This window comes from Paenibacillus sp. YAF4_2, assembly GCF_052113225.1.
GTDB lineage: Bacteria > Bacillota > Bacilli > Paenibacillales > Paenibacillaceae > Pristimantibacillus.
On sequence record NZ_JBFRCT010000009.1, the window covers coordinates 173,015 to 229,710 of the forward strand.

The 56,696-nt window shown below is 46.6% G+C and carries 57 protein-coding genes and 4 tRNA genes (2 of these 61 running past the window's edge); 33 read left to right on the top strand and 28 right to left on the bottom strand.

Annotation, left to right across the window (positions count from 1 at the left end):
* The 6 genes from AB4Y93_RS21010 to AB4Y93_RS21035 form a co-directional block, all read left to right on the top strand.
* Window positions 1-435: the final stretch of a methyl-accepting chemotaxis protein gene (locus AB4Y93_RS21010; protein ID WP_441894798.1), read on the top strand. 1,290 nt of this gene lie to the left of the window's left edge; the window shows 435 of its 1,725 coding nt (coding positions 1,291-1,725); its start codon lies off the left edge, out of view; its stop codon occupies window positions 433-435.
* 179 nt (window positions 436-614) lie between these two features.
* Window positions 615-1,346 carry an ABC transporter ATP-binding protein gene (locus AB4Y93_RS21015; protein WP_441894799.1) on the top strand — a complete coding sequence of 244 codons (732 nt, stop codon included), beginning with the start codon at window positions 615-617 and terminating at the stop codon, window positions 1,344-1,346.
* Complete coding sequence (locus AB4Y93_RS21020; protein ID WP_441894800.1) at window positions 1,312-2,379, top strand: efflux RND transporter periplasmic adaptor subunit; 1,068 nt, start codon at window positions 1,312-1,314, stop codon at window positions 2,377-2,379. The genes AB4Y93_RS21015 and AB4Y93_RS21020 overlap by 35 nt, the downstream gene beginning before the upstream one ends.
* 3 nt (window positions 2,380-2,382) lie before the next feature.
* Window positions 2,383-5,274, top strand: a complete 2,892-nt coding sequence (locus AB4Y93_RS21025; RefSeq protein ID WP_441894801.1) for an FtsX-like permease family protein — start codon at window positions 2,383-2,385, stop codon at window positions 5,272-5,274.
* 6 nt (window positions 5,275-5,280) lie between these two features.
* On the top strand, window positions 5,281-6,162 hold the full coding sequence (locus AB4Y93_RS21030; protein ID WP_441894802.1) for an ABC transporter ATP-binding protein: 882 nt from the start codon (window positions 5,281-5,283) through the stop codon (window positions 6,160-6,162).
* A 6-nt stretch (window positions 6,163-6,168) separates the two neighbouring features.
* Window positions 6,169-7,698, top strand: coding sequence for an ABC transporter substrate-binding protein (locus AB4Y93_RS21035; protein WP_441894803.1), 1,530 nt, complete (start codon window positions 6,169-6,171; stop codon window positions 7,696-7,698).
* 78 nt (window positions 7,699-7,776) lie between these two features.
* Here AB4Y93_RS21035 and AB4Y93_RS21040 read toward each other — a convergent pair whose 3' ends face one another.
* Window positions 7,777-8,289 (bottom strand): 2'-5' RNA ligase family protein, encoded by a 513-nt coding sequence (locus AB4Y93_RS21040; protein ID WP_441894804.1) that lies wholly within the window; start codon window positions 8,287-8,289, stop codon window positions 7,777-7,779.
* Between the two features lie 110 nt (window positions 8,290-8,399).
* On the opposite strand from AB4Y93_RS21040, the gene AB4Y93_RS21045 reads away from it, so the two are divergent.
* The 6 genes from AB4Y93_RS21045 to AB4Y93_RS21070 all read left to right on the top strand — a co-directional run bounded on the left by AB4Y93_RS21045 (window position 8,400) and on the right by AB4Y93_RS21070 (window position 10,563).
* The gene (locus tag AB4Y93_RS21045) at window positions 8,400-8,564 is read left to right on the top strand and encodes a hypothetical protein (RefSeq protein ID WP_167277812.1); all 165 of its coding nucleotides are present in this window, start codon (window positions 8,400-8,402) and stop codon (window positions 8,562-8,564) included.
* Window positions 8,565-8,716: 152 nt separating this feature from the next.
* Window positions 8,717-8,793 (top strand) — tRNA-Met (locus AB4Y93_RS21050).
* A gap of 36 nt (window positions 8,794-8,829) precedes the next feature.
* Window positions 8,830-8,906 (top strand) — tRNA-Ile (locus AB4Y93_RS21055).
* A gap of 21 nt (window positions 8,907-8,927) precedes the next feature.
* Window positions 8,928-9,016: transfer RNA gene (locus tag AB4Y93_RS21060), tRNA-Leu, on the top strand.
* Between the two features lie 166 nt (window positions 9,017-9,182).
* Complete coding sequence (rnhA, locus tag AB4Y93_RS21065; protein WP_441894805.1) at window positions 9,183-9,863, top strand: ribonuclease H; 681 nt, start codon at window positions 9,183-9,185, stop codon at window positions 9,861-9,863.
* A 13-nt stretch (window positions 9,864-9,876) separates the two neighbouring features.
* Window positions 9,877-10,563 (top strand): uracil-DNA glycosylase, encoded by a 687-nt coding sequence (locus tag AB4Y93_RS21070; protein ID WP_441894806.1) that lies wholly within the window; start codon window positions 9,877-9,879, stop codon window positions 10,561-10,563.
* A gap of 59 nt (window positions 10,564-10,622) precedes the next feature.
* Here AB4Y93_RS21070 and AB4Y93_RS21075 read toward each other — a convergent pair whose 3' ends face one another.
* From AB4Y93_RS21075 to AB4Y93_RS21130, 12 genes are all read right to left on the bottom strand, one after another.
* Window positions 10,623-11,579: a protease complex subunit PrcB family protein gene (locus AB4Y93_RS21075; RefSeq protein ID WP_441894807.1), complete on the bottom strand. Its 957-nt coding sequence runs from the start codon at window positions 11,577-11,579 to the stop codon at window positions 10,623-10,625.
* A gap of 121 nt (window positions 11,580-11,700) precedes the next feature.
* Window positions 11,701-12,513, bottom strand: a complete 813-nt coding sequence (locus AB4Y93_RS21080) for an NAD-dependent epimerase/dehydratase family protein (protein WP_441894808.1) — start codon at window positions 12,511-12,513, stop codon at window positions 11,701-11,703.
* The gene (locus AB4Y93_RS21085; RefSeq protein WP_441894809.1) at window positions 12,510-12,998 is read right to left on the bottom strand and encodes an acyltransferase; all 489 of its coding nucleotides are present in this window, start codon (window positions 12,996-12,998) and stop codon (window positions 12,510-12,512) included. The genes AB4Y93_RS21080 and AB4Y93_RS21085 overlap by 4 nt, the downstream gene beginning before the upstream one ends.
* Window positions 12,982-13,530, bottom strand: coding sequence for a dTDP-4-dehydrorhamnose 3,5-epimerase (rfbC, locus tag AB4Y93_RS21090; RefSeq protein WP_441894810.1), 549 nt, complete (start codon window positions 13,528-13,530; stop codon window positions 12,982-12,984). Before rfbC ends, AB4Y93_RS21085 begins: the two co-directional genes overlap by 17 nt.
* A gap of 16 nt (window positions 13,531-13,546) precedes the next feature.
* Complete coding sequence (locus AB4Y93_RS21095; protein ID WP_441894811.1) at window positions 13,547-14,779, bottom strand: methyltransferase domain-containing protein; 1,233 nt, start codon at window positions 14,777-14,779, stop codon at window positions 13,547-13,549.
* Window positions 14,772-15,833, bottom strand: coding sequence for a CDP-glucose 4,6-dehydratase (gene rfbG / locus AB4Y93_RS21100; protein ID WP_441894812.1), 1,062 nt, complete (start codon window positions 15,831-15,833; stop codon window positions 14,772-14,774). The genes AB4Y93_RS21095 and rfbG overlap by 8 nt, the downstream gene beginning before the upstream one ends.
* On the bottom strand, window positions 15,830-16,600 hold the full coding sequence (rfbF, locus tag AB4Y93_RS21105) for a glucose-1-phosphate cytidylyltransferase (protein ID WP_441894813.1): 771 nt from the start codon (window positions 16,598-16,600) through the stop codon (window positions 15,830-15,832). The genes rfbG and rfbF overlap by 4 nt, the downstream gene beginning before the upstream one ends.
* A 38-nt stretch (window positions 16,601-16,638) precedes the next feature.
* Window positions 16,639-17,760 carry a glycosyltransferase family 2 protein gene (locus AB4Y93_RS21110; RefSeq protein ID WP_441894815.1) on the bottom strand — a complete coding sequence of 374 codons (1,122 nt, stop codon included), beginning with the start codon at window positions 17,758-17,760 and terminating at the stop codon, window positions 16,639-16,641.
* An 80-nt stretch (window positions 17,761-17,840) separates the two neighbouring features.
* Window positions 17,841-18,758, bottom strand: a complete 918-nt coding sequence (locus AB4Y93_RS21115) for a cation diffusion facilitator family transporter (protein WP_441894816.1) — start codon at window positions 18,756-18,758, stop codon at window positions 17,841-17,843.
* A 349-nt stretch (window positions 18,759-19,107) separates the two neighbouring features.
* Window positions 19,108-19,938 (bottom strand): carbohydrate ABC transporter permease, encoded by an 831-nt coding sequence (locus tag AB4Y93_RS21120; protein ID WP_441894817.1) that lies wholly within the window; start codon window positions 19,936-19,938, stop codon window positions 19,108-19,110.
* A complete protein-coding gene (locus AB4Y93_RS21125) occupies window positions 19,938-20,813 on the bottom strand; it encodes a carbohydrate ABC transporter permease (RefSeq protein ID WP_441894819.1) in 876 nt (291 codons plus the stop codon). Before AB4Y93_RS21125 ends, AB4Y93_RS21120 begins: the two co-directional genes overlap by 1 nt.
* 132 nt (window positions 20,814-20,945) lie before the next feature.
* Complete coding sequence (locus AB4Y93_RS21130) at window positions 20,946-22,268, bottom strand: ABC transporter substrate-binding protein (RefSeq protein WP_441894820.1); 1,323 nt, start codon at window positions 22,266-22,268, stop codon at window positions 20,946-20,948.
* Window positions 22,269-22,419: 151 nt separating this feature from the next.
* Here AB4Y93_RS21130 and AB4Y93_RS21135 point away from each other — a divergent pair, with 151 nt between their 5' ends.
* Complete coding sequence (locus AB4Y93_RS21135; RefSeq protein WP_441894822.1) at window positions 22,420-24,189, top strand: sensor histidine kinase; 1,770 nt, start codon at window positions 22,420-22,422, stop codon at window positions 24,187-24,189.
* 85 nt (window positions 24,190-24,274) lie between these two features.
* Complete coding sequence (locus AB4Y93_RS21140; RefSeq protein ID WP_441894824.1) at window positions 24,275-25,786, top strand: response regulator transcription factor; 1,512 nt, start codon at window positions 24,275-24,277, stop codon at window positions 25,784-25,786.
* A gap of 99 nt (window positions 25,787-25,885) precedes the next feature.
* Here AB4Y93_RS21140 and AB4Y93_RS21145 read toward each other — a convergent pair.
* Window positions 25,886-25,958 (bottom strand) — tRNA-Val (locus AB4Y93_RS21145).
* Window positions 25,959-26,126: 168 nt separating this feature from the next.
* On the opposite strand from AB4Y93_RS21145, the gene AB4Y93_RS21150 reads away from it, so the two are divergent.
* On the top strand, window positions 26,127-27,305 hold the full coding sequence (locus AB4Y93_RS21150) for an acyltransferase family protein (protein ID WP_441894826.1): 1,179 nt from the start codon (window positions 26,127-26,129) through the stop codon (window positions 27,303-27,305).
* Window positions 27,253-27,591 (top strand): cupin domain-containing protein, encoded by a 339-nt coding sequence (locus AB4Y93_RS21155; RefSeq protein ID WP_441894828.1) that lies wholly within the window; start codon window positions 27,253-27,255, stop codon window positions 27,589-27,591. Before AB4Y93_RS21150 ends, AB4Y93_RS21155 begins: the two co-directional genes overlap by 53 nt.
* Window positions 27,592-27,639: 48 nt before the next feature.
* On the opposite strand, the gene AB4Y93_RS21160 is transcribed toward AB4Y93_RS21155, so the two are convergent.
* From AB4Y93_RS21160 to AB4Y93_RS21175, 4 genes are all read right to left on the bottom strand, one after another.
* Window positions 27,640-28,380 (bottom strand): anti-sigma factor, encoded by a 741-nt coding sequence (locus AB4Y93_RS21160; RefSeq protein ID WP_441894830.1) that lies wholly within the window; start codon window positions 28,378-28,380, stop codon window positions 27,640-27,642.
* Window positions 28,377-28,949 (bottom strand): RNA polymerase sigma factor, encoded by a 573-nt coding sequence (locus AB4Y93_RS21165; RefSeq protein WP_167277848.1) that lies wholly within the window; start codon window positions 28,947-28,949, stop codon window positions 28,377-28,379. The genes AB4Y93_RS21160 and AB4Y93_RS21165 overlap by 4 nt, the downstream gene beginning before the upstream one ends.
* Before the next feature lie 87 nt (window positions 28,950-29,036).
* Window positions 29,037-29,729, bottom strand: a complete 693-nt coding sequence (locus AB4Y93_RS21170; RefSeq protein WP_441894832.1) for a cupredoxin domain-containing protein — start codon at window positions 29,727-29,729, stop codon at window positions 29,037-29,039.
* 10 nt (window positions 29,730-29,739) lie between these two features.
* Entirely contained in the window at window positions 29,740-31,002 is a 1,263-nt protein-coding gene (locus AB4Y93_RS21175) for a plastocyanin/azurin family copper-binding protein (RefSeq protein WP_441894833.1), read from the bottom strand.
* Window positions 31,003-31,248: 246 nt separating this feature from the next.
* On the opposite strand from AB4Y93_RS21175, the gene AB4Y93_RS21180 reads away from it, so the two are divergent.
* The gene (locus AB4Y93_RS21180) at window positions 31,249-31,413 is read left to right on the top strand and encodes a hypothetical protein (protein WP_441894834.1); all 165 of its coding nucleotides are present in this window, start codon (window positions 31,249-31,251) and stop codon (window positions 31,411-31,413) included.
* A 50-nt stretch (window positions 31,414-31,463) separates the two neighbouring features.
* Here the strand turns inward: AB4Y93_RS21180 and AB4Y93_RS21185 are convergent, their stop codons facing one another.
* Both AB4Y93_RS21185 and AB4Y93_RS21190 read right to left on the bottom strand, forming a co-directional pair.
* Window positions 31,464-31,694, bottom strand: coding sequence for a DUF3892 domain-containing protein (locus AB4Y93_RS21185; RefSeq protein WP_441894836.1), 231 nt, complete (start codon window positions 31,692-31,694; stop codon window positions 31,464-31,466).
* Between the two features lie 171 nt (window positions 31,695-31,865).
* Window positions 31,866-32,591: an MBL fold metallo-hydrolase gene (locus AB4Y93_RS21190; RefSeq protein ID WP_441894838.1), complete on the bottom strand. Its 726-nt coding sequence runs from the start codon at window positions 32,589-32,591 to the stop codon at window positions 31,866-31,868.
* A gap of 130 nt (window positions 32,592-32,721) precedes the next feature.
* Between AB4Y93_RS21190 and AB4Y93_RS21195 the strand changes: the two genes are divergently transcribed.
* From AB4Y93_RS21195 to AB4Y93_RS21205, 3 genes are all read left to right on the top strand, one after another.
* Window positions 32,722-32,937 carry a hypothetical protein gene (locus AB4Y93_RS21195; protein ID WP_441894840.1) on the top strand — a complete coding sequence of 72 codons (216 nt, stop codon included), beginning with the start codon at window positions 32,722-32,724 and terminating at the stop codon, window positions 32,935-32,937.
* A gap of 159 nt (window positions 32,938-33,096) precedes the next feature.
* The gene (locus AB4Y93_RS21200; RefSeq protein WP_441894841.1) at window positions 33,097-33,666 is read left to right on the top strand and encodes a stalk domain-containing protein; all 570 of its coding nucleotides are present in this window, start codon (window positions 33,097-33,099) and stop codon (window positions 33,664-33,666) included.
* Between the two features lie 120 nt (window positions 33,667-33,786).
* A complete protein-coding gene (locus AB4Y93_RS21205; protein ID WP_167277864.1) occupies window positions 33,787-34,107 on the top strand; it encodes a DUF1292 domain-containing protein in 321 nt (106 codons plus the stop codon).
* Window positions 34,108-34,198: 91 nt separating this feature from the next.
* Here the strand turns inward: AB4Y93_RS21205 and AB4Y93_RS21210 are convergent, their stop codons facing one another.
* Together AB4Y93_RS21210 and AB4Y93_RS21215 are read right to left on the bottom strand one after the other, a co-directional pair.
* Window positions 34,199-34,597, bottom strand: coding sequence for a DUF1885 family protein (locus AB4Y93_RS21210; RefSeq protein WP_167277866.1), 399 nt, complete (start codon window positions 34,595-34,597; stop codon window positions 34,199-34,201).
* A 121-nt stretch (window positions 34,598-34,718) separates the two neighbouring features.
* Complete coding sequence (locus tag AB4Y93_RS21215) at window positions 34,719-36,188, bottom strand: aminotransferase class I/II-fold pyridoxal phosphate-dependent enzyme (protein ID WP_441894844.1); 1,470 nt, start codon at window positions 36,186-36,188, stop codon at window positions 34,719-34,721.
* Between the two features lie 199 nt (window positions 36,189-36,387).
* Between AB4Y93_RS21215 and AB4Y93_RS21220 the strand changes: the two genes are divergently transcribed.
* Together AB4Y93_RS21220 and AB4Y93_RS21225 are read left to right on the top strand one after the other, a co-directional pair.
* Entirely contained in the window at window positions 36,388-37,572 is a 1,185-nt protein-coding gene (locus tag AB4Y93_RS21220) for an MFS transporter (RefSeq protein ID WP_441894845.1), read from the top strand.
* Between the two features lie 126 nt (window positions 37,573-37,698).
* Window positions 37,699-38,313 carry a YitT family protein gene (locus AB4Y93_RS21225; protein ID WP_441894846.1) on the top strand — a complete coding sequence of 205 codons (615 nt, stop codon included), beginning with the start codon at window positions 37,699-37,701 and terminating at the stop codon, window positions 38,311-38,313.
* A gap of 52 nt (window positions 38,314-38,365) precedes the next feature.
* Here AB4Y93_RS21225 and AB4Y93_RS21230 read toward each other — a convergent pair whose 3' ends face one another.
* The 3 genes from AB4Y93_RS21230 to AB4Y93_RS21240 all read right to left on the bottom strand — a co-directional run bounded on the left by AB4Y93_RS21230 (window position 38,366) and on the right by AB4Y93_RS21240 (window position 40,859).
* The gene (locus tag AB4Y93_RS21230) at window positions 38,366-39,025 is read right to left on the bottom strand and encodes a TetR/AcrR family transcriptional regulator (protein WP_441894847.1); all 660 of its coding nucleotides are present in this window, start codon (window positions 39,023-39,025) and stop codon (window positions 38,366-38,368) included.
* A gap of 62 nt (window positions 39,026-39,087) precedes the next feature.
* Entirely contained in the window at window positions 39,088-40,107 is a 1,020-nt protein-coding gene (locus AB4Y93_RS21235; protein ID WP_441894848.1) for an ABC transporter permease, read from the bottom strand.
* On the bottom strand, window positions 40,104-40,859 hold the full coding sequence (locus AB4Y93_RS21240; RefSeq protein ID WP_441894849.1) for an ABC transporter ATP-binding protein: 756 nt from the start codon (window positions 40,857-40,859) through the stop codon (window positions 40,104-40,106). The genes AB4Y93_RS21235 and AB4Y93_RS21240 overlap by 4 nt, the downstream gene beginning before the upstream one ends.
* A gap of 245 nt (window positions 40,860-41,104) precedes the next feature.
* On the opposite strand from AB4Y93_RS21240, the gene AB4Y93_RS21245 reads away from it, so the two are divergent.
* Entirely contained in the window at window positions 41,105-44,131 is a 3,027-nt protein-coding gene (locus tag AB4Y93_RS21245) for an efflux RND transporter permease subunit (protein ID WP_441894850.1), read from the top strand.
* A gap of 39 nt (window positions 44,132-44,170) precedes the next feature.
* Here the strand turns inward: AB4Y93_RS21245 and AB4Y93_RS21250 are convergent, their stop codons facing one another.
* A complete protein-coding gene (locus AB4Y93_RS21250; protein ID WP_441894851.1) occupies window positions 44,171-44,818 on the bottom strand; it encodes a DUF1054 domain-containing protein in 648 nt (215 codons plus the stop codon).
* Window positions 44,819-45,071: 253 nt separating this feature from the next.
* On the opposite strand from AB4Y93_RS21250, the gene AB4Y93_RS21255 reads away from it, so the two are divergent.
* Both AB4Y93_RS21255 and gndA read left to right on the top strand, forming a co-directional pair.
* Window positions 45,072-45,668 carry a hypothetical protein gene (locus tag AB4Y93_RS21255; RefSeq protein ID WP_127493532.1) on the top strand — a complete coding sequence of 199 codons (597 nt, stop codon included), beginning with the start codon at window positions 45,072-45,074 and terminating at the stop codon, window positions 45,666-45,668.
* 242 nt (window positions 45,669-45,910) lie between these two features.
* Window positions 45,911-47,323: an NADP-dependent phosphogluconate dehydrogenase gene (gene gndA / locus AB4Y93_RS21260; RefSeq protein WP_167277883.1), complete on the top strand. Its 1,413-nt coding sequence runs from the start codon at window positions 45,911-45,913 to the stop codon at window positions 47,321-47,323.
* Window positions 47,324-47,333: 10 nt separating this feature from the next.
* On the opposite strand, the gene AB4Y93_RS21265 is transcribed toward gndA, so the two are convergent.
* Window positions 47,334-47,630: a hypothetical protein gene (locus AB4Y93_RS21265; protein ID WP_441894853.1), complete on the bottom strand. Its 297-nt coding sequence runs from the start codon at window positions 47,628-47,630 to the stop codon at window positions 47,334-47,336.
* A gap of 142 nt (window positions 47,631-47,772) precedes the next feature.
* On the opposite strand from AB4Y93_RS21265, the gene AB4Y93_RS21270 reads away from it, so the two are divergent.
* The 5 genes from AB4Y93_RS21270 (at window position 47,773) to ptsP (ending at window position 54,080) form a co-directional block, all read left to right on the top strand.
* On the top strand, window positions 47,773-48,288 hold the full coding sequence (locus AB4Y93_RS21270; RefSeq protein WP_441894854.1) for a shikimate kinase: 516 nt from the start codon (window positions 47,773-47,775) through the stop codon (window positions 48,286-48,288).
* 51 nt (window positions 48,289-48,339) lie between these two features.
* Window positions 48,340-49,632 carry a 3-phosphoshikimate 1-carboxyvinyltransferase gene (gene aroA, locus AB4Y93_RS21275; protein WP_441894856.1) on the top strand — a complete coding sequence of 431 codons (1,293 nt, stop codon included), beginning with the start codon at window positions 48,340-48,342 and terminating at the stop codon, window positions 49,630-49,632.
* Between the two features lie 30 nt (window positions 49,633-49,662).
* Window positions 49,663-50,097 carry a CoA-binding protein gene (locus AB4Y93_RS21280; RefSeq protein ID WP_441894858.1) on the top strand — a complete coding sequence of 145 codons (435 nt, stop codon included), beginning with the start codon at window positions 49,663-49,665 and terminating at the stop codon, window positions 50,095-50,097.
* Window positions 50,098-50,448: 351 nt separating this feature from the next.
* On the top strand, window positions 50,449-52,335 hold the full coding sequence (locus tag AB4Y93_RS21285) for a glucose PTS transporter subunit IIA (RefSeq protein WP_441894859.1): 1,887 nt from the start codon (window positions 50,449-50,451) through the stop codon (window positions 52,333-52,335).
* Window positions 52,332-54,080, top strand: a complete 1,749-nt coding sequence (gene ptsP / locus AB4Y93_RS21290) for a phosphoenolpyruvate--protein phosphotransferase (protein ID WP_441894861.1) — start codon at window positions 52,332-52,334, stop codon at window positions 54,078-54,080. The genes AB4Y93_RS21285 and ptsP overlap by 4 nt, the downstream gene beginning before the upstream one ends.
* 28 nt (window positions 54,081-54,108) lie before the next feature.
* On the opposite strand, the gene AB4Y93_RS21295 is transcribed toward ptsP, so the two are convergent.
* On the bottom strand, window positions 54,109-54,636 hold the full coding sequence (locus AB4Y93_RS21295; RefSeq protein WP_441894863.1) for a type 1 glutamine amidotransferase domain-containing protein: 528 nt from the start codon (window positions 54,634-54,636) through the stop codon (window positions 54,109-54,111).
* A gap of 55 nt (window positions 54,637-54,691) precedes the next feature.
* Between AB4Y93_RS21295 and AB4Y93_RS21300 the strand changes: the two genes are divergently transcribed.
* From AB4Y93_RS21300 to ccpA, 3 genes are all read left to right on the top strand, one after another.
* Window positions 54,692-55,108, top strand: a complete 417-nt coding sequence (locus AB4Y93_RS21300) for a VanZ family protein (RefSeq protein ID WP_441894865.1) — start codon at window positions 54,692-54,694, stop codon at window positions 55,106-55,108.
* A gap of 114 nt (window positions 55,109-55,222) precedes the next feature.
* On the top strand, window positions 55,223-55,636 hold the full coding sequence (locus tag AB4Y93_RS21305) for a hypothetical protein (RefSeq protein ID WP_441894866.1): 414 nt from the start codon (window positions 55,223-55,225) through the stop codon (window positions 55,634-55,636).
* 155 nt (window positions 55,637-55,791) lie between these two features.
* On the top strand, window positions 55,792-56,696 hold the 5' portion of the coding sequence (ccpA, locus tag AB4Y93_RS21310) for a catabolite control protein A (protein ID WP_441894867.1). It continues 106 nt past the right edge of the window; 905 of the gene's 1,011 nt are visible here — the first part of the coding sequence; the start codon lies at window positions 55,792-55,794; the stop codon falls past the right edge of the window.

The window sequence follows — 56,696 nt, forward strand, 5'->3', positions numbered from 1 at the left end:
ATCCGCAAGCTTGCTGCCAGTTCCCTGGAATCGGCGGATGGCATTCATCAGCTGGTGGCTGAGACAAGAGGCGAAATATCTGGTGCTTCAAGCTACATGGTGAGGACGCTGGATGAAGTGCAGCGCAGCAATAACCAGATTGAGGAGCTTCAACAGAGCTTAGCAGTTATAGTGGCTGCAATTGATGATATGACCGAGCAGCTGCAGGAAAATTCGGCCATTACAGAGCAAATGTCGGCCAGCTCCGAGCAGGTTAACGCCTCTATGGAGCAGTCGGCTTCTTCAGCCGCTGCTAACTTGGAGCGTACCGAGAGTGTTGCTGCGGCAACGGAAGAGCAGCTTGCACTAATGGAGAGCATTGCTTCCGCTGCAAGTCAGTTGGATGGAGTCACCCGTGAGTTAAATCAGGCAGTAAACTATTTTAAAGTGATTTAAAAAGGATAAAGTGCAAGAGGCTTAGTTCTATTTTCCGGAATTGATTAATGGGAAAAGAACTAAGCTTTATTTATTTTAGAATAAATTACAAATGTATTGGAACTTTTTTTGATCGTGCTGCGTCTATCCTGTTAGATGAGAATTATGAAAGAGAGACAGGGGAGGTATCACATCCGTACATGGCGGCAACAGACAAGGAAGAACAAGTAGATGGAGGGCAGCACGACGAACAATTACATAGTACCAAGTTGCTGTCGGTAATTGACGTAGAGAGGACTTTCCAAGCCGGAGGAGCACCGCTGCGTGTCCTGAAGGGACTTCATATGGAGCTTAAGCATAACCAGCTTGTTATGCTTCGGGGCAGGTCCGGTTCAGGGAAAACAACCCTGCTTAACTGCCTAGGTGGCCTTGATACACCAAGCAAGGGTGAAATCTGGTTTAATGGCAGGGCATTTCATAAGATGAGTGATAGCGAGCGTACGCTTATTCGACGTAAGGAAATGGGGTTTATCTTCCAAGCGTTTGCACTAATGCCGCTTCTGTCAGCTTGGGAGAACGTGGAGCTGTCGCTTCGGATGGCAGGAACGCCACGTTCCGAATGGAAGGAACGAGTTGCGTATTGTCTTGAATTAGTAGGCCTGGAGAAGCGGATGCATCACCGGCCATTTGAGTTGTCTGGCGGTGAGCAGCAGCGTGTTGCGATTGCAAAGGCGATTGCCCATAAACCGATTCTGCTTCTGGCGGATGAGCCAACAGCCGAGCTGGATTCGAATATGTCCGCACAAATCATGGCGGTCTTTCAAAATATTATTCGCACCGAACAAGTGACTATCTGTATGACTACACACGATCCTACAATTTTGGAGGTTGCCGATCATGTCTATGAAATGGTGGACGGGAAATTTGTATAAGCGTTCTGCAATTGTAATAATTGCAGCTTCGGTACTGCTTACAAGCGGGTGCTCGCTGCTGCCTGCAGAACCGGAAGAGGAGGTGCTGCCGTCTATCGCACCACCGCAAATTTCGAAGAAACCGGAATATGAGGTGACGACGGCAACACTTGAGACTAAGGTGCAGGTTATCGGTAAGATGATCTCGCAGCAGGAAGAAACCTTGTATTTCACTCTCGATGGCATGCGTCTGAAGGAGCTCAATATTAAAGCTGGTGATCAAGTAGAAGCGGGTCAAACGATTGGCGTTCTTGATGTTGAGCTGATGCAGAAAGATCTACGTAATCAGAAGCTTGCTTTCCGCAGAGAAGAGACAGCCATGAAGGAAGCGCTGCAGATGAAAGATGAGATGGATCCAATAGAATTCGAGGAGAAATCGATTGCCTTCGAGGAGAAAAAGCAGGCCCTTAGCGACTTGGAGGAGCAGATCAGCCGATCCGTCTTAACTTCACCGTTCAGCGGTACGGTTGTTACCCTGAATGTTCAGAAGGGTGATCTAATCAAGGCTTATGATCCAATTGCTGTTATTGCGGATACCAGTGCCCTTGTTCCTGCAGCAAAGCTGACAAAGGACGAACAAGCGAAGATAGCCGTTGGTATGCCGGTGGTCGTCGATATTAACAATGCAGGGCAGTTCAAGGGTACCGTGAAGGCGCTGCCGATCACCAATTCTGATCCAAATGGCGGCGGCGGTGGTGGCGGGGAGCAGCCTGCTAAAGAACGTCCGGAAGATTTTATGATTGTTGACTTGAAGGAGCTGCCTAAAAAGATTAGCCGTGGAACGCCATTATCCATAAATATCATTACGAAAAGGAAGGAAAACGTCGTCGTTATTCCGCCATCCACGCTTCGTACGATCGGCTCAAGAACATATGTGCAGGTCGCTGACGCAGACGGGAAGCGGGAGGTGGACGTCGAAGTTGGCCAGCAGACAGCAACACAGGTGGAAATTATTAGCGGGCTGACGCCGGGCCAGAAAGTTGTAGGTAGATAGCGTATGGGGATTCCGTTATTCCGATTTCTGTTCCGAAAAATGTGGAATACCCGCTGGCTTACTTTAAGCACACTTGCCGGACTTATTCTTGCAGTCGCATTTGCTACAAGTATCCCGATGTACGCGGACGGTGCCTTAAAGCGTGTTGTGGCACAATCGCTGCAGGAGAAAAGTGATGGACTTCCTGCTGGTTCCCTGCTGATGCGTTATCAGGCGCCTGGCGGAGAGAAGACCGATCCGGCTTCACTGAAAGAACTGGAACGGTTCATTAAGGAAGACGTGCCTGGCAAGATTGGCTTCCCTTTCCAGACGAATATTACAAGCTATTCGATCCGAGGGACCGAAGTAGTCCCGGAAGATACGAGCAAGGTGGATGCCAGCCGTATTCGTCAAATGACGATTATGACGATGGCAGACCTGGAAGGGAAAACCGAGCTCACGCAAGGCCGCTGGTTCAAAAACACGGAAGGTGTAGATGACGTTCTGGAGGCGGTGATGCTTGAGGAAGGGATGTACCGCAACGATCTCCATATTGGTGATGTGCTGGAATATCCGATCTACGGCGGACTTGATCTCACTCTTCGCGTCAAGATTGTTGGTGTTGTAAAACCGATCAATCAAACGGATCCTTACTGGTACCAAGGTCTAGAAGGCCTGATGAATACGTTCCAGATCAGCGAAACGGAGTTTATGGGATCACTGATTCAAAAGGCAGGTATCCCGGTCAACAATGCAAGCTGGTATTACGCGTTTGATTTGTCGCAGGTGAAGACCAGCCAGCTGTCTCCATTAAGCCGGACGCTGGAGCGGCTTAATATTGATTTGTATCAGAGACTTAAAGGCGCAAAAGTCGAGATTTCCTTCGCGTCTACCTTAACGGAATTCAAGAAGCAAAGCTTACAGCTGCAAACCCTGCTCTTCACGCTTGCAGCTCCAATGCTCGCTATGGTGTTCTATTTTATAGCCATGAATGCGAGACAGTCTCTGGATAAGCAGCGCAGCGATATTGCTGTTCTGCGAAGCAGAGGAGCTGGAACAAGGCAGATCATATGGATCTACTTGCTCGAAGGCTTGCTGCTCGGAAGTGTGGCGATTGTGGCAGGGCCGTTAATTGGCTGGTTTATGGCCAAGAGCATAGGCTCAGCGGATGGTTTCCTATCCTTCGTAAACCGAAAGTCAATTCCTGTCGGCTTCTCGACAGAAGCTATTATTGCTGGAGCGGCTGCTGTATTGCTTGCCGTGCTCTCGACCGTTATTCCAGCTGTTATTTATGCACGTTCATCCATCGTCAGCTACAAGCGAGACCTAGCACGTTCTGACCGTGGTCCGATCTGGCAGCGCTGGTTCCTGGACATCGTCTTGCTCGCGATTGCCGGCTATGGCTGGTATATGTTTAACGAGCGGCAGATGCTGAGTTTCCAGACAGGGATGACGACAGATCAATTAAATGTACAGCCGTTTCTGTTCTTTGTACCGGCGCTGTCCATATTCGCTCTTGGTCTCTTCTGTCTGCGCTTGTTCCCATGGCTGCTGAAGCTGTTTAACTGGCTTGGACGAAAGTTTTTGCCGGTACCCTTATATTTGACGTTGACTCAATTATCACGTTCCTCCAATGGTTATTATCCGCTTATGATTCTGCTGATTCTAACGCTTGGCCTAGGCGTATATAATGCGTCAGCTGCACGGACGATTGACCTTAACTCAACTGAACGGACGTTATACAAATACGGTTCGGACGTTACAGTTCAGACGGTATGGGAAGGCACCGTTGAGGTATCTCAGCCAAGTGGCGGCGGCAATGGCGGCGGAGGCGGCGGTGGTGGTGGCACTGGCGGTGGATCTGGTGGAGGAGGGGGTACTGGCGGCGGAGGCGGCCAGCAGCCGGTCCCAACCAAGATCTTATATAATGAACCACCGTTTGAAGTTTTCCGAAAGTTGGAGGGCGTAGAAGCTGCGGCACGTGTCCTGCAGACAAAGGGCAATGTTGTTGTATCAGGGAAATCAATCGGGCAAGGCACCGTAATGGGGATCGACAATGTTGATTTTGCGAAGGTTGCATGGTTCCGAAGTGATTTGTTCCCGATTCATCCATACAATTATTTGAATTATTTAGGCATGTACGAGCAAGCAGCACTTATCCCATCTAATGTGGCAGCAAAATACCAGCTTAAGACTGGTGATTTGATCTCAGTTGGTTTCTCGGAAGGTATGCTGGATTTCGTCGTGGTAGGCATCCTGCCTTATTGGCCGACCCAATATCCGGATCAGTCGCCGTTTGTTATCACAAATCTTGATTACCTATATGACCAGCTTCCGATCATGCCTTACGAGGTATGGCTGAAGATGAAGCCGGATGCAAAAGTCGCTCCAGTTGTAGAAGAGCTGCAGAAAGCAGGGATCGAGATTGCTAACGTGAAAGATGTTCGATCTGAGCTCATTACCCAATCGAAGCTTCCGACAAGAGGCGGCGTATTCGGAATTCTAAGCCTGGGCTTCCTAGTCTCGGTCATCGTTACTTTAACCGGTTATGTCTTGTATTGGTTCTTTAACTTATCGGGACGTGTCGTACAATTTGGTGTACTGCGGGCGATGGGACTATCCCGAAGGCAGTTGACCGGCATGTTATTGCTGGAGCAGCTGTTTACGGCGGGGCTGTCGATTGGTCTAGGTATTCTAATAGGCAAAATTACGAGCCTTATCTTCCTGCCATTCCTGCAAACCGCGGAAAATGTAGCAGATACCGTACCGCCATTCCGGGTTGTCTTCGACTCGAAAGATACGAATCAGTTATATGCGGTAGTTGGATTTATGATGGTCACAGGAGCAGTGCTGCTCTTCCTGCATATCCGCAGGCTGCGTGTGCATCAAGCGGTCAAAATGGGAGAGGAGCGGTAACATCATATGATCACATGCGAAGGACTCGTCAAAATTTACAAGAGTGATGACTTGGAAGTTGTCGCTCTTCAAGGACTTAACCTAAAGGTAGAAGACGGCGAGCTGATGGCCATTATCGGCAACAGCGGAAGCGGGAAATCAACCTTACTGAATATTTTGGGCGGACTTGACCGCCCGTCTGCAGGCTCCGTTCAGGTCGGACCATGGGATTTGCTAAAAATCTCAGAAGATGATCTGGTCAAATACAAGCGTGAAACGGTAGGCTTCATCTGGCAAAACAATGCACGTAACTTGCTGCCTTATTTATCAGCATTAGAGAACGTTGAAATGCCAATGATGCTCTCTGGCAAAGTGGACCGCGCTTATGCGAAACAACTGCTCGAATGGGTTGGACTCAAGGAGCGGATGCATAACAAGCTGCATCAGCTCTCTGGAGGCGAGCAGCAGCGTGTTGCCATCGCAATCTCGCTATGTAATCGGCCGAAGCTTCTGCTCGCCGATGAGCCTACGGGGTCAGTAGACACCGCAACCTCCGATCTTATCATGGGCATATTCCGTAAGCTTAATAAGGAGTTGGGAGTTACGATCGTTATCGTTACTCATGATCTGACACTTGCAGGAAAGGTGGACCGTGTAGTTGCTATAAGAGACGGTCTAACAAGTACGGAATTTCTGAAAAGAAACCCGAATATGATTCCCGGTGGAGGTGAGGAGCCAGAAGAGAAAGGACTTCAAGCCGTTCATGAGGCATATGTCGTTGTTGATCGCGTAGGTCGATTACAGGTGCCCAAGGAGTACTTGAATGCACTAAACATTAAAGACAAGGCATCGATGGAATTTGACGGTGAGCGGATTATCATTACGCCGCCGAAATCATTGGGGGGTTAGAAACGAATGAACCGAAAATGGGCGTCTAAAACAACATTTTTATCGTTGGCACTAATTATGATTATTTCGCTTCTTGCGGCATGCAGCAAAGGTTCAGAGAGCACGGCAGAGAAGCATGTGCTTCGTCTTGGGGTTTTGTACGGAGGAGCCGATAACGAATCTTATGTCCGCCAGCAGTATACCGATACGTACGAAATGATGCATAAAAATATTGATTTCGAAATCGTAAGTGCGATTGACTATAACGAGCAGCGTTACGATACGCCGGGACCAGATGGCGTGACTCCACAACCGGATCCTTTTGAGAAAATGAAAGAAATGCTTACCGGGGACAATCCGGTTGACGTTGTTATTCTAGATTACAGCATGCTGCGCCGTCTGATCCAAGATAACCTGCTGCAGCAGCTTGATCCGCTCATTCAGAAGAGCAAATTCGACCTGACTGATTATGTGCCAACTGTGCTGGATGGCATCAAGTCAGCTGACGACAGCAATAACATTTACGCATTGACGCCTACTTTCAGTTCTTCGGCTCTCTACTATAACAAGAAATTATTCGCAGATGCAGGCGTTGAGCCACCTGTGGACGGCATGACTTGGGAGGATGTCATTAACAAAGCGAAGCTAGTATCCTCCGGTGAAGGCACAGACCGAAAATTTGGTTTGTCCATTAACCGCTGGGCTGGCGACGGTTTCAGCGATATCCAAACATACAGCGCTCCATTGCAGCTGAAAATGTGGGATGACAAAGGCGAGAAGATGCTTGTGAACAACGAGCAGTGGGAATCGGTATGGAACACGGTAGCAGATCTGTATAAACAAAAGATTTCGCCAAGCCAGGAAGATATGAGCGCTTGGCAGCAAAAGATTTCGACCGATAATCCAGGCGGCTACAATCCAATCGGCGGCGATATGTTCATGAATGGCAAAGTAGCCATGACCATCGGAGAATATGGCTATGTGAATGAACTGAGCAACGCGATGAACAATGCTACCAAAATTAAAAACTTTAACCCATTCGAGTGGGATGTTGTAACGATGCCTACACAAACATCTAAACCAGGCATTGGCGGCAATATTTACTTCAGCCAGCTGATGGGGATTAATGCGAAAGCACAAAATGCTGATGATGCATGGGATTTCATTCAATTCACAAACAGCGCAGAATGGGCGGAAATGAAATCGCGCAGCACGTATGAGCTGGTTGCACGCAAAGAGTATCTGAAACCGAAAAACGGCATGAACTACAATATCGAAGCCTTCACAACATTGAAGCCGATTCCTCCACAATCGACGGATACAGAAAAGCTGATGCGTGAGAAGCCAGGTATCTGGGAAGCGCAATCCCCTGGTTATGAACTGTTCCAGAAAGTGGTCAAAGGGGATATGTCTGCGAAGGAAGCGCTCCAGGAATGGGAAACGAAGGGTAATGCTGTACTGGAGAAAATTAAGAATAACCCGACTGGCAATACAGACGGTGGCGGCAAACCAATGCCACTGGATGACGTAGCGGTAGAAGCTAAACCGGTCGGCTGATCCTAAATTACGGTTAATAAAATAAGAAAGAAGCCCCGTAGGAATCCTGCGGGGCTTCTTTCTCGTTATGGAGCTTATCTATCCTTGCAGTGCGAAAGTCTTATCAACATGCCACACACCACTTGCTGTCTTACGCAGCAGATGCAGCGAATCAATCATTGAAGTCAGATTAACCTCTGACATCCTCAGATTTCCGTAGAGGTCATGGAGCTCGTCTGGCGGCATATTTTGCCCGATGGTCACATGTGGGGTGTAGACGAAGTTTGGCGCCGGTACGTCGAGCGGACCTTGGCATACAGCTTGATGGAGCGTAATCATCGGTGCCGGATCCTCAAGTGCCAGATACAGCACATGGCTAGCCGGATAAAAGGAAGAGACTCGGTTATATCGGATTTGGAACGGCTTCGTCTGGGAAGCGACAGCTTCCAGATGCTCCGTTATCGCCGGCAGCTGGGATTCAGAGAGTTCTTCTTTGTCCCGGATGGTCATATGCGGCGGTATGATCGAATAATGGGGATCATGTCGAATACGCCAGCTGTTGGCGAAATCCTGCACGGCTTGTGATGGAAATACAGCAATACCATAAAGCATACTCATCAACTCCTTCATTTTTTCGATAATTTGATTATACCCGATTTGGCTGATTTCACCGAATTTGGGCAATAAAATTGGGCAATATAAGTGTCGAGGAGGGATTCGTTATGAAATGGATATATTGGGTACGATTATACGAAACCAAATTTCAAGCAGGATGTCTTGTAAGGCGGATGGAGAATGACTGGTGGGTGTACGGCTATGAATGCCCTCAGGAAATCGAAGTATTCAAGTCTAAAAAAGGCCGTTTTGGTGTACGTTTTCTTGTTTAAGGATATGTTGGAGAGGGAACAACAATATGCCTAAAAATGAATCGTACATATTTTTTCCTCGAAAGAGAAATAAATGCTTGACGTAGCATATTGCTGTATAGTATATTAATTGATGTCGCCATTTCAATTTGATGACTTAAACAAATGGATATCGCGGGGTGGAGCAGCTCGGTAGCTCGTCGGGCTCATAACCCGAAGGCCGCAGGTTCAAATCCTGCCCCCGCAACCAACCACTCGTCTGAAACGTGATCGTGGCGTTTTACGAGGGCCCTTAGCTCAGTTGGTTAGAGCGGTCGGCTCATAACCGATTGGTCGTGGGTTCGAGTCCCTCAGGGCCCACCATTTGAAGCATCAAAACAAAATGCCGGGGTGGCGGAACTGGCAGACGCACAGGACTTAAAATCCTGCGGTGGGTGACCACCGTACGGGTTCGATTCCCGTCCTCGGCACCATTTTCTTGAACTACATAGCTTCATAAGATAAACCCCTTTTGCTTGGCCTTGTGCCAGGTGAAAGGGGTTTTTACATTGCGCATTCCACTTATAAAGTAGGAGTGGATGCTTGTCCACGTATCCTTTACAATAAGAAGACAATGTTGAATGAAAAGGTGGTTCCTAGATGGCGGGAAGTAAACATTATGTCGTATGGGTAGGCAAGCAGCCGGGTGTTTATAAGAGCTGGCCGGAGTGTCAGTCGCAGGTGAACGGTTATCCAGAGGCGAAATATAAATCTTTTGAGTCCAAGGATAAGGCGGAGGCGGCTTATAAAGAGGGCTGGAAAAGCCACTGGGGACAAGGCAAAGGGGCGTCTACGTCGTCTGCTGCAGCTGTGAGAAGCAAAGGGACGTCATTTACAGCTAAGTCTGCATCCTCCGCTTCAGCAGAAGAGCGAGAGATCGATTACAACAGTATTTCGGTCGATGTGGGGACAAGAGGGAATCCTGGTCCGGTGGAATACAAGGGTGTAGATACACAAACCGGCGATATCCTGTTCTATGTAGGACCAATTCCGAACGGAACGAACAATCTTGGTGAATTTATCGCAGTAGTTCATGCGCTGGATTATTTGAAGAAACAAGGCAGCAGCCAGACGATCTACAGTGACTCGAGAACGGCGCTTAGCTGGCTTCGTAATAAGAAAATCGCATCAACTCTAGTTAGAGATGCTTCTACGAAGCAGATCTGGGATCTTGCGGACTGGGCAATTGATTGGCTTCGCAATAATACTTACTCCAATAAAGTTGTGAAATGGAATACGGAAGAATGGGGAGAAATTCGCGCAGACTTCGGGAGAAAATAAAGGGAGAAGACAGATGGAATTTCAATTGAACAATGATTGGGCAGAGCTGCTTCAGCCTGAGATGGATGAGCCGTATTTTAAACAAATGGCGGTGCAGCTTGATGAGCTATATCAAACGAAGACGGTATATCCGAAATTCGAGCATATATTTAATGCCTTGCAGTATACGCCGTATGAACAAACACGTGTCGTTCTGATTGGACAGGATCCTTATCATGGACCAGGGCAAGCGCATGGGCTTAGCTTCTCGGTACAGAAGGGGATCGCTATTCCGCCTTCGCTGCGAAATATTTATAAAGAGCTGAAAGAAGATATTGGCTGTCTGATCCCGCAGCATGGCTCTCTGCAGACTTGGGCAAGGCAAGGTGTGCTGCTGTTGAATACGGTCTTAACCGTCGAAGAAGGGCAGCCAAACTCCCATCAGAAGATCGGTTGGGAACGGTTCACGAATCGGGTTATTCAGTTGCTTAATGAGCGGGATAAGCCGGTAGTGTTCCTCCTATGGGGCAAGCATGCCCAAGATAAAGCGGCATTTATCGATGCAGATAAGCATCCGGTTATCGCGTCCGCACATCCGAGTCCACTTGCGGCACGGAGAGGTTTTTTTGGCAGCAAGCCATTCTCGAATGTCAATGAGCAGCTTCGACTAATAGGCAGCAAGGAGATTGACTGGGCTTTGCCGGAGCAGCCAGAGGAATAAGGAACACAAAAAAGCCTCCTGAGTCCACCATAAAGGTGACCAGGAGGCTTTTCGTTTGTTTAGCTAGCCACAGCAGAGCTGCTTACCGCTATGTCAGACGAAGAAACGCCAGCTTCTGCAGAAGCCAGTACAGGCTTGTAAGCCGCATCTACATAAGTAGTAGTGCTGACTTCCGTAATCACCTGCGGATACATTTTGTCCGGATCTGGCTGAACCGTTTCAACCTGAATGACCGCTTGGCCGTCAACGAAGTTGATCGAAATTACTTTCAGGCCATACCCCGGATGTGGTGCTTGGCCGGAAACCGTTACTTTGTTAATGTCTTTATTAACCGAAGTGATGGTTAATTTAAGATCTTGAATCTCCTGATAAGCAGGAATAGTAGGTGTGTCTTTCACGAATTGGATACCATCATAGAGCCATGCTGCAGCATCACTGCGAGTGATCGCTTTTTTTGGATAGAAATTGTTTTTCTTATCGAGGGAAGCGATTTTTGTAATGAGCAGTTTTTGAATGCTGTCCATGTAATCCTTATTAACATCCTTCTCATCATTAAGAGTCATGTACATCTCAATGAATGCATAGTCTCCTTGCTTCATAATCGCTTTGAACAAATGATGGGCGAATTGCTCGCGTGTCATTACGTCATCAGCTTTTACGTTCTTAGGTACATCAATGCCGTTATATTGAGCAATGATGAACGCCTTGGAATACCATGCATTGTCCTTCAAGTTCGTGTAGTAATCGGATACTTTAGGCTCTTTGATGAAACGAAGGTTGTCGATGTTCAAGTTGAAGCCCTTGACGAGCATCGTAATGCCTGCCGCATATGTCAGCTTGCCGTTTGAATTGAATTTATCGCCTTTTTCACCTTTGATAACACCTTGCTTTTGCAGGGCTTCAATCTTTGATTGGTGTGGATCTTTACCGGTATCGCTGAAGGCAAATACGGATTGTCCCAGAGTAAAGACAAGCAGCATAGATACTGCCAACAATAGAATTGTTTTTATTTTCATGAACGATTCTCCTTTTGTGTAGTATTTGCTATAGCATCTATAATAACGAAGACAATAATCGTATTGTTGCACCAAAAGAATAAGATTCATGCGATATAGTAAAAAATCCGCATCTCAAGGATCAAGGATGCGGATCTTTCGTAATTAGCTGTTGGATTACTGGCAAACAGGGAGAAGGATGATATCCAAATTCATTGCGCATCTTTACAATCTTGATGGGTTCGAAATAAAATCGGACAGCTGAAGGGGAGATTCTATACTGAAATTGCCGCACTTCCTTCCAGGCGTCAAATAGCTGCTTATTCGTCAGGTTAACCCCACTTGCTATGTTGTATATAAATTGTTTGCCGCTTAACGCAATGTGAATGAGAGCGACAACGACATCTTGAATTAGCACATAATCCTTCTCGGAGTCTAGTGTTGACTGCAGGGTGACGGTGTCCCGTGCCATAATATCTTTCATAACGGAGTAGATAAAGTTGCTGGAGCGGAAATCATCTCCCACAACATTGGATAGGCGTGCAACACGTACTTTGGCACGATTCGAGCATAAACAGACTGATTCACCTAGCAGCTTGGATAAGGCGTATATATCCTCACGGTGATTGGAATTCACAGTCAGATTAGCTTCCTCGTTCGTTGATGCTGCATGCTGATACAATCGTGTCGTAGATAAATAGAGGAGGGACTCAAAGTCGGCATGTTGAAGCAGCCGGCTAATATAACTGGTATGCGCTTCGACGACATCGTAAGGGCGGGAGCGGAAGTCAGCTGTAATACCCGCACAATAGAAGAGATGACCTAAAGGCTGCGTGTAAACAGCCGAATCCCCTTTTTCTGGACAATAGACCTCAAAACCCAGCGATAGCAGCTTGGCAGTCAAATGTGATCCAACAAACCCATTTGCACCTATAACGGTTGCTTTCCCTGTCATTTGCGGTTTCCTTTAAGCTGAAGCGGGTTACCCGCATAGATGCCGTAGGCTTCTAATGTACCGCGGACAAGCGAGCCTGCTCCAATAACCGCCCCGCGTTTAATATAGGTTCCGTCTAAAATGACACAATTAGCTCCAATCCATACGTCGTCTTCAATGATGATGCCGCCTTTGCTTGGCAGGAAGCCTTGCTGCCGAATGAGCCTGTCACGTTCCTGATACGCATGATTAACGGGGGCAAAGGTGCAGTTGGCAGCAACAAGTACATCATTACCTATTGTGATGCCGTTTCCGGAGTAGAGGACAGTCCCTGAATTGATCTGGACATGCTCACCAAACTGGATATCCCCTCTGCCACCTGCAAATTTCACTTTAACAAAAGCGTCAATTATCGAATGGTCCCCAATGACAAGCTTACTGCCGCGGATCGAAGTTTCGAGATCACAAAGCGGTGATAGCTGAGCTTTATCAGAGATGTAGTGCATATTCATCGCTCCATGGCGCGAGATGAGCGTCCCGTTCACTTATGACAGGGTCCTTGTATTTCCACGGAATGTTAAAGGCAGGATCATCAAAGCGGGCGCCGTTTTGTACAGTTGGATCATATATACCGGACATGTGGTAATACAGCGTAGAATTCGGCTGTAACGTCTGGAAGCCATGCGCATAACCGGGAGGAATATAGAGCATATAATGGTTGTCTCCGCTAAGCTGAAAAGCTTCCCATTGCTTATAGGTTTTGGAGCCTTTGCGGATATCAACGACCACATCGTACACGCTGCCTTGAATGCATTGAATCATTTTCGATTCGGCGAATGGAGGGTTCTGGAAATGCAGACCTCTTATTGTTCCAGTATGTACATTGTTCGAGATGCTCCACTGCTGGAAGTTATCCTCCAGACCCTGTTCCTTGAACAAATTCCGGCAGAATGCTCGGGCAAAAAAACCTCGATTATCCGCTAATTGCTCCGGCTCAATCAAGTAAACACCTTCAAGCGACGTTTCATGAAACAGCATAAAGTTCAGCCCCTCCTCAATAGATTTCGAGCTTCGGAATACAAATGACCAGCTTGGCGTCCCATTCACGCGTATACAGCAGCTCCTGTTCGATCTCGTTTTTAAGATTCCATGGCAAAATCATAATGTAGTCCGGCTTTGTCTCCTGAATCTTGGCAGGGGAGAAGATCGGGATATGACTGCCGGGCAAAAATAACCCTTGCTTATAGGGGTTATTATCTACGGTGTAGGTAATATAGTCTGTCCCAACGCCTAAATAGTTGAGCAAGCTATTCCCTTTAGCTGGAGCGCCGTATGCGGCCACCTGCTTGTTCTCACGAGAAGCTTGAAATAGGAAGGTATAGACTGCTTCCTTCACTGCTTTAACTTGCTGCGAGAAGCCGGAATAAGTGCTCATATCTTGAAGACCATAAGCAATTTCTTCATGGAGAATCCGCTCTACATGCGGAGAGACAGCTAGAGCTGCATGCTCAGCATGCTTGGCAAAGATCCGTAGGGAGCCGCCATGTGTAGGCCATTCTTCCACGTCATAGACCGTTAGGCCATATCGACTAAATAGATGTGTGACGCTCAGCAGTGACAGGTAGGAGAAGTGTTCATGATAGATCGTATCGAATTGATTTTCTCTCATTAATCGGAGCAAATGCGGGAATTCCAAGGTGATCGTTCCGGCAGGAGATAAAAGCACCTTTAATCCCGCAACAAAGTCCTGCAGCTCAGGAACATGAGCGAGCACGTTGTTGCCAATAATGAGATCGGCGGTGCCCCGTTCCACAACAAGCTGTTTGGAAACAGCCAAAGAGAAAAATTCCGATACGGTTGGAACACCACTTGCTTCCGCTTGCCTCGCAACATTCTTCGCAGGCTCAATACCTAGAATCGGAATGGAATGGGGGTTGAAATACTGCAATAAATAACCGTCGTTACTGGCAATTTCTACGACAAAGGATGAGTGGTCAAGTGACAATCGCGGGATTATGGTATCGACATACTGCTTCGCATGGGCAAGCCAGCTGGAAGAATACGAGCTGAAATAAGCATACTCTTCAAAAATGTTCTGAGGAGATTCAAACTGTTCGAGCTGTACGAGCAAACATTGCTCACATACAAAAACACGCAGCGGATAATAGGCAGTGCCTAAATTCAGTTGTTCCGGCCGAAGATAACTATTGGATAGAGGAGAGGTTCGAAGATCAACAAACAGATGCTGCAGCGGATGATGGCAGGAGCGGCAGACGGCATTAGGCAAGAGGCTTCACCTCCAATTGCTCATATCTTCTAATTTGCTCGAATGTGCAAGCGCTCATATCCTTTCCTTGATAGAAAGCGTGGTACCAGTCTCTTGTCCACGTCATTGTATCGTCGAAGGTCAGCTTTGATCCCCAGCCAAGCAGCCGATGGGCCTTCTGTGAATTAAGCAGCAGCGTATCCGTTTCATGGGGCTGCTCACTGTCGTCATATTCAAAGGCAGGAAGGTTCCCCCAATGCTGTGTTAGAAGAGCGGCTAATCGGCCGACTGATATCCCTTGATCAATCGTTTGACCGAAATTCCAAGCCCCGCTGTAAGACGCATCCAGCCATAATTTTTTAGCAAGCTGAATGTAACCGTATATCGGCTCCAGTACATGCTGCCAAGGGCGGATGGCGAGGGGGTTCCGCAGAATAGGCAGACGACCGGCCGTCAGGCTTCGAATAAGGTCCGGCACGATGCGGTCTGTTGACCAATCGCCTCCTCCAATGACATTGCCTGCACGGGCCGTTGCAGCCCGTTTGCCAAGCGGCGCCAGGAAGGCATCCCTGTAACTATTCGTAATGATCTCCGAGCAAGCTTTGCTCGCACTGTAAGCATCATAGCCGCCAAGACGATCTTCTTCTACGTATCCTACGGCAGACTCCTCATTCTCGTATACCTTATCGGTTGTAATGTTGATAATGATCTTTGCAGCTGGCACTCTCCGAATACAATCCAGCAGCACTGCTGTGCCAAATGTATTGGTATGGAACGTACTCAGCGGATCACGATAGCTGTCACGTACTAATGCCTGTGCGGCAAGATGAAACACAATATCTGGCTCTTGCTCCGTCAAAGCTTCATGAAAGGCAATGGCGTTCGTAATATCTCCTTCAATTGACGTTATAGGTAGTGCTAAGCATTCGGCCATATTAGGCGTGGTGGAAGCGGGAAGGGAATATCCAACGACTTCAGCCCCTTGATGCAGCAGCACTGCGCAAAGCCAGCTTCCTTTAAAACCGGTATGCCCCGTGACCAGAACCTTTTTCCCCGTCCAAAAAGCATCCATCATTTCCACACCTTCCACGGTGCATTACCTTTATTCCAAAGCTCATTAAGGGAGTTCTTATCGCGCAGGGTATCCATCGAATGCCAGAAGCCGTGATGCTGATAGACGGATAACTCTCCAAATGAAGCTAGAGATTCCAGCGGGCCATGCTCCCATACCGTAGCATCGCTGCGGATCAGATCAATTGCTTTTGGCTCAAGGACAAAGAATCCGCCATTAATCCAATTTTTATCGTTATGAGGTTTTTCTCGGAAGGAAACCGCCTTGTGGTCATTAATTTCCAAGATACCATATCGCATGCCAGGATTAACCGCGGTAACGGTAGCTAGACTGCCATTCCTGTGATGCAGCTCAATCAGCTGACCAATATGGATATCTCCGACTCCATCTCCATAGGTGAAGCAGAAGGTGTCATCGCCTATATAAGGGACCAGCCGTTTCAGTCTGCCTCCGGTCATGACCTGATCACCTGTGTCGACCACGGTTATTTTCCAAGGCTCAGCTTTGGAGTTCATTAAGGTAACCTGATTGTCGGACAGATTAAAGTGAACATCGGATTGGTGCAGATAATAGTTAAAAAAGTACTCTTTAATAACGTAAGATTTGTATCCGGCAGCGATGATGAAGTCGTGGATACCATAATGCGAATAAATCTTCATAATGTGCCAGATGATGGGCTTGCCTCCGATCTCGACCATCGGTTTTGGCTTGGAAATCGTTTCCTCCGATAAGCGGCTTCCTAGTCCGCCTGCTAAGATTACGGCTTTCACTGGCTTACCTCCCCATGGTACGAATCGAACTGCTTCAATTAAGTAATGAAATGTCCTGAAGGCGACAAGTAAGCATGGAGAAATTCCGCGTTGTTGCAGGATTGAATGAAGTCAGGATAACCATGCTCGAATAAAATATAATCGAACCGTTCACCACGGAGCTGCTGATGAATATCAGCCATCGTCTGATAATACAAGGTCCAGTCGGAGATAGTTCGCAGGTCGGTCATATATTTCTCTTGGTTCGTTAAGCTTGTTAATGTTACGTTGCTCGCGCCGTTTTGCTTGAAGTAGGTCTTACAAGCAAGGGGAGTGGCTCCAACGCAGCAATTAATCGCAAGAAGGGAAACAGTTGGCTTAGGAGTCCAGCGGCTCTTAAGGGATTCTACAAGCTGCATGTTAGGCAGTCCCTCCGCCCAGGAATCGATGCCGTATTTACTGTGAAAAATTTGCCTGCTGATCTGAAGAGAGTTATTCTGCCGCTGATCAATAGCGGTTGTTACCGAGCCGTGATGAAAAATAAATGTATCACCTGCATAGATGAGCTTATAGCCAGCCCTCCGGTATCGGTAGCTTATATCATCGTCTCCAAACTCACCAAAGTAGAAGCGGGAATCATAGCCCCCAATTTCACGCAGCCTTTCTGTTAGCGAAAAAAGAATAACGGGCATAAGCCGGATCCGTTCTTCCCATTTTGTAGAGTTTGAGACATTATAGACCCTCGCTTGCTGCTGCATTTCCTCAAGAGTGTTGAAGGGGAGATTGATCTGCTGATAGTTGCTAACATAATTGGCCCCTGGGGAGACGAAGCCAATTTGGGGATCCGATTCGATGCAAGTCATCAGATTGTCGAGCCAATTGGCCGTCAAGATCATGTCATTACTAATTAAGGCAATATATTTGCCCCGCGCCTCATTCATTCCGACGTTAAATCCATTAACAGGTCCGACATTTTGATGAATATGGATCGGTCTTGCATGTGGAATGGAATCAAAATAAGTTCTGGTGTCGTCGGAAGAGCCGTTGTTGACGAGGATCAGCTCGTTACCGTCTAAAGGTGTATGTAAGAGTAGGCTGTCGATACAACGTTTTGTAATTTCAGCATGGTTATAAGCAAGGATGACAAAGCTGACAATAGGGCGCTCAGACAGGGATATCACCTCTTTTTATAGAGATTACTGATAGCTAAATTCTATTTTTGGAATTAAAAAAAAGACCTTTGCAGGTCTTTAAAGGGAGGTTATTCCAGCCCGTCTTCATACCAAGGATTCAGATGAATAAGCACTTCCTCCACATCGGTATGATTTGTAAGAATTGTTTGTTTGATTTTCCGGGATATATCATGACCTTCTTGAATCGTAAATTGCGCAGGGATCCCGACACGAACGTCGATGATCACATATTGTCCAAATTCTCTAGCACGAATCCGGTCAATGCGCTTCACTTCAGGGATCGAGAAGACAAGCCGCTCGTAATCATTCAGCTTTTCTGGAGAGACGGCTTTTTCCATCAATACATCAACCGCTTCTCTACCCATGTCATAAGCCAGCTTCATAACAAAAAAAGCAACTACAATGCCGGCGGCAGCATCGCCATAGCTTAGGAAGGGGATATCGTTGCGATCACCGATGATCGCTGCACCAATGCCCACAACCGCTGCAATTGAAGCATATACATCAGCCAGATGGTCATAAGCCGTTGCTTCAAGGCTTTTGCTGTTTGTTTCCTTGCCAACTTTTATGCAGTAAAGGTATAACCACAGCTTCCAGAAAAGCGATATGACAGCAGCAATAAAGGCCACCATACTGGCTTCAGCAGCGGTATGAAAGAAGGATTCGACCGAATGGTACGCGATAAATAAGGCAGCAAGCACCATAATGATCGCGACCAATGCGGATCCGATCAACTCGCTTTTGCCATGGCCGTATGGATGGTCTTCATCTGCTGGTTTCTGTGCAACCTTTGCAGCACCTAAAGCCGCCATTGTAGCTATAACATCACCGGCATTATGTACACCGTCTGCGATTAGTACCTGGCTTTTAAACATAAGACCTACAATTAATTTAATGCCCGTCAGAATCAGATTGCTGAATAAACTGATCCAAATGGCAAAGACATTCGATGCAATTCTAGATTCCGAAACGTTAGATTTGCCCACTTCATAATACCCCCATCAATTTCCTGAACACAGTAAAAAAACAACGACCCTTATCATATATGATGAAAGTGGTGTGGGTCTAGAGAAACAGTGTTGCAACAGGTCAAGATTTTTAGGCTGAGCAAAATATGTAGGGTTCGCCCATTTCATAGAGTCGTATTAATCGTACAAGCAAATCTTGTCCGAGCACATACACTGTACCAATTCTTTAGACGAGGTGGTGAGCTTCATGACAGACAAAAGCTGCGGAAATAATATAAAATGACGAAAGCCTTGATTGCTCAAGACTTTCGTCATTTTAAGTTATAGTGATTGGTAGTGGACTCAAAATATCTTTTAATGCAGCAGGCTAACCTTTTACCGCGCCGGCCGTAAGACCACTGACGATATATTTTTGTCCCATCAAATAAAGAATTAGAACAGGAATCGACGTCATTACGAGGTCGGCAAAAATCAGGTTCCAATCACGGCTGTATTTGCCGTAGAAGTTGTAGATGGAAAGCGGCATAGTCCATGTCGAGCTGTCTGTAAGGAAATAGAGAGGGATCGTGATGTCGTTCCATACCGACATGAAAACCATGATTGCAACTGTTGCATTAACCGGTATGATAAGCGGTGTAATGATCCGGAAGAACACGCCCATCAGGCTGGCGCCTTCCAGGAAAGCAACCTCATCGAGCACTCTTGGTACCGATTTGATAAAACCGCTGTATAAAAAGATACTAAATGCCGTATTTAAAGCTGCATAAATGAAAATGACACTCGTGATGCTGCCGTAGAAGCCCATCCATTGTACAACTTTGATCGTTGTGATCGTGGACATTGGAGCGATCAGTCCCATGAAGAAAAACAGGTACAGGTAGCTTGCAAGCTTGCTGTCGCGTCGCGCCAGTATAAAGGCGGCTGCGGAAGAAGTGATAATATTCAATATGGCGGATACCCCAGTAATGACGATACCGTTCAGAAAAGCGCGAGCAAGACCACCTTCCTTAAATACGGTTACATAGTTAGAGAACATCCATTTGTCCGGCAACCGGATTTGAAACTTAGATACTTCAGCACTAGTCATAAACGAACCAAAAATCATAAGCAAAAGCGGAATGATGATGCCTAAGCAAGCGATTAGCAGTAAGATTTCTACAAGGTAGTTGCGCAGTGATAATTTTCGAGAGAAACTCATTATTCGGTAACCTCCTTACGACGCATGAAGACGAGCAATGGAATTGCAATCAAGCTGACAATGAGGAACAGGAGGGTATTGATCGCTGTGCCAAGGCCCCAGTTGCCTTCGCCAAACGCTCGAAGAATAATCGTACCTATAACCTGTGAGGAGTTGCCAGGACCGCCGCTTGTCAAGACGAATACTTCGGAGAAAACTTTCAATCCGCCGATCAACGTCAGCATCAAGTTAATATTGATGGCTGGCAGCAGAAGCGGGACTGTAATGTTCGTAAAGCTTCTCCAAGCACCTGCACCGTCAATCGTTGCAGCTTCATAGTATTCCTTCGAGATGGATTGCAGGCCAGCCAGATAGATAGCCATTTGGAAGCCGGCGTGCTGCCAGATGGATACTAGAGCAACCGTCCAAATAACAAGATGAGGATCGGTCAGCCAAGCCTGGCTTAGGAAGTGAAGGCCGATGGCATCAAAAAACTTGTTCACCATACCTTCAGTACGCAGCATAGGTGTAAAGACGATAGAGATTACCAAAACGCTTAGAATGGATGGAGAGTAAAATATAGCACGAAGGAAATTGCGGGATTTAAGCCGCATATTTAAAGCGATGGCAAGCACAAGGCCAATCACATTTTTTCCGACAACAGTTGCTATTGCAAATATGAACGTGTTTTTCAAGGCAAGAATCAAGGTGTCGTCCGTGAAAATTTTGTTGAAGTTATCGAGACCGATAAACGTGATGCCGATACGATCTAAACGCCAGTCTGTAAAAGAGTAATACAGGCCGATAATGGCCGGTAGTACGAAGAACACCGTATAGATAAGCAGTGCAGGCCATAAGAGGTAATAGCCGTACATACTCTTGGAGCGTGTCATCATTTCTCATCCCACCAAATTTGTTGATTTTTATGTTCTAGTTCTAGCTTTGCAATTGCATTCTTTAGAAGGAGCGGCCGCTGTCTGAACAGCAGCCGCAGGTATGTCTTTAACTTGCTTTATAGTTATTGCTGCTTAGAAGCCAGCTTCGCCTTTGTCTTTCATCAGCTCGGCAAACTTATCATTCCAGGTTTGAAGTACTTTCTGGGACGATATGCTGCCCGTGAACTCATCTTGAAGGCTTCTATATAGCTCGCTGCGGTCAACCAGCATGAAAGCGTCCATCGTCATAGCAACTTTTTTAGGTGTAATGTAGTTGTCCAAAATTTCTTGCTTGTAAGCAGGAAGCTCCGGTGTTGTTACGTCGCTGAAATTGGACACATAGCTTTGCTCGTTCACAATTTCTTGTGCAACTTCTTTTGTTGCAATGAAATCAAGGAATTTTTTAGCTTCTTCGATATGCTTCGCTTTTTTCGGAATAAACAGCTGGCCCCCGAGCGGACTTGCGCCAAGGTAAGCGTCGCCGCTGTTGTCCGTAGGGTAAGCGAACAAGCCAAGGTTCATGTTAGCATCCTGTTGCTGAACCGATTCGATCAGCCAGTCACCCATGAACATCATAGCTACTTCCTTGTTCAAGAATTTACCTGCAGCCATGTCATAGCTGTCGCTTAATACGTCAGTATTGGTGTAGCCTTTTTTATACAGATCGTATTGCTGGTCAAGGATCGTTTGGAACGCTGGAATGTCTGTCCATTTTTTCTTGTTTGCATTCAAATCGTCAAAGAGAGTGGGTTCGTTTTTGGCTGCGTATTCGCCAAACGCTGCGCCCGGCATTACGTTAGCCGCCCAGTTGTCTTTGAATGGCATAAAGATTGGCGTATAGCCTGCTGCTTTAATTTTCTCACAAGCCGCAAGGAATTCGTCATATGTCTTTGGAACTTCAAGGCCAAGCTCTTTGAAGATATCTTTGTTATAGACAACCCCTTGCATACCCGTATCTTGGCTTACATGGAAGCTGTAAATATGGCCGTATGCGGACAGGACGTCTTTGTTCTGAAGACGGCTGACCCAAGGCTGGTCATCCAGAATTTCAAAGTTGCGCTCGAGATTAAGGTCAGTTGTGGCGCTTGCCAGGTTATATTGCAGAATGTCCGGCGTTTCGTTAACAGCCAGCTTTGTTTGGAGCACGGTTGATGTTTGCTCTGCTGGAAGCAGCTGTAAATTGACTTTGATATTCGTTTGTTTCTCGAATTCATCGAGCAGGTCTTGCTGTACGAATGCAGAGTCCTGTGAGCTTTTCGATAGAGCAAGCTCAATCGTTACTTTTTTGCCGCTTCCGGCGTTTCCGGTGCTTCCGCTTTCTGAATTCGAGTTATTGCTTCCACATGCTGCTAGCGATAGAGCTAGTACTGCGCTTACTGCGCCTAATGATAGCTTACGTGTTGTTGTTTGTTTCATGTTTTTCTCCCCTCATGGTGCCCGTTGTTGTATCTTCGATTGAATCCGTTTACAATCCAATTGTAGGTTTTTTTCACCTGGAGGTACATGTTTGACCTTTACCATTACTGTGTAAAATTCTGAACTCATATCGAATCGGAGGCTATCATTCTTGAAAGGCATCAGCAAGAAAATCAGATTTGTTCCAAGGCAGACCAGCCTTCAAACGAAAGTAGTTCTTATGTTTCTCATCTTGCTTTTGTTTGTAGTTTGCTGTTTTTTGGCCTATGTCAATTGGCAGGTAATCAGGCCGCTCAAGGAAAACAATGAAAACGAAAAGCAGCTCACGGCCGCTAAAATCAGCGGACAGCTGGACCAATATATTAAAAACCAGAATCAGCTGTCTCAGCGCGTTTTGTCTAACGAGCAAGTTACAGCAGCCTTATCTGGAGGTTATCATTCAGCGGATTCAGCAGAAGGTCTGACTCAGAGCCGAACTTTGAAAAGGATGATGTTTGAGGCTATCGGCCCCAGCGTCGATATACGAGATATGATCATCTACGATCTCGAAGGGCGGGCGCTTTCATCCTACATTGGTTATCCGACGAACCCGGTGAAGATCGAACCGAAGCTGAAGACTGAAATGGATAATAACGACTATATTTTATACCAGCAGTCTAATGGCATTACGGCATTTGATAGAGCAATCATCAATCAGAATGGCCAGATTTTTGGCTATCTATCCATTCAATTGGATCAATCCGAGCTGCAACTTCCAACGGAAGATGTTGCGGTTGGTGACGTCTATATCATCGACCAGGAGCATCAATTCATTGCCCGCTCACAAAATGCCAATGAGCCAAGCAAACTGGAGCTTCTGTCGGCAGACTCTGTGACCAGCGGCATGTATTTGGACGACAGTTCCAATTATGTCGCCTATAATCAATCCGCCAGCACCGGCTGGACAACCTATGTTGTAACTCCAAAGCACGCCGTGCTTGGACCGGTCAATTCTGTCCAATATTTATCAATTACGTTTATATCCATATTGATGCTGTTTTCATTCGTATATATCTATTTCAGTACCCGGAATCTGCTGCTGCCGATTCGGAAGCTGCGAGGCCAAATCTCACGCATTAACTATAGCAATCTGGATGTCAAAGTGGATAACCGTTCCCATAACAACGAGTTGATGGCTTTAAGTGATTCCTTCCAGGAGCTGTTAGGCCGTCTTCAGCAATCAATCGAAAACGAAAAGCTGGCGCTGCATGAAGAAATGAAGGCGAGAAACTCGGCTCTTCAATCGCAAATCGCACCGCATTTTATTCACAATGTGCTATATTTGATTAGTATTGCCGCCCAAGAGGGCAAAAACAAAGCGGTATCAGATATGTGTAAGCATCTGTCCGATTCGTTGCGTTATATCGTTACGTCTCCCTACCAGCATGTCTCATTGGCGGAAGAACTGGAGCATATCCGTAACTATTTATCGCTTGTCCAGCATAATTACGAAAACGACCTGGAATGGGAAATTATCGCTGATGATGCTGCCGCAAATCTTATACAGCTTCCAAGGCTGGTCATCCAGCCGTTCGTTGAAAATTGTATCGAGCATGCGTTTACGAATACCGATCCGCCTTGGCGCATCAAAATTCTGGTGAAGCTGTATAACGGGATTTGGGCCATCGAAATCAGTGATAATGGTGAAGGTATTGAAGCCGGTAAGATTAATGAAATCATGAATAATATTTCGAATTCCGAAGCGAGGGAGCATGAGCTCCATATGCCGTCAAGCTTTGGGAATATGGGAATTGTGAATACGGTGAATCGACTCAAGCTGATGTATAAGAACCGGCTATTTTTCAACCTGTACAATAACGCGGGGGAGGAAAAGGGTTCAACCGTACAAATTATCGCCTCTCTCACAAAAGATTTTTACTAGGAATATGCTTACGAAGCAAGAACTGTCATAAAAACGCCAAAGAATGGCTTATAAAGCAACAATTCTTTTTAGGAGGAGAAGCCTAATGTATACCGCCTTGATTGCTGAAGACAGCAAGCCGATACTACGAAATATCAAGGCGCTTCTCGAATCATCGGAACTGCCGATCCAGATCGTCGCAACCGCCTATAATGGGGAAGAGGCACTGGATTATATGAAGAAGCAGCCTGTCGACATCCTGATTACCGATATCCGGATGCCCAAGTTGGACGGGCTTGGACTTATCGAGCAGGCAAAGAAGCTGCATTCGTCGCTGAAAGTAGTGCTTATCAGCAGCTACAGCGATTTCGAATATACTCGCAAAGCGATTAATTTACAGGTGTTTGATTATTTACTGAAGCCTGTCGAGCGGAACCAGTTGATTGAGGTTATGGAACGGATCGTTGATTCGATCGCGGAAAAGCTGGAATATAGCCTTGAACCCCTGAAGTCGATTGCGCCTGCTGCTTTTCTATCCGGCTTGCGTCTTGGACCGCAATTTCATGAACAGCCTGTTTCGCTGTTTCTGATTGGCAGACAGCCGTTTAGCCCGAATTTGGGCAATTGGAAGATGGAAACGCTGCAAACGGTGCTCCAAGCCGTTTGCGAGCCGCAAGGCTGCTGGTTGTTTCCTGCTAAGGATTCGGACCGTTATATTGTTTTTGTCCAGCCCGCTTTAAAAGAACGGTTCGCCACAACGATTGCTTGGATGGAATCTATTGAACGTCAGCTGCTGAGTGTTGGTATTGAGATCGCCATGGCGGGACGATTCCAGCCGGTTGATATGAGCCAGCTGCAGCTTCAATATGACAGATTGAAATATTTACTCGATCAAGAAACGCTGCTCGATAAGAGAGTGCTGTTGGATACGGATTATCGCATTCCTGAACAAACAGGGAAGGAAGAGATGATTAGAAGCTTTACCGATATGATTGAACAGCGCCAGTCACAGCCATTCTTGATGAAGCTCCGTGAGTATCTGCAAATCTCTTATAACGAGCATACCCGTTATTACGATCTGGAGAAGCTTATAGCCGCGATCGGAGATGCTTTTGTCCATGCTTTGCCGAGCAGCGGACCGGAGGAAAGGCTGGCAGCGGCAGTAGCAGTCAAAGAAATGTTGGAGGAAGACAGCTACCAGAGATTCTGTGAGCAATGTCTGGACTGGTGTGCCCACAACTTTGAACTGCTGCAATTGCGCAACCGGAAAAGCGGAGAAGAGTTGTTCGAGCAGATGGATGCTTACGTGAAGCTCCATAAATTTTCGCAGCTTTCCATCAATGATCTTGCTGCCAAATTCCATGTCAGCGCGTCCTATGTGAGCCGGATCATAAAGCGTTATACGAACACAACATTCGTTCAATATTACATGGAGCTGAAGATCGAGGAAGCCTGCAAGCAGCTGCGCGCTAAGCCAGATTTGAAAATCAAGGAGCTCGCAGATGCGTTTTCCTTCTGTGACCAGCATTATTTCTCCCGTGTGTTCAAGGATCATACAGGTTTAAGCCCAAGCGAATATAAGGAGCAGCATGCCGGATTAGGGAGCTTGTTAGAATAGAAGCTAGAAACGAAAAAGCGGTGCATGGACGGATAATCCATGCACCGCTAATTATCAATAAAACCCGCTAAGCACAAGGCTTAGCGGGTTTTATTTGTATGATCTGTAGTGGGCTCGAACCACTGACCCCTACCCTGTCAAGATAGTGCTCTCCCAGCTGAGCTAACAGATCGTGTGAGTGATAGATATTAATATATCAGCATCCAAAATGATTGTCAACAGAATTGGAGCACAATTTTTACATCCTTTTAGCAACTCCCCAATCAGGAAGTGGCTTCCATTTATCGGATTTATATGATACATTTTGTAACAAAAGTAACTGTGTGATAGGGGGAATAAGATGAAGCGATATGGGGAGCTCGACTCATTAAGAGGACTTGCTGCGTTAAGCGTGGTGTTTAGTCATTTCATTATCATCTTGAGTGCTGTAACTTGGGTAGACAGCTTTAATTACACGCCGTTTCGAATCTTTAAGGCGGGTCACGAGGCGGTTATCTTTTTCTTCGTGCTTAGCGGTTTTGTCTTGTCGCTTCCCTTTTACTCGAATAAAAAGTTTATTTACTCCACTTATATAGTGAAACGAATTTGTCGAATTTATGTTCCTTTTTTGATTATACTGTTGTTCAGCCTTCTGCTTTATAAGCTTGTGTATGTTCCGAATCTAAGCTTTGATGGACTTCAATTGGAATGGTGGACGGAGCCACTAACCTTTAATACGGTGCTTCGTGAGCTGCTGCTTGTTCCTGAGTACATGGAGACGGCTATTAATCCGGTTATATGGTCCTTGACACAGGAGATGCGGATCTCGATTGTTTTCCCGCTGGTGATGATATTTATCATTCGATATGGATGGAAGATGAATCTGGCGATTGCAATTGGTTTGTCTCTGTTCTCGTATTTAGGTAACCTGATATTTACGATGTCAAACCAGAACCCTATTTCAACGAATTATTTGTACACGCTGCATTACATCGGGATGTTTATGATAGGTGCGTTGCTTGCTAAGAATAGGGAGAGTCTACTTCAGCGAATGAGTGGCTTATCTCGAATGATTAAGCTTACCGTATTTGCAGGAGGGTTGCTTTGCTACACTTATGCCGGTATCAGTGATACGGTTGTAAGAAAGCTATTGAAGATTGACGGTGCGTGGATCAGCTTAGCGGCCGACTGGGGAATTACGATTGGAGTTGTGTTACTCATTCTATCTTCATTATCCATAAATAGATTATCTAGAATGCTTCATATAAAGCCGATCGCTTTTCTAGGAAAAATATCTTACTCCCTTTATTTGCTCCATGCCGTTATTTTATTGACTTTTATTTATCTTCTACATAATATTATGCCAATATGGGCAATTGAAATGATTACGTTGATAACCTCCCTAATTGGAGCCTATGTTTCTTATCGGTTACTCGAATTACCTTCTATGAAGCTCGGTAGAGATTGGACATCAAGGAGAAGCAGACATGAAGACGAGCAGACAAAACGCAGAGCATTACATATGGGGGGACCAATGTGACGGTTGGCATTTGCTTAAAGCGCAGGATCTAAGCATCATCTATGAGCGTATGCCGGCACATACCGCTGAAGAAAGGCACTATCATGAGGAATCACAGCAGTTTTTCTTCGTGCTAGAGGGGACGGCGACCATTGAGATTGCCGGTGAGGTGCATGAGCTGCATCAGCATGAGGGAATTCATGTTGCTCCACATATCCCGCATCAGATGTTCAATAAGTCGGACAGCGATATCCAGTTCCTTGTGATTTCGGAACCAACGACAAGAGGGGACAGATTCCCTGCATAAGACAACCGCCATTCGTACCTTTCCGTACGGATGGCGGTTTTTTTGTATTCAGGAGACTGAGCTGTAAACTCTCGTTCCTCGAGGCTGGTCACCGTGTTCATCAGGTTCGAGAGTGATACCAATCGAATCAAAAGCAAGAGTTTCGCTTGCAACTGGCATAGCTAATACACCAATGCCTTGCTCATCAACTCGGAAAGTACCTGCACTATCTTTCTGACCGGAGTGGTTCAGCCATACTTGATAGACCGAATCACCCTTCGAAGCGGGCGCACCAAATACATAAACAACAAATTGTTTATTGCTTCCGTTATCGACGATACAAGCGACAGCATAGGAGGAGGCCACATCTTCAGACATAGGCTTTAAGGAAATGAGCTCATTTATCTGGGATGCTGAGACGGATAAAGCCTTTTCTATTGGAATGATCGCTGTGCTGCTGCGGTTGTTATAGAGGTGGTTTATATTCCATGCCGTACCCGCGATAAAGACGGCTAGTATTGCGGCTGCTGCTGCACCCCATGACAGCTTACGGAAGGAACGCTTGGATGCAGGCGGCGTAACGGCAGCAAGAGCGGCATCCATGACCTGCTGCTTCAAATCGCCAGGTGGATTGATCAATTCCATATCGGAAGGGAGGGAGTCCCATACCAAGCGCAGCTCTGCTAATTCGGTCTGACAAGACAGGCAGCCTGGAAGATGCCGCTCGAAAGCTTTTTTCTCTTTATCGGAGCAAACGCCGGATATATAGTCCAGAACATATTGGCATACCGTCACATTTTGCTGCTTCATGATTGCTCTCCTTCGGCTACAAGATGCCTGCGTAATATTTTTAACGTCTGATGCAGACGATTCTTAACCGTTCCTATCGGCTGATTGTAAATGGTTGCAAGCTCGCTTATGGTATAGCCCTGCCAGTAGAAATGCTCAAGCAAATGAATCTGCTGCTCTGACAAGTTGCCGTAAGCACTTCTGATCTGATCCTTCACGGAGCTGTTTAGCAGCGCTGCTTCCGGTGTTGCCGTTACATGATCTGGAATCCGATCGAGCTGCTCTTGTTCGACCTGAACAAGGGGAGCATTGTCTCTTCGTCTCTTGCGCAGCCAGTCGGTTGTAATATTACGAGTGATCGTCAGCAGCCAGCTGGAGTACCTACCCTGTTCAGGATTATAGACCGATTTGGTCGTCCATAATCGCATAAAAACGGCCTGCACGATTTCTCTGGCGACACTCTCATCCTTTAACGTTTTCCAGGCAAAGGAATAAACGAGAGATGAGTATCGGTCATATAAAATCGAAAGCGCCTCGCTCTGCTTGCTCTGTACGAGCAGCATCAATTGATGATCCGTAAGCTCTCGCATACGATAATGACCTCCACGATAATAGATAATATAACTCTATTCTACTAAAAACAGGGATAACCCCATATGGTTATCCCTCATTTCATTCTATTTATCCGAGACAACAATCGTTGCCTGCATCCCTGGATGAGGCATGCAGTGGTAGGCGAATTCACCGGCGTCATCAAATGTTACGGTTTTGTCTTCATTTTCTGCGAGCAGACCGGTGTCAAAGGAGCTGTCGTCTGCAGTTGCGCTATGTTTAATTTCATCCTTGTTTATAAAGGTAACGCGGTCTCCTGCCTTGATCTCCAGCTTGGCGGGGGAGAAGGCGAAATTCGAAATCTCAACGACATATTCCTTGCTTCCGTCCTCTGCTGAGGAGGCCGTATCATCGGGTGAGCTCTTTGGATGATCCTCATTACTTGCACCTGGTGATGCTTTAGAATCATCGTCATTCGAGCGTCCGCCATGATGATCATCATGGGATGGAGAAGATGATGGAGCTGCAGAAGGTTTAGGCGATGGTGTGGCTGAAGCTTGCGGCTTTGCTGTTGGTTTTATTTCCGAGGTTGCCGCTGGCGCCTCCGTTGGTTTCGCTGACTCATGCTGCATATGCTCATCACTTGGTGCGGTCGTTGAAGGAGATTGGCTTGGTGTAACCGTTGCCGTTTCCTGCGATGGTGATGATGATGTTGAAGCTGCCTTTTCCACTGAATTGCCGCATGCTGCCAGAAGAAGCACGAATATTAGTCCGGATAACAGGGTCAGTAAACCTTTATGCTGCTGTTTCCATTTCATCGTCCATCCCTCATTTCACAATTATGGTTCCCGTCATAAACGACTTGTGCAGCTCGCAAAAGTAACTATATGTTCCTGTCTTATCTAGCGTAATCGTATAGGATTCTCCGGTTTTTAGCATAGGTACTTTAAAGCTGCTGTCAACGGCTACTGCGTTATGTTCCATCTCATCATAATTGGTGAAAGTGATCTTGGAGCCTGCTTCAACAGTCAAGGGCTCTGTTCCAAACGAGAACTGTTTGATGTCAATTTGATACGACTTCACTTCTGCTGCCATTCCTTTAAAGGCAGAAGGATCAATGACGAACCATACTTTGTTGACGTTCTGACCAAGCACATCACCTGGCTTCTTATCCTGGATAAAGGTGTAAAGTGGGTAGCCTTTGTAAGCCCATTGCTTTGTTCCATCAGCTCGTGAAATGGTTGAGAAGTCTGCTTTGTTTAGGAAGGCGGGGATCTGAAGTTCGTCGGATTGGAAGATAGGCCAATTGACGAGGCATTGTCCCTGGCAAGCGTTAATATTATCCGCGTCCTTCGTGAAATAGTACAGAGTCATGCCATTGTTATCGGTCAAATAAGTACCTAACTCTTTATGGCTTCCTAGTTGGATTCCCTTGCCTTGTGGGAGCACTGCCGATTGCGGGATGACACCTTTCTTCTGGAGTGCAACAAAAAACGAGTCGCCCTGTACGTTAGGAACAGCCAAGGCTTCAATGAGTGCTGTAGCCAAATGAGCATTGGTCAAGAGGTTGACCGTTGCAATAGAAGCCATCCCTTTGGAAGCAGCGAAGGCTAAAGTGTCGGAATAAGCGAACTCAGTTCCAGAATGGAAGCCGATATTTTCGAGCAGTACTTTATATAGCTGTTGGGGGCTGATTGGATCACTAGGATGGAAGGTGCCGTCCGGATAGCCAGACCAGCCTAATTCAGAATGCTGTTTCAAATAGGCGAGGATAGGTCCATTCGATTTGCCCGCTTTGTCTGCATCTTTAAAGTTAGAAGCTGGGGTAAACGCCATCGCTTCCTTTAGATTTCCGTTCAGGCGTAAAGAAATAATGGCAGCTTGCATACGGGTGGTTTGCTTCGAGAGGTAGGGTTCATTTACACCGTTGCCATCACCGAGCAGCAATCCCAGCTTGGCAGCTGTCTCCGCATCTGTTGTGACAGAAGCGGCCGGTTGATCAGCCGCAGCTACGCCAATAACCGAAGATAATAAGCCGGTTAAAAGTACAGCCAAAAACATAAACATCATAAATCGTTTAGTTGTCATCATTAATCCTCCTTAAAGAATGATCGTCTCTTATAGGAGGTAACGAAGGAAATGAAAATGCGGTTTGATGGAAGTGGGAAATTTTTAGGTGAGGAAGGGAACGGTATCGAAGATCTATTTTTGTCCGCGCTATTGTATGAACATTGATCAGGAAAGATGATACGGAGTTTTTACAAAAACAGCATAATTCCTGAAAATCACTCATACGTGTATAGTAAGCACTTGCAATACAATAGGAGGCGGTCTCGTTTGGCAGAGGAATATGCCTATATGGCCGTATGGCTGCTAGGCTTGTTTGGCATCGTGGGTACGGTGAGCGCTTATGTTGCTCGGTTTGTCGTGAAGGATTCCTTGTCTTATGATCAAACACATGTGTGGCGAAGAAAACTGCCTCCTGAAACGAAAAAAAAATGAGGAAAACAAAAATCGGCTGTCCGCAAACGCGGCAGCCGATTTTCTGGTTTTTAGAACGTAGGTAAATTGTCGAGATTATTGTCTGTACGGCCATCCGCGTTGGAGCGGAGATGCTCATCATGATCACGGCCTTTAAAGACGTTTAGTCCGGCGATTTCATTATTTTTAACCATTGATTGTGCGGTTTTGTAATCCACAACACGGCCGGATGTTAACTGCAGCTCCACGATATCGCCGTCTCCGTTTTTACGTACGGCTACAACTTCTTCTGAATGATCCATTTTTTATCATCCTCCCATTGGCTATTATGGTTCAATTAGGTGGAAAAAATGCATGAATCGGAATTATAAGCGTTGGACCAGTCGGATCACTTTTGCATACACTAAAACAAAAGCGGATGTTTGCAGCGCCAGTAGCGCGGTGGATATCTGCTTTTGACTTTTTAATGAAGCTTATACGGTATAGACCTCATGCTGCTGAACGAAGCGCATTTTGCCCGTATGACCAATGAACTCCTCCATATTATCGTGATAATGCATAAGCCTCACTTTTTCCTGTATGACCTCCGGAAGTGTCAGCAGCTCATCCAAGCTTGCATGTACAACCCCGGGAGAAGTAAGCTGGCAGTCATGGAAAATGGTCTCCACACCATCATTGCTAAGTCGGCTGAGCAAATCACCATCAAATTTCATATCTGCCGAGTAAAAGAAGCGCTCGTTAAAGAGGAAGGAGTAGCTGAGTTTGCCGGCAATATGATCGGTAAGGATAAGCTTCACTTTAATCCCGGGATGAATCTCATACTCTTCGCCTTCTTTAATAGGCCGGACGTCGAAGAAATCGGTTATGGCCGTAAGCGGTTCCTGAGTAAGTCCTCCTCGAAGCGTCTGTTCCCACAATGGCTCCACAAGGGTATCCGCGATATAAAGGACAGGCTTCTTGCCATAGCGGAACATCATCTGGAACGCATATTCCTCAAGTCCCCCAACATGGTCGGCATGCATATGGCTGATAAGTACAGCGTCTAAATCATCAAACGAATAGCCAGCATCATGCAGCGATCGTGGTAAAGTAATGCCGCAATCGACAAGCAGCTTAAAGCCATCTACCTTAACCAGCGCATTATTGTTCGCGTATTTTTTCGCAAAAGCACCACCTGTGCCTAACATTTGAATTTGCAATTTGGAGCCCTCCCCGGTACATTTTCTTCCACTTTATCAAATGAGTATCTTGATGACAAACAACAGATGCACTTTTGCCTGCGCCTACATATAATGCAGTAGCATAACGGCGGGAGGACTGAAGGAAGCGATGAGTGCAGCAGCAGCGGCCAAAGGCAAAGGCAAAGTCGTCAAGAAGAAAAAGACTAGTGAGAAAAAGCAGTATCATTACAAGCTTGTATTATCTGATACATGTGGAGTATGCAAAACGCCTTGTGAGCGGGGAATGAACTATTGGAGGCGGATGCAGGAGCCCGGAGCGGTAGGGAAAGGTGTTCCTTGTATCTTGACTCGCACGTACAAATAAGGATGAATATTTCCTGGGCAAGCGCATGATTCTACAGCTTTTGACAGCTCTAGGATAATCCTGTTAGCTGTTAAAAACTTTTAGGCTTGTGCGCAACTTTGGACGAAATTCCGAGTATAACTTTTCATCCAGACAAAACGGATGGAGGGTTATCAGCAAATGTTGGTCAGATTTAAAAAAGTAGCCATTCTGCTCGCTATTTTGTCGGTATGCGGTGGTACATTTATATTTGCCGATTCGGCAGTACAAAAGGTACGAGTAATTGTAAATGGCAGTGAGCTTGATGACGGTGGAATTGTTGTAGACGGCAAGACGTATTTGCCGCTGCGCCAAATGGCAAACAGTCTGCATGCACTAGTCGACTGGGATAATCAGAGCAAGAAAGCGACGATTAATAAGCCTAATGTTCATATGATTTTATTCCAGGATAAAGTGATCTTTGGCAATGTGGACAAAGGAAATAAATATACGTTTAACGTTTTCTCTCAGATCGATAACTTGACAACGGACATTTCAGCCGTGAAAGTATCGATTACGGATCCTTACGGCACAGAGAAGGTTATTCAAACTCAGAACGTGAATATTACGAAGGATAACTTCTGGTATCGGACCGAAGATATCAAATATAACTTTGAGTTTGCAGGGAAATACGCCGTTCGATTTTATTTGAAGACATCACCATCAGATGACTGGACAGTCGTGTCGGAGAAGCTGATTTCTTCCCAATAGCTGTTAATATAGGACGCCTGTTGCTGTGAATACAGCAGCAAGGCGTCTTTTGTTTGACCGCCGTTCCTTCACATGGTACGATACGTTAGTATGTATAATTAACTGAAATGGGGTAATTCCATGAGCGAGCATCAACATGAGCACGGCGAAGACTGCGGTTGCGGACAAGATCATGAACATGATGAGCATGTGTTCATCGTGACAGACGACGAAGGCCAAGAGCGTGAAATGGTCATGGTCTATACATTTGAATCGGAGAATAACGTATATGCTGTATTGCTGGATCGTAACGACCCAGAAGCAGACGGTGTTATCTTCCGTATCGAAGAAGAGAACGAAGAGGCATTCCTCGTTGGAATCGAAGACGATGCAGAGTGGGAACGTGTAACAGCGATCTACGAAGAAATCGCAAAAACAGAGAACGAGAACAAAGAGGCTTAATAGCTCCTACTAGAACACCCGTCTTATTCGAGTAACTGCTGCTGCAGCTGCCCGGTAAGACGGGTGTTTTTTATACCTCAGTAGAGGCTCCTTATTTTCGCGGATTATAATAAATAGTTCGGCCGTTAAACATCGTAAGCTCGGCCTGAAGCTGTTTCGCTAAATATTTGCACAGCTCATTGGCCTTCGCCTTGTCGCCATGGGTTGAACCGTCCGGCAGCACGACTTGAACCGATGAAGGATCATCCGTACCATTACCAAAGATGATGTATTTGTAACCCGGATTCGTGCCTTGCAAGTAAAACCAGCGGTCATCCTGCTTGGACTCGATCGTATACGGAAAGGCTGAAGCTGCGTAATCCCAATCGAGCTGGGTTCCTGTTAATGCGGTTTGATCACGGTAATGCAGGAGCTTTTCCTTTAATTCTTCTAGCGATAGTTCACTTACGGCAGACCCTTGAACAAGCTTAATCACTGCGCTTTGACTCATTCGTCCCACCCCCATCTCATCATAGCATGCAGCTCAGAAGGTTTACAATAAGTGGAATAGGCAGGTATACAAAAAGCCGGCTGCATGACCCTGATGAGGGACTGCAGCCGGCTGTATTTCGTTAGAATATCGCATTTTCCTCGACAATTACTTTAACAAACTGAATGCTGCGGTCTTCCGGCCCTTTAACAGGGAGGCCAACCTCAACATGATCGACGATGTAGTCGATGTTTTTTTGCGAGATAACTTCACCCGGCAGCAAAATTGGAATACCCGGCGGGTACACATAAATAAATTCTGCAATAATTCGGCCAGCAGATTCCTTGAAAGGAACAACCTCAGTCTCGCCATAGAAGGCATCGCGAGGGGTTAAGGAGAGCTGTGGAATTTCCGGAATTTTGACAACCAGCTCGCGGGCCTCAGCCCCTTCATGGAACGCTTCGGATAGACCACGAAGTGAAATAAGTAGTTTATCAATGGAATCGGACGTATCTCCTGGCGTAACTAGGCAAAGAATGTTATACATGTCACTCATCTCGATCTCTACATTGTAGTGATCACGGAGCCAGTTCTCTACTTCGTAACCCGTAACACCTAAGTGACGAACATGAATCGTTACCTTGGTTGGGTCATAGTCATAGGTTGCTTCATCGCCAAGAATATCTTCTCCGAAGCATTCCAGACCCGGGATCTTATTGATTTGCTCACGAGCATATTGGGCAAGTCCAATTGCGCGTTCTGCAATTTCATGTCCATTAATAGCCAGGTTGCGGCGGGAAGTATCCAGCGATGCAAGCAGAATATATGAGGTGGATGTGGTTGTCAGCATACTAAGGATCGTCTGAATCCGGAACGGATTAATACGGCCTTTGCGTACGTTAAGAACTGAGCTTTGTGTCATCGACCCACCCAGCTTATGTACGCTTGTTGCCGCCATGTCAGCGCCTGCTTGCATTGCGGACATCGGCAATTTCTCATGGAAATGGATAAGTACGCCATGAGCTTCATCAACCAGAACAGGAATATCGTAGCTGTGGACGAGATCTACAATCTCCTTCAGGTTTGCGCATATGCCAAAGTATGTCGGGTTAATGACAAGAACAGCTTTCGCGTCAGGATGACGGTCGAGCGCGCGTTTTACCGAACGAGTTGTAATGCCATGATCGATCCCCAGATTCGAATCGCGTGCAGGCGAGATGAATACAGGGCGTGCACCAGCGAAAATAATCGCAGCCATAACCGATTTGTGCACATTGCGGGGTACGATAATTTTATCACCTGGCGAGCAGACCGTAAGAATCATTGTAATAATCGCGCCACTTGTTCCTTGAACGGAGAAGTAGGTGTAATCGGCGCCAAAGGCATCGGCTGCAAGTTTTTGCGCTTCTTCAATAACGCCGGTTGGCTGATGCAAGTCATCAAGCGGAGCAATATTTATAAGATCGATCGACAAGGCGTTGTCGCCGATAAATTCGCGAAACTCAGTATCGCTGCCGAGACCTTTCTTATGCCCCGGAATATGAAATTGTACCGGATCGTTCTCCGCATGGCGGCGGAGTGCGCTGAAGAGCGGGGTTTTGTTATGATCCATCGCTTTCGTCCCTGCCTTTCGAATGTCGTCTATTGTCTATTGTACAAACAAAGTTGAGTATAGCAAATACAAGTCGGAATGCAAGCAACAATTTTATCGCAGGGCTAGGCATCCTGGTGTTGAACGAGCATTGTTCTCCATTTGTTCATAACAAAGCACTGGTTTGATATGTTACGATATTGGATGGGGTGAAAACAAAATGCGTGATAAACGACTTTTAATTGTAATGGCCATTCTAATGACCACCTTCATCGGGTTTGGGATTATTATTCCTGTTATGCCTGAAATGATTAAAGCAGTTAACCCGGGTAATGCCGAAAAACATACGGGCTACATGCTCGCCTTGTATTCTGCGGTATCCTTCATACTCTCTCCTTATTGGGGAGGCTTATCCGACCGGATTGGCAGAAGGCCAATTATTATTATAGGGGTTACGGGTTTTGCAATCAGTTTCCTTCTGTTTGGCCTATCGTCGGACAACCTGACGATGATGTACATGTCACGTATATTAGGAGGATTGTTCTCCGGTGCGGTTACATCCGTCATTGTTGCTTACGTGGCTGACATTACACCGCCTGATCAGCGTACGAAAGGAATGGGGCTTGTTGGGATGTCGATCGGGTTTGGTTTTACGATTGGCCCGGGCGTTGGCGGACTGCTCAGCCAGGTTACACTGGAGACGCCATTCTATGCTGCATCTGTGATGGCATTAATCACATTAATTCTTGCTTTCGTAATGCTGAAGGAATCGCTGCCGCTAGAGAAGAGAAGGGCAGCAAGTGAGAAGCGGCCTTCCCGCTGGTCTGCTTTTACAGGGCCGCTTAAATACTTGTACGTATTGGCCTTCTTCGTTACTTTCACGTTGGCGGGTATGGAGGCAACACTGCAGTTCTTCGGTATTCAGCGCTTTGACGTCACACCACTGCAGGTAGGTATTCTGTTCTTCGTCTGCGGCTTTGTTGGCGCACTTGTGCAAGGTGGTGTTGTTCGCCGCCGGATCAAGAAAGGACAGGAGCCGCAATATATTGCAGCTGGACTTATCATTTCGGCTGTCGGATTCTTCCTGCTGCTGGCCGCTCATTCCTTATGGTGGGCTACGCTGTCGCTTGCGGTATTTGGCATCGGCAACTCCTTGATTCGTCCTTGTGTCACATCCTTGATTACACAGAAGACGCAGGTTGGACAAGGCGTTGCATCGGGTCTTAGCTCCTCAATGGACAGCTTGGGCCGGATTCTGGGGCCGCTAATTGGTTCGTTCTTGTTTACGATGGATTTGCGACTGCCCTATGTATCGGGCGGCATCTTATGTCTCGCAGCTCTGCTGCTGCTTCTGCAATTCCGGAAGATGGACAGCACAAGCTCAGTAACTGCTGTTCAGGAATAGCTTTTAATCTAAAGCCGGTTTCTCATCATTTGATGAGGAGCCGGCTTTTTTTTGATTTTTCCAAAGAATGGCTTGTCTGGAAGTCGCATATAGATGAGGTAGGGTAAAAAAGAGGTGAATGAAAGTATGGGAATGTTGTCTTGGCGCAAATGGACGGCAATTATTTTGGGGAGTCTGCTTATTTCGGCCGGAATCAATTTTTTTCTAATGCCATTAATGATATTGGATGGGGGCCTTATTGGAGTTGCCCTTATCGTAAATTATCTATTTCATATTCAAGTTGGGTTAACGATGCTGATCTGCAGCATTCCAATCTTCGGTTTGGCGTGGTTTCAAAGCCGGAGTATGATCTACCAGAGTATTAACGGCTTGCTGTTGTCCAGTTATGTCATCGATTTGCTAAGCCCGTATCGATTTTATTTTCTCTATTATTTCGAGTGGACCCCATTCACTCGCGCTGTGATTGGCGGGTTTTGCATTGGGACAGGCATCGGCATTATGCTTCGCAACGGCAGTACAACGGGCGGGACTGATTTGCTTGCTCATTACCTTACCCGCTACATTCCTCTTAACGTAGGTGTGATTATTTTTCTGACGGATTTTTTGATTATCGGTACGGGAGCTTTCTTGCTGCCTGAAAATACGTTCTTACTATCCTTAATTACAGTGGCGGCAGGGGGAGTAGCAACCAGCTTATGTACTTGGAACTTGCCGCATAACCCTCACTTTAAACATGAATAAAGCCGGTGGCATGTGCCTCCGGCTTTATTCATGTTTTGCTGGTTTCCAGTGCTTAAGGAGCCAAGCCTTTCATAATAAAGGCTATCGTCGCTTCCCGTTCCTGTTCGTCATCCCAACTACTTCCGTCACGTTTGCCATATAAGGTGCGTACAGCGGCGTAGCCAATTAAGGAAGATACAGTCAAGCGAATGATGGTATAAGGTGACCAGTCAACTAGTGTACCGTCCTCCTGGAACCGGCGGATGTTCGGAGTGATTTTCTCAAATACCTTGGCAAGAACAAGATTCTCGAATTGCTCCTGCAATTCAGGGTGAAACGGAATTTCCTGAATAAAGATCTTAAGCACATGCATGTGCTTCTCCAGGAACGCAAGCCTGTTCTCGAGAATCGCACGAAGCATCTGGTCATAGCTGTCATATTTGCTATCCAGCACTTTATAAAATTCCCGCATAACAAACGGTGCGACGAGCTTTGCCATGACAGGTGCTACGATGGATACAAGCAGGTCTTTTTTAGTTTTGTAATGACGGAATATCGTTCCTTCCGCTACCCCAGCGCGTTGTGCAATCTCATTGGTGGAAGACGCGGCATAACCTTTCTCTGCGAAAATCTCGGAAGCTGCTCTAACGATCCTAAGCTGCTTCTCTGTCATCGTCTTCTCGCCCCCGAGCTTGCCCAGCTCTTCCAGCCATTCTTCAATCGGCTCGCTCATTCTGACACTCCCTCTATTCATTCCCTATCCATTCCTTCTATTATAGCAGAACTGAAATTAGCCTACATTCGGCGATGCTTCTTCAGTGCAACGACGTTCAAGAGTGCGAAGAGGATGGATAAGCCCGCCAGTACATAAATATCCAGCTGGATATCTCCAATGCCTTCTCCTCTGATCATGATGCCGCGCATCGCATCTGCTCCATAATAGAGCGGCATGATGTAGCTGAGCTTTTGCAGAACCGGATTCATTGCATCCAGATTAAATAATCCGGAGAAAAAGGCCTGCGGTACGATAATGATTGGAATGAATTGAATGATTTGAAATTCGCTGCTTGCAAACGAAGAGAGCAAAGTGCCAAGCGTCAAAGCTGTCAGCGATAATAAAAGATTAATGAGCAGCATATTCACGATATGTCCGGACATGGACATGCCCAGCACCTGTACAGAGTACCAGGCAATTAAGGAAGCTTGGATCAAGGTAAAGATACCAAAGCCCGCAAGGTATCCAAGGACGATCTCTGATCGGCGAATGGGAGTAGCCAGCAGCCGTTCCAGCGTCCCGCTCGTACGTTCCCGCAGGAAGGAAACTCCTGCAAGCAGAAACACGAAGAAGAAGGAGAAGAAGCCGATCAATACAGGACCAAAGGAGTCAAAAGAGGCCATATCCGGTCCACCGTACAAATAATTAACATTTGGAGCGAGGTCTTGAGTGCCGCTTTGCAGAGCTTTCTGCAGAACAAGCTGCGTGCTGCGGCTGACCGAAGGATCACTTCCTTCTAGTGTAATGTCAGGCTTACCGTCTACGATCTGAATAATAGCGTCCAGATCGCCATCGTGAAGAGCTTTATCTGCAGCATCTAAGGAGTTAAAGACTGTAATGCTTGCCTGCTGCTCCTCCAGCTTCTCGGAAAAGGCGGCTGTAGGACCTACCAGACCGATTTCAGGAGAGACGGTATTGCCGTCAAAGACAAGCTTTGTCAGACTCAAAATAAGCAGCGGGGCAAGGAATAATAAGGCAAGTGTCCGCTTGTCGCGTAGAAACTGGCGTGTTATTCGAATAACTAGAGCACGTATTCTCATGAATGCTCACTCCTTTCGCTGCCCAGCAAGATAAAGGCTTCTTCAATCGTATGGACGCCAGCCTGCTCCATAATTGCTAGAGGAGTGTCAACGGCGATCAGCTTCCCGTCCTGAATGAGGCCAAGCCGATCACATTTCTCCGCTTCGTCCATAACATGGGTTGTCACGATAATCGTAACCCCTTTTTTTGTCAGGTTCCTAAGCTCGTTCCAGATCGTTTTTCGAAGCACGGGATCAATCCCTACAGTTGGTTCATCCAAAACGAGCAGCTGTGGCTCATGCAGCAGGGCAATGGCCAGAGAGAGCCTGCGTTTCATCCCACCGGAATAAGCGCTTGTCTGTTTATCCAGATGATCGGTCAGATTGACCAGGGATGCGGCTGATTGTATGCGGGCAGCAAGTACTTTTCCCTTAAGTCCATAGAGAGAGCCATAGAAAGCCATGTTTTCCTTACCGGTTAATTCCTGATATAGGGCATCGGATTGCGCCATGTAACCAAAGGTTTGCAGCATTTTTAGCTGGGGCATAGGTTCACCGAATAATTGAATGTTGCCGGAGTCCGCCCGGTCAATACCGGTTATAAGTTTAATAAGGGTTGTTTTTCCCGATCCAGATGGTCCGAGCAGTCCGAATAACTCCCCCCGTGCTACCGTAAGCGATATATCGTCCAGAACCGTTCGATCGCCAAATCGTCTTACAATGTTGTGAGCGATAATAGCAGAATCCGCAGATGATTCGTTAGCCGTTGTCATGGTTCACACCCCTTTGTTATTTAAAATGAGTGAATACTCACTTTTTAGTATAGGTATGCTATTCGAAGTTGTAAAGTGAGTACTTACTCACATTTGATACTGGACTTAAGTCGTAGAAGCCCTCCGACCAGGGGCGAGAGTAAAATACCGTCTCCAGACGTTTTTACATTATTTTCAATGCAGGTATGCTTAGAACTGTCAAATACACAAAAGAGAATTCCGARTAGGGAGAAGGAGTAGTTGTAATGAATAAGTTAACCGAATGGTCGTTCCGCAACAGGGCGGCCGTCATCCTGATCGTCGTGATGGCTTTGGTGATGGGAGTTATCAGTTATTTGAAGCTGCCAATGGAGTTCCTGCCGGAAGCTGATAATCCGCAGGTCATGGTGACGGTAATTGGGCCTGGAATGGATGCAAAATCGATGGAACAGCTTGTAACCAACCCACTGGAAGAGGCAGTAGGGTTCACGAAGGGCAAGACCGATATGTTCTCGACTTCGGGTAATGGCTACGGACAAGTGAATTTGAACTTTGATTCGAATACAAACATGAAGGAAGCGAAGGCGGAAGTAGAGCGGACTGTTGATCAGGTTCAGCTGCCTCAAGGCGTTATGAAGCCTTTCGTTATCCAATACAATACATCCATGATTCCGATCTCCTGGATTACCCTCACATTCGAGGATGGACTGAGTGAGCAAGAGAAAGACGCGAAGCTTAAGGAGATTACTACGGAACTGCAAAAAGCGGAAGGTGCAGGCCAAATTAGCATCAGCGGTAAATCTACACCAGCTGTGCATGTGACTCCGCTTAAGGATAAGCTCGCTGAGAAAGGAATTCCTGTTCAAACCCTTCTTAGTGTCCTGCAAGGAAGAGGAGTTTCCTCATCCATTGGTGAACGTGCCATTGACGGCGCATCTGGCAACATCAATGTCTATGATGAAGTAACGAGTATAGATACTTTACGCAAATTGCCTATCGCGCCAGGGGTTAAGCTTGAAGATGTAGCTACTGTTGAGCAAGCGAAGGAACAAGAAAGCATCGGCCGAATGAACGGTAAAGATGCCATTATGTTTACAATTTCAAAGACAGCTAATGCGAATGCCGTTACCGCAGGTAAAAATATTGAGAAGACAGTAGAGCGGTTAAGTAAGGATGTAGCCGGTGCTGAGATCTCGGTACTGATGAGTACCTCTGATACGGTCGTACATTCGGTTAACAGTATGCTGCGTGAAGTTCTGCTCGGCGCGTTGTTCGCTACCATTATCATTCTGATCTTTATGCGTAATTGGAGAGCGACGCTGGTTACGATTGTATCGATTCCATTGTCATTAGGGATTACGTTGTATCTGCTAGATTTGTCAGGGGTAACGCTTAATATCATTACACTTGGCGGTGTTGCAGTAGCTGTAGGCCGTTTGGTCGATGACAGTATCGTAGTAATCGAGAATGTCTACCGAAGACTGCAGAAAGAGCCATTCTCCAAAACCGTTATTATCGATGCGACTAAAGAAGTAGCAACGGCGATTACATCATCCACTCTTGTTACTGTGGCTGTATTCCTGCCGATGGGGCTGCTGCGCGGCTCGCTGCAAGCTTTCCTCTTGCCATTCGCGCTGACTGTGGCATACTCGCTGCTTGCTTCGCTGCTTGTTGCTTTGACAGTTGTGCCGCTGCTCAGTGCGTTCTTACTGCGCGGTACAAAAGAAAAACCGCATAAAGGCTCTAATAAATTTGCTTCGTTCATTCGTTGGAATTTGCAGCACAAATGGATTACGTTAGTCGTTGCTCTTGTCTTGTTTGTAGGTTCCATCAGCGCCTATATCATGATGCCTAAAGGTGCCCTTGATTCCTCCAGCGCTGAGAATGTCAATGTATCCTTGCAATATCCGAGTGATACTCCTTCTGATCAAGTAGAGCAAGGCGGTACAAAGCTGGAAACCTTCCTAACGGATAACAAGAGTGTTGAATGGGTTATCATGCAGCTAGGCAACAGTGCAGATAATGCCAAGTACGGTGCTGTTTCTTCTCCAACACTCGTTACTTACACGATTGATTTGAAAGACGGCGTTGATGCCGAGAAGTTCATGGATGAAGTGAAAACGCAAAAAGGTAATTTTGGTGATGCTGAGCTTATCATTAATGCAGCTGACCTGATGATGGGCGGCGGTTCCTCACAAATCTTTATTGATGTTACAGGCGATGATCCAGAGAAGCTTACACAAGCTGCGGATCAGCTGATTGCAAATATTAAACCAATCAAGGACGTTCTGAAAGTACAAAGCAATCAGGAAGAGAAGAAACCGGTCTATACGTTCCAGGTTAATCCGGAGCAGGCGAAAGGCCAAGAAGTTGCGATGCAGCTGCAAAGTATGCTGAATCCTGTGCCGCTTGGCAGTATTCTAGTGGAGAACCGAGAAACTTCCGTTGTGATGCAGCCTGTTATTAATCCGAACACGGAAGATGAGCTTAACAAATTAACGATTGCTACAGCTTCCGGCATTGTTCCAATTACGAATGTAGCTAAGCTTGTGAAGACTGAAGAACCAAGTCTGTATTATCATAAAGATGGTAAAATCTATGTTCGGGTTACAGCGGATGCTGAGCCTAGCCAGCTGTCTGTTGTAGGCAAGGAAATTCAGAAAGCGGCAGATAAGCTTGACCTTCCAGATGGAGTCGCTCTTAAAGTAGGCGGTGCATCTGCAGATCAATCGAGTGACTTTGCAGACATCGGCATGACTGCGCTGATCTCTATCGGACTTGTTTACTTGATCATGGTGCTTACCTTCAAGACGCTACGTGCACCACTTGCGATCCTCTTCTCGCTGCCGCTTGCTGCAATTGGAGCCGTAATTGGACTCTTGATCTCTGGAGTAACACCAGACTTTACTGCCATGTTTGGCGCTCTCATGCTAATCGGTATCGTTGTCACGAATGCAATCGTGTTGATTGACCGAGTGAAGCAGAATGAAGAGACGATGACGATCCGGGATGCCTTGGTTGAAGCGGCTACAACACGGATGCGTCCAATCGTAATGACAGCTGTCGCAACCATCTGCGCTATGTTGCCGCTCATCTTTGGTTCAAGCGAATCGGGCAGTATCGTATCACAAAGCCTTGCGATTGTTGTTATCGGTGGTCTCGCGGCTGCAACGCTGCTTACCCTGATCGTTGTGCCATGTATGTATGAGTTGATGTTCTTCCGTACTTCGCGCAAGCAGCGCCGTGTGAATGCTCAATCTGCACAAGGTGTAACAACTGTGCAAGCTCAATAAAACAAAAAATCCGCTTCCCACACGGGAAGCGGATTTTGCTTATTGGGATGCCAAGCGATACAACGGCATTAAAGCTTCATAGGTTTGCTGGGCAAACTTATACAAGGCATCTCCATCCTGCAGGAGCGGGTCACCGGTCGGAATGTGGCGGCCAATAAGTAATTCGGCTTTCTGCACATCACGCAGGCGGGTAAGCGCGTTAGTCCAGTCCAGGTCGGACATTTCGCTGACAGACTTGGATTCTTTCTTCATATGGTCAAGGGAAAGGACATAATCGGATGGAACAGCCGCAATGACCTCGTCCAGGTGTTCTAAGTAAGTGGTTGCAATCCGGGATTTATTAGGCGCCTCATAAATAAGGGCGAACCATAAGAATAGGTGATCGTCGAACAAGCCAAGCTGGAAATGTGGGTGTGCTTTGTAGCCGCGTTTGTTGTTGCAGATTGCAAACCAAGTATCCTTTGGTGGGTTTACCGTGCGGCGCGCATGTTTGGCAATATGCAGGAACATCTCGTCACTTGCCTGCACGGCAATATCACCGGCAAGCTTTTCGCCGAGATAACGGAATTTCGGCCGGATCCGTTCCTCAATAGCCGACATTCGCTGCTCCAGGCCATTGATCAGGAAAGTATCAAAGTCTTTTTGTTCAAAGCCTGTAAAGGCTGCTGGTGTCGTTGTAGTCGTCATCTATGTTCTCTCTCCTCACAATTGAAACAAATAATAATGGTTCATTATAGCACATCCCGGGCAGTGGTACAGCTTCGATAGGGGGCATGTCCCCTTTTGCGGGCGGCTTGACCGCCCTTTTTTTTAATTAGACGACCTTTAAGCGAAAATTAGTCAATAATCCAAGTTGCCAGAACATAAGATGGAGTATAAGATAGAGGTAAGAACAAATTGTCAGACTATTTCGTCAAATGCTAAAAAGGGAGGGATTGCCGTGAATAAGAGCTACGAAGTCGAATATTGTAATTTGGAGCTGCGATTTGATCGCCGGCAAATCCAAAACCTCATCCGTGATCTCATTCAGGAAGGGTACTCCTTGTATTGGAGCGAAACGGAGGGGCAGTTCCTCATTTCAATTCGAACCGGTCGTAAGCTCGTGAAGTTAAGGTTTCAGCGGATGAAAAACCGTTACAAGATCGTCGGGGATTACACCATTAAGGACGAGAAACTGTCGGAGTTGCTTGAAAAGCTTATTAATGACACACGTGGACATGCGATTGTCAAGCGGATCAAAGATCGTCAGATCGTCATTGAGAACATTATGTTTGGTGAAATAATACGACTTGTGGAGGTGTCCGGTATGGAACATCGGATTATTTATCAAAAGAAGCCATTCGTAACTATAGAGGAAATGATCAAAGCTTTTCAATCCAAACGGGCGGAGGAACGCGCAGCGGTATTACGTTATGAACTGGATTATGAGCTGACGGTACTGTTTGACGCTCTGCAAGAGAACAATGAAGAGGCCGTTGCCGAATCGAAGGAAAAACTCGTGCTGCTCCGTTCGGAGATGCTGCAGCTGGAATTGTAAGGCTAATACTGAAATATTCGATAAATCGGCTGAATGGTTCTTAATGAATCATTTGGCCGGTTTTTTTCATTTTCTGGTTAGCATTTCTTCGTAATATAAGGTAAACTTTCTAATGCGGTCAGGAAATCTAATGGATGTTTGGCGACAAATTCCGCGCAAATGGTTTTCATCTCTTTGCAAAAAGAGTAATATAAAACTATTGAAGACCACCATACTATAAAAAAAAGGATGGAAGAAACCAAATGGCAAAACAGCAAATCGGCGTTATCGGCCTTGCAGTTATGGGCAAAAACCTCGCGCTTAACATTGAGAGCAGAGGCTTCACAGTTTCGGTATATAACCGTTCCCGTGAAAAAACAGATGAATTGATCAAAGAATCCGAAGGCAAGAACCTTGTTCCTGCTTACACAGTTGAAGAGTTCGTGCAATCGCTCGAATCTCCTCGCAAAATTCTGATCATGGTACAAGCTGGCGCTGGTACTGATGCTACAATTGACGCTCTTGTTCCACACCTGGACAAAGGCGACATCATCATCGACGGCGGTAACGCTTATTTCCCTGACACAGTTCGCCGCAGCAAAGCTCTTGAAGAGCAAGGCATCCGCTTCATCGGTACTGGCGTATCCGGCGGTGAAGAAGGCGCACTGAAAGGTCCTTCCATTATGCCAGGCGGCCAAGAATCCGCGTACAAACTGGTTGAACCAATCCTTACTGCTATCTCTGCAAAAGTCGGCGACGACGCTTGCTGCACATATATCGGACCAGACGGTGCCGGCCACTATGTAAAAATGGTGCACAACGGTATCGAGTACGGCGACATGCAGCTCATCTGCGAAGCATATGACCTGCTGAAAAACACGCTTGACCTGAGCGCTGAAGAGCTTCATAGCATCTTCACAGAGTGGAATAAAGGCGAACTGGACAGCTACCTGATCGAGATCACAGCTGACATCTTCTCCAAGTACGATCCTGAGACAGGTAAACCTATGGTTGACGTTATCCTTGACTCTGCTGGTCAAAAAGGCACAGGCAAATGGACAAGCCAAAGCTCCCTGGACCTTGGCGTGCCATTGTCGATCATTACGGAATCCGTATTTACTCGCTTCCTGTCCGCTATGAAGGAAGAGCGCGTAGCTGCAAGCAAAGTATTGAACGGTCCTGAGAAAAAAGCGTTCCAAGGCGACAAAGCGGCATTCATCGAATCCGTACGCAAAGCGCTGTTCGCAAGTAAAATCTGCTCGTACGCACAAGGCTTCGCTCAAATGCGTGCAGCTTCTGAAGAATATGATTGGAACCTTCGTTACGGCGACATCGCGATGATCTTCCGCGGCGGCTGCATCATCCGTGCACGCTTCCTGCAAAACATCAAAGACGCTTACGATCGTGATGCTAACCTGCGCAACCTGCTCCTCGATCCTTACTTCCAAGGTATCGTTGAGTCGTACCAAGGCGCATGGCGTGAAGTGGTTGGCGCAGCTGTTACTAACGGCGTACCAGTACCTGCTTTCTCAAGCGCACTGTCGTACTTCGACAGCTACCGTACAGAGCGTCTGCCAGCTAACCTGCTGCAAGCGCAACGTGACTACTTCGGTGCTCATACGTTCAAACGTTTGGACAAAGAAGGTTCGTTCCACCACAACTGGATGAACTCCTAATCCGGATTGATTATTTTAGCCCGTAAGACGCTTCAATGAGACATTGGCGCAAACGTGTTGCTTCCTGTTCGGAGTAATGCTTGCGGCGAATGAGCAGCATTGACGCTTCGGCGAAATAATGAAAGTTTTTAAATAAGCGTGGCTGCGAAAGGTCCCTGAGAGCAGGGTCCTCGTCAGCCACCTTTTTTTTAATATATTCAAGCATCCAGACGACATCTTCACGGCATAACGGGTGATCGGGACTTAAAATACGATCCATTCGGACATTGCTTGGGTGGGAAGCGGGCAAATTCGATTCACTGGTCATGCCATCTTCACTCCTATTCATGATATATGCATCATTATCATCCATACGGCATATGCAACTTTTTTATACCCTATTCCGGATAAAAAATGATATGATGTTGGGGTAAATAATATCGGAACAGACTAATAGGGGAGTTCTTGCAGTGGATCGACGCACAAGAAAAATTGTATTAGTAGGCTTTATGGGAACAGGCAAATCAACCGTTAGCCGATTACTTGCAGAGCAGCTCGGTTGCTCGCGTTACGATTCGGATGAGGTCATCGAGCAAACCGAAGGGAAAATCTCGAAGCTGTTCGAAACCTATGGTGAGGCAGGCTTCCGCGATATCGAAAGCAAAGTGCTGGATTCACTTCTTGAGGCCAAAGGGCGCTCTATTATCGCAACTGGCGGCGGAGCAGTTCTGAGGGAACATAATCGGGAAGCTATGCTGAAGCATGGATTCGTGGTTGCGCTTACGGCAGATGCGGAGCATATCATTGATAGAGTGAAGTCTGACACTGCTCGTCCGTTATTACAGGGCGATGTAGCTGCCAACGTTCACCGCATTATGGAGCAGCGCAAGCATGCTTATGATTTTGCTCACCTACAATTGGATACAACATCATTAACGCCGCAGGAAGCAGCAGAGGTCATTCTGCAAGCTCTGCAAGAGGAATAGCAGGAGCAACGTTCAACCTCATACTATACGAAAAAGGAGAACTGCAGCACAATGGATGTTATCGTTACACCTACTCCAATACTTAAAGGGGAAATTCAAGCCCTTTCCTCTAAAAACTATACGACCCGCTACTTACTGGTCGCTGCGCTTGCAGAAGGTACAAGCACGATTTATTATCCAGCTCATAGTGAAGACAGCGACGCAATGCGCCGTTGTATCCGTGATCTAGGCGCAATCGTAGAAGAAGATGAAGAGAAAATCGTCATTACTGGCTTTGGCAAAAATCCAAAGGCTGTTGAGCAGCTGGATGTAGGCAATGCTGGTGCCGTCCTTAGGTTCCTGATGGCGATCGCTTCGCTTTGCCCGGATGTAACCTTCATTAACCGTTACCCAGATTCTCTTGGTAAACGCCCACATAACGATCTGATTGACGCACTTGGCCAAATGGGTGTGAAGATTGAACATAACGAAGGCAAGCTGCCGATCCGTATTCAAGGTGGAGCACCAACAGGCGGAAAAATTCAAGTATCCGGCAATGTCAGCTCGCAATTCCTGAGCGCCTTGTTGTTCTTGACGCCGCTGCTTGAGGAAGACAGCGAGATCGAAGTGCTGCATGATCTGAAATCGAAGGTTGTTGTTGGACAAACTCTGGAAGTGCTGGAGCAGGCAGGTATCGTGATTCATGCAAGCGAGGATCTGATGAACTACCGCATTCCAGGCGGTCAAATGTATGCAGCGAAGAAATATGTTGTGCAAGGGGATTACCCAGGTTCGGCAGCTATTCTTGCGGCAGCAGCAGTTACGAATTCGGATGTTATTGTTCATCGTCTGGAGGAGCATAGTAAACAAGGCGAGAGAGCTGTTGTTGACGTTCTCCGTATGATGGAAGTTCCAATGACTCATGAGAACGGAATTGTTCATGTAAAGGGCAATGGCAAGCTGAAGGCTGTTGAATTCGACGGCGATAAAGCTACGGATGCGGTTCTTGCAATGGTTGCTGCGGCAGTCTTTGCTGAAGGAACTTCGCGTTTCTATGATGTAGAGAACCTGCGCTACAAAGAGTGTGACCGTATTACGGATTATTTGAACGAGCTGCGAAAAGCTGGTGCGAATGTTGAAGAGCGGCAAGCAGAAATTATCGTTCATGGCCGTCCGGAAGGTGTAGAAGGCGGCGTTGAAATTAATGCCCATTATGATCATCGTGTGATTATGGCACTTACTGTCGTAGGCCTTCGTGCGAAGAATCCGATCCGGATCCGCGATGCACATCATGTTGCTAAGTCATATCCGATTTATTTCGATCACCTGAAAGCGTTAGGTGCGAACGTAGAGTGGGTAGAATAAGAGTAAACAGATGAAAGCGAGGCGCTGATAATGGCATTTGAAAATCCGACCCGCGATGAAATAAAAGAGATTCTGCAGGCGAGCACGAATATCGCTGTTGTTGGTTTATCCGATAAGCCTGACCGTGTGTCTTATATGGTCTCTGAAGCGATGCAGAAGAAGGGTTATCGGATTATTCCGGTTAATCCCGCTGCAGAAACCATTCTGGGTGAGAAATGCTACGCATCGCTCAAGGATATTCCAGAACCGGTCGATATTGTGAACGTATTCCGTCGTCCAGAGCATACTCCTCCAATTGCCGAGGAAGCTGTTGCGATTGGAGCGAGGACGCTATGGCTGCAGCTCGGGATCGCTAATGATGATGCAGCTAAGATTGCATCTGATGGCGGGCTTCAGGTCATCATGGATCGCTGCATTAAGGTTGAGGATTCCATCTTACTGCCGCATGGGAAGGCTTCAGTCTAGACGCGCCTCATCGTTATACTTTTTTACATTGGCGGGCCATCAAGGCCCGTCTTTTACTTTGACAAAAAAGCGTAGACACCGTACCATCGATATAGAGATTTGGATAAGGCAACAGTGCCTGCTTAAGAAGTAAGAATTTTGCAAAGAACGCTTGCTTACGAAGTTAAGAATTATCGCATAGAACGCTTGCTTACGAAGTTAAGAATTATCGCATAGAACGCGATAATTCTTTAAGTGGATGCTTACGAAGTTAAGAATTATCGCATAGAACGCGATAATTCTTTAAGTGGATGCTTACGAAGTTAAGAATTATCGCATAGAACGCGATAATTCTTTTTAGGAGGTGACAAAGTGAATTTTCTAGGAAGGTTTCAGCAGCTTGGACGTGCAGTTATGCTGCCGATGATCGTACTGCCAGCTGCGGCAATCTTTTTATTTCTTAGTCAGCTGCCATGGGATCTTCTTGGAATACCCGATGCAGCAGACTATTTGAAAGCGGCAGGAAATGCGATCTTTATGTTTCTGCCTTATATTTTTGCGGTTGGCGTATCCTTGGGACTTACAAGTAATGCCATTGCAGCAGGTATGGCCGCCTTAGCGGGCATGGTCATATATGTTGGTGTAACTGGTGCCGCGGAAGCACAGATTGAGCCAACGGTGTTTGTAGGCTCAATTATCGGCATCATCTCCGGCTTCAGCTATGAGCGGTTTAAGAATTTGCGTCTGCCTGAATACATACAGTTTTTCGGCGGGCCGAGGTTTGTTCCTCTGTTCGTCAGCTTCGTTACTGTAGTACTCTCGATGGCGATGATTGGTGTAGCACCTTTAATCCAGCGCATGCTGGAAGACTTAGGTGATGTGGTCGCTTCCGGTGGTGGTTTTGGCGTTTTCTTGTTCGGTTTTTTATATCGGATACTGGTTGTTTTTGGTCTGCATCATTTGCTCAGCCACGTGTTCTGGTTCCAGGTCGGCGGATATGAGACGGCTAACGGTGCAATGGTTTATGGTGATCTGCCGAGATTTTTCGCCGGTGATCCAACCGCAGGTGCCTTTATGGCCGGGATGTATCCAATCGTCATGTTTGCCTTACCGGCCATTGCCTTGGCGATCATTCATGAAGCAAGGGAAGATTTGAAGCCGAAAATCCGAAAAACGTTTATGTATGCTGCACTGGCTTCATTTCTGACAGGTGTCACGGAACCGGTTGAATTTGCTTTTCTATTCGTTGCACCTTACCTGTTTGTCGTGCATGCTTTGTTATCCGGCATCATTATGTGGGTTACGTATGAGCTTGGCATCCGGCATGGCTTCTCGTTTTCAGGTGGCGTCATTGACTATATCATTAATGAGCATTTGGCAACAAAAGGCTGGCTGCTCATTCCAATCGGTATTGTTGTTGGTATTGTTTATTACGTACTGTTCCGGTGGGCGATTAACCGGTTCCGTATTCCGACGCCGGGACGTGAGGAAGGCTCGCAGCTTGATGAATGGGCAGGAGACATTCCATACCGTGCTCCTCTTATCCTTCAGGCGATAGGCGGGAAAGACAACATTGTGCAAATGGAGTCCTGCATTACAAGGCTTCGCCTCAAAGTAGCCAATGAAAAGCTGCTCGATAATAACTCGCTGCGCAATTTAGGGGCAGCAGGGGTGCTGCGGCTAGGCGGCGGCAATGTCCAAGTGGTATTCGGTACGTATTCGGAGCTGATACGAGCTGAGATGCTGAAGGCAATTGAACGGGATCAAGAACAGGTGCTCTTTAGTTCCCCGGTACAAGGCCGAATGATTCCGCTGGAAGATGTACCCGATCCCATCTTTGCGGGCAAGCTGGTCGGACAAGGCGTGGCCTTTATTCCTGATAAAGGCGAGCTGGTATCACCGGTTAAAGGTACCGTCATTATTGTGTATCCAACGATGCATGCTGTAGGCATACGAACGCTGGAGGGGCTTGAAGTATTGCTCCATATCGGAATAGACACATCCAAGCTGACGGGGAAATCGTATTTCAAAGCAGTTGTACAGGAAGGGCAAGAGGTTAATCCAGGAGATATGCTCGTACGATTCGACCTGCAAAGAGTTCGCAAGGAGAGCAAATCGCTTGCAACGCCAATGGTCATCACGAATTCGGATCTCGTCCATTCTTGGCGTTTTGCGCCATTCAAAGCGGTGAAGAAAGGACAGTCTTCTGTCTTGTCAGTTGTACTTAAAGAGAGAAATGGTGGAGGGGAACGACCATGATACAAGGAATAGGAGCTTCGGCAGGCATTGCGATCGGGAAGTCGTTTGTACTTCCGAATTGGGAGTGGGAATTTCCTGAGCAGCGTGTCGATGTAGCTGATTTTGCCCGTGAATTTGAACGAGTCTATGAAGGAATTCGCACATCCAAGCATGAGATTGAGCAAATCAAGGATGAGCTTAGGGAAGTTGTTGGCTCGGATGAAACTCAGATTTTTGATGCGCATCTGGCCATATTGGATGATCCAGTCTTCATGAATGAGATTCAAGGCATTATCCAGCGCCAGTATAAAGCGGCAGAAGTTGCGGTAAAAGAGGCTATCGACCATTTCGTCACGATGTTTGATCTGCTTGATGACGAATATATGAAGGAACGTGCCCTTGATATTAAGGATGTCGGTAACCGTCTGCTCAAGCATTTGCTTGGTGCACCGGAAATTACACTGCCTTCTGATACTCAGCCTTTTATTCTAATTGCAAGAGAGCTCTCTCCTTCCCAGCTGGCCCATATTAACCCGAATAATGTGCTTGGTATTGTAACGCTTGCTGGTAGTTCGACTTCTCACTCTGCCATAATGGCCCGTGCTCTTGGTGTACCACTTGTGGTTGGGGTGGAGGCGAAGCTCGAAGAGCCGATTCAAACTGGTCAATCTCTTATTATTGATGGTACGGAAGGACTCCTGTTTATTGAGCCAGAAGATGCGTTAATCGATCATTATTCGGAGCTCCAGGGACGCCTGGCCGAAGCAAGACAGCAGCTGAACAGCATTGCCGGACATCAATCCGTAACTCCGGACGGGAAGGTGCTGGGACTTGCCGCGAATATCAGTTCCTTGAAGGAGCTTGAGGTTGCACTCTCCACCGGGGCTCATGGGGTTGGACTGTTCCGTACTGAATTTCTGTATATGGACCGGAACCGTTTCCCGAAGGAAGAAGAGCAATATGAGGTTTATAAAAGTGTTGCAGAAAAGCTGGCGGGAGAACCGTTAATTATTCGAACGCTTGATATCGGCGGCGATAAGCAGCTTGATTATTTTAATATTCCGGAAGAAGATAATCCGTTTCTTGGTTATAGAGCCATCCGGATTTCACTCGATCGTAAAGATCTGTTCAAGACGCAGCTTAGAGCAATCCTTCGGGCAAGTCACTATGGGCAAGTAAAGATCATGTATCCGCTGATTTCGTCCGTGGAGGAAGTAAGAGCTGCTAACAATGTGCTTGCTGAAGCGAAGCAGGAGCTGGAGCAGGAAGGGATCCCTTATAATGCGAATATCCAGGTAGGCATTATGATCGAGGTGCCTGCAGCCGTTATTCTGGCCGATTTATTGGCGCAGGAGGTTGATTTCTTTAGCATCGGTACAAACGACCTTGTCCAGTTTACGCTGGCAGTGGACCGAATGAATGAAGAGATCAGCTATTTGTATGAGCCTTTCCATCCTGCGGTGCTGCGTATGCTGAAGCTGACGGTCGAAGCGGCGAAAAGAAATCATATCAAGGTTGGCGTATGCGGTGAGCTTGCGGGCGACCTGCGCGCACTTCCGATCTGGCTTAGCCTAGATGTAGATGAGCTGAGTATGTCCTCTCATTCCATTCTGCAAGTGAAAGAGCGGCTGCTCTGCACAAGGCAGGAAGACAGCCACTCCTTGCTCCAGCAGCTTATGGAATGCCGTACGAGCGCAGATATTCATAACAAACTGAAACAGTTTATGGATTCAGTTGATGGCAAAGGAGCAGCGTCCGCGATTTAGCGGACGGCTCCTTTTGTATTAAAAATGCTTATTCCTGCTGTTCCAGTGCATCCACGAATGCTTTCGCGTAAGGAGGCAGATCAGGTGGACGGCGAGCAGAGATGAGGTTGCCATCGACCACAACAGCTTCATCGAACCATTCTGCTCCGGCATTTTCCATATCATCGCGAATACCTGGTGTAGAGGTAACTTTACGACCTTGCAGGATTTTGGCCGAGATTAGCACCCAGCCTGCATGGCAGATTTGTCCGATAGGCTTGCCAGCAGCATCAAGCTCCTGAACGAGCTCCAGTACTTTCGGATAGCGGCGAAGCTTGTCCGGTGCCCAGCCGCCAGGCACAAGCAGGCCTGCAATATCGGCGCTGTTCACTTCGTCAAAGGACAGATCTGCAATAGCAGGAACGCCGTATTTACCGATATGCTTTTTCCCTTTTTCAGGACCGGCATACAGGACAGTTGCTCCGGCTTCGCGGACGCGATAAACCGGGTACCAGAGTTCAAGATCCTCGAACTCGTCATCAAGAAGACAAATAACGGTTTTATTATGCAATGACATATTTGATTTCCTCCTGCATTTATTATTTCATATTCATTGTAACGAAGGAGAACTCATGAATCAAACGAACAAACGACGACTAATACGTTTTATCCCGGCTGTCCTATGGATGGCGGTCATATTCGGATTTTCCTCCCGGACGGGTGATGAGATGAACACGATGCTGCCGTTTTTCCAGCGCTTCTTCCCATCTATGTCGAGCTTTGACTGGGGACATTTTCTCGCTTATTTTCTATTAGCAGTTACTTTTGACTATGCGATTGGAGCAAAGGGAGACCGTATCCTCTATAAATGCTTCATAGTGATTGGCTGCGGGCTCTATGGCGTAACRGACGAGTTCCATCAATCGTTTGTAGGCGGCAGAATGACAGACGTGTTAGATATCCGCAACGATATGATAGGGGCAGCAGTTTGGGTTATATTAGCAGCGGTCCCGCGGATCAAAAGACGTTGGCGGAAAGTTGCTCCATAGTAAAAATTACATAGTGCAGATAAGCAGGATTTTTTGTAGAAAAGGTCGAATCCTTTACGCAGCGAAAAAGAAATAGAAATGGAAATGCAGCCGCGCGTAAAGGAGTGGGCCAAAGTGAAGAAAAGGTGTCATTGCGGTGACATCATGAAGATGAAACTGCGTACAGTGATCTATTCGGGCAAAGTCGAAATCGACAATGTCCCAGTATTTTCTTGTTCGGTATGCAGCCGCAGCGAAGTACTTCCCGATGTGAAGCCGGATCTGACCGGCCTCATCGCAAAGCTAGGCCAAGAACCTGCGAAACAAACTTTTTTATTTAACGAATGTAATGAATGGGCGGATTTGCTTGTTGAAGCAAGCAAGCACCGTAAGCATACGGATCCGTACCATATCGAACAACTGACGCAAGAGCGGATTAATAATTTACTTGATGTACATTTAATCGCGCAATCGCTTCATGATGAGGAATGGATTGCTGATATCAACAAGAGACTATCTCAACTTAGCAGGCGATCCTTGCATACATAAGCCATACGGGAATATCGCTCTCCAGTTTGCTGCAGCATGAAGGGGTTTATTTAAGGCTGTGCATGCGCTAACATTGCGAAAAGTAATATTTTGTCGTATGATTACGTTAATATGCAGCGAGCGTAAATAAAATTTGAGATAATGGAGAGAAGTCCGTGACGGTTACCATTTATGATGTAGCAAGAGAAGCAGGAGTATCGATGGCTACGGTTTCTCGGGTTGTAAATAATAATCCGAATGTTAAACCGGCAACGCGCAAAAAGGTGTACGAGGCTATTGAACGACTCGGTTATCGTCCGAATGCAGTTGCACGAGGCCTCGCAAGCAAGAAAACAACTACGGTTGGAGTCGTTATTCCGGATATTTCGAATGCGAATTTCGCCGAGGTTGCCCGTGGTATCGAGGATATTGCGAATATGTATCATTATAATATCATTTTGTGTAACGCGGATAAGAAGAAAGACAAAGAAATCCGTGTTATTAACACTCTTCTGGAGAAGCAAGTAGACGGCCTCTTGTTCATGGGCGGTGCTGTTACTGAAGAGCATATGCAGGCGTTCAAGACTGCGAATGTACCAATCGTACTCTGTGCGACAACTGATGAGAACGGGCAAATCCCGTCTGTTGATATCAACCATGAAGAAGCGGCCTATGATGCAGTCCGCAAGCTGGTAGAGCAGGGTCATACACGTATTGCTATGATCAGTGGAACACTGCAGGATCCGGCAAACGGTTATTCCCGTTATCAAGGCTACAAGCGTGCCCTTGAGGATTCGGGTATTGCTTATGACGAGTCGCTTGTTCGGACAGGCAATTACCGTTATGAATCAGGCGCTGAAGCGATGAAATATTTCATCGATCTGTCGGTACGTCCTACGGCTGTGTTTGCCGCAACGGATGAAATGGCCATTGGAGCTATTCATTGCATTCAAGATTCCGGTCTGAAAGTACCGGATGATGTATCCGTTATTAGCGTAGATAACACACGCATGGCGTCGATGGTTCGTCCTCAGTTGACGGCAGTTGCTCAGCCGATGTATGACATCGGTGCAGTATCGAT

Coding starts and splice junctions, on each gene's coding strand:
- AB4Y93_RS21140 (WP_441894824.1), top strand. CDS start 24,275: ATGTATACCGCCTTGATTGCTGAAGACAGCAAGCCGATACTACGAAAT.
- ptsP (WP_441894861.1), top strand. CDS start 52,332: ATGATACAAGGAATAGGAGCTTCGGCAGGCATTGCGATCGGGAAGTCG.
- AB4Y93_RS21280 (WP_441894858.1), top strand. CDS start 49,663: ATGGCATTTGAAAATCCGACCCGCGATGAAATAAAAGAGATTCTGCAG.
- AB4Y93_RS21295 (WP_441894863.1), bottom strand. CDS start 54,636: ATGTCATTGCATAATAAAACCGTTATTTGTCTTCTTGATGACGAGTTC.
- AB4Y93_RS21120 (WP_441894817.1), bottom strand. CDS start 19,938: ATGAGTTTCTCTCGAAAATTATCACTGCGCAACTACCTTGTAGAAATC.
- AB4Y93_RS21080 (WP_441894808.1), bottom strand. CDS start 12,513: ATGACAGGGAAAGCAACCGTTATAGGTGCAAATGGGTTTGTTGGATCA.
- AB4Y93_RS21250 (WP_441894851.1), bottom strand. CDS start 44,818: ATGACGACTACAACGACACCAGCAGCCTTTACAGGCTTTGAACAAAAA.
- AB4Y93_RS21215 (WP_441894844.1), bottom strand. CDS start 36,188: ATGGATCATAACAAAACCCCGCTCTTCAGCGCACTCCGCCGCCATGCG.
- AB4Y93_RS21160 (WP_441894830.1), bottom strand. CDS start 28,380: ATGAAGCAGCAAAATGTGACGGTATGCCAATATGTTCTGGACTATATA.
- AB4Y93_RS21070 (WP_441894806.1), top strand. CDS start 9,877: ATGGAATTTCAATTGAACAATGATTGGGCAGAGCTGCTTCAGCCTGAG.
- AB4Y93_RS21155 (WP_441894828.1), top strand. CDS start 27,253: ATGAAGACGAGCAGACAAAACGCAGAGCATTACATATGGGGGGACCAA.
- AB4Y93_RS21165 (WP_167277848.1), bottom strand. CDS start 28,949: ATGCGAGAGCTTACGGATCATCAATTGATGCTGCTCGTACAGAGCAAG.
- AB4Y93_RS21130 (WP_441894820.1), bottom strand. CDS start 22,268: ATGAAACAAACAACAACACGTAAGCTATCATTAGGCGCAGTAAGCGCA.
- AB4Y93_RS21240 (WP_441894849.1), bottom strand. CDS start 40,859: ATGACAACGGCTAACGAATCATCTGCGGATTCTGCTATTATCGCTCAC.
- AB4Y93_RS21175 (WP_441894833.1), bottom strand. CDS start 31,002: ATGATGACAACTAAACGATTTATGATGTTTATGTTTTTGGCTGTACTT.
- AB4Y93_RS21205 (WP_167277864.1), top strand. CDS start 33,787: ATGAGCGAGCATCAACATGAGCACGGCGAAGACTGCGGTTGCGGACAA.
- AB4Y93_RS21170 (WP_441894832.1), bottom strand. CDS start 29,729: ATGAAATGGAAACAGCAGCATAAAGGTTTACTGACCCTGTTATCCGGA.
- AB4Y93_RS21220 (WP_441894845.1), top strand. CDS start 36,388: ATGCGTGATAAACGACTTTTAATTGTAATGGCCATTCTAATGACCACC.
- AB4Y93_RS21085 (WP_441894809.1), bottom strand. CDS start 12,998: ATGCACTACATCTCTGATAAAGCTCAGCTATCACCGCTTTGTGATCTC.
- AB4Y93_RS21045 (WP_167277812.1), top strand. CDS start 8,400: ATGAAATGGATATATTGGGTACGATTATACGAAACCAAATTTCAAGCA.
- AB4Y93_RS21210 (WP_167277866.1), bottom strand. CDS start 34,597: ATGAGTCAAAGCGCAGTGATTAAGCTTGTTCAAGGGTCTGCCGTAAGT.
- AB4Y93_RS21025 (WP_441894801.1), top strand. CDS start 2,383: ATGGGGATTCCGTTATTCCGATTTCTGTTCCGAAAAATGTGGAATACC.
- AB4Y93_RS21150 (WP_441894826.1), top strand. CDS start 26,127: ATGAAGCGATATGGGGAGCTCGACTCATTAAGAGGACTTGCTGCGTTA.
- AB4Y93_RS21235 (WP_441894848.1), bottom strand. CDS start 40,107: ATGAGAATACGTGCTCTAGTTATTCGAATAACACGCCAGTTTCTACGC.
- AB4Y93_RS21265 (WP_441894853.1), bottom strand. CDS start 47,630: ATGACCAGTGAATCGAATTTGCCCGCTTCCCACCCAAGCAATGTCCGA.
- gndA (WP_167277883.1), top strand. CDS start 45,911: ATGGCAAAACAGCAAATCGGCGTTATCGGCCTTGCAGTTATGGGCAAA.
- AB4Y93_RS21075 (WP_441894807.1), bottom strand. CDS start 11,579: ATGAAAATAAAAACAATTCTATTGTTGGCAGTATCTATGCTGCTTGTC.
- AB4Y93_RS21015 (WP_441894799.1), top strand. CDS start 615: ATGGCGGCAACAGACAAGGAAGAACAAGTAGATGGAGGGCAGCACGAC.
- AB4Y93_RS21020 (WP_441894800.1), top strand. CDS start 1,312: ATGTCTATGAAATGGTGGACGGGAAATTTGTATAAGCGTTCTGCAATT.
- AB4Y93_RS21200 (WP_441894841.1), top strand. CDS start 33,097: ATGTTGGTCAGATTTAAAAAAGTAGCCATTCTGCTCGCTATTTTGTCG.
- aroA (WP_441894856.1), top strand. CDS start 48,340: ATGGATGTTATCGTTACACCTACTCCAATACTTAAAGGGGAAATTCAA.
- AB4Y93_RS21245 (WP_441894850.1), top strand. CDS start 41,105: ATGAATAAGTTAACCGAATGGTCGTTCCGCAACAGGGCGGCCGTCATC.
- AB4Y93_RS21230 (WP_441894847.1), bottom strand. CDS start 39,025: ATGAGCGAGCCGATTGAAGAATGGCTGGAAGAGCTGGGCAAGCTCGGG.
- AB4Y93_RS21035 (WP_441894803.1), top strand. CDS start 6,169: ATGAACCGAAAATGGGCGTCTAAAACAACATTTTTATCGTTGGCACTA.
- rfbG (WP_441894812.1), bottom strand. CDS start 15,833: ATGATGGATGCTTTTTGGACGGGGAAAAAGGTTCTGGTCACGGGGCAT.
- AB4Y93_RS21225 (WP_441894846.1), top strand. CDS start 37,699: ATGGGAATGTTGTCTTGGCGCAAATGGACGGCAATTATTTTGGGGAGT.
- AB4Y93_RS21030 (WP_441894802.1), top strand. CDS start 5,281: ATGATCACATGCGAAGGACTCGTCAAAATTTACAAGAGTGATGACTTG.
- AB4Y93_RS21040 (WP_441894804.1), bottom strand. CDS start 8,289: ATGCTTTATGGTATTGCTGTATTTCCATCACAAGCCGTGCAGGATTTC.
- AB4Y93_RS21195 (WP_441894840.1), top strand. CDS start 32,722: ATGAGTGCAGCAGCAGCGGCCAAAGGCAAAGGCAAAGTCGTCAAGAAG.
- AB4Y93_RS21185 (WP_441894836.1), bottom strand. CDS start 31,694: ATGGATCATTCAGAAGAAGTTGTAGCCGTACGTAAAAACGGAGACGGC.
- AB4Y93_RS21125 (WP_441894819.1), bottom strand. CDS start 20,813: ATGATGACACGCTCCAAGAGTATGTACGGCTATTACCTCTTATGGCCT.
- rnhA (WP_441894805.1), top strand. CDS start 9,183: ATGGCGGGAAGTAAACATTATGTCGTATGGGTAGGCAAGCAGCCGGGT.
- rfbC (WP_441894810.1), bottom strand. CDS start 13,530: ATGCTGTTTCATGAAACGTCGCTTGAAGGTGTTTACTTGATTGAGCCG.